General features: G+C 58.0%; 32 protein-coding genes, 3 tRNA genes and 4 pseudogenes. 8 read left to right on the top strand and 31 right to left on the bottom strand.

Features of this window, described 5'->3' with window-relative positions; genetic code table 11:
- Window positions 1-327, top strand: a pseudogene (locus tag AC1DH9_RS00430) (type III PLP-dependent enzyme); the annotation flags it as partial.
- Between the two features lie 43 nt (window positions 328-370).
- Here AC1DH9_RS00430 and AC1DH9_RS00425 read toward each other — a convergent pair.
- The 5 genes from AC1DH9_RS00425 to AC1DH9_RS00405 all read right to left on the bottom strand — a co-directional run bounded on the left by AC1DH9_RS00425 (window position 371) and on the right by AC1DH9_RS00405 (window position 5,083).
- A complete protein-coding gene (locus AC1DH9_RS00425) occupies window positions 371-805 on the bottom strand; it encodes a hypothetical protein (protein WP_477807645.1) in 435 nt (144 codons plus the stop codon).
- Between the two features lie 447 nt (window positions 806-1,252).
- A complete protein-coding gene (locus AC1DH9_RS00420; RefSeq protein WP_477807644.1) occupies window positions 1,253-2,467 on the bottom strand; it encodes an alpha-xenorhabdolysin family binary toxin subunit B in 1,215 nt (404 codons plus the stop codon).
- Entirely contained in the window at window positions 2,406-3,263 is an 858-nt protein-coding gene (locus AC1DH9_RS00415) for an alpha-xenorhabdolysin family binary toxin subunit A (RefSeq protein WP_477807643.1), read from the bottom strand. The genes AC1DH9_RS00420 and AC1DH9_RS00415 overlap by 62 nt, the downstream gene beginning before the upstream one ends.
- Before the next feature lie 381 nt (window positions 3,264-3,644).
- Window positions 3,645-4,400: a tetratricopeptide repeat protein gene (locus tag AC1DH9_RS00410; RefSeq protein ID WP_477807642.1), complete on the bottom strand. Its 756-nt coding sequence runs from the start codon at window positions 4,398-4,400 to the stop codon at window positions 3,645-3,647.
- Between the two features lie 2 nt (window positions 4,401-4,402).
- The gene (locus tag AC1DH9_RS00405) at window positions 4,403-5,083 is read right to left on the bottom strand and encodes a Fe2+-dependent dioxygenase (RefSeq protein ID WP_427542697.1); all 681 of its coding nucleotides are present in this window, start codon (window positions 5,081-5,083) and stop codon (window positions 4,403-4,405) included.
- Window positions 5,084-5,289: 206 nt separating this feature from the next.
- Here AC1DH9_RS00405 and AC1DH9_RS00400 point away from each other — a divergent pair, with 206 nt between their 5' ends.
- From AC1DH9_RS00400 to AC1DH9_RS00390, 3 genes and pseudogenes are all read left to right on the top strand, one after another.
- Complete coding sequence (locus tag AC1DH9_RS00400) at window positions 5,290-7,614, top strand: TonB-dependent receptor (protein ID WP_477807641.1); 2,325 nt, start codon at window positions 5,290-5,292, stop codon at window positions 7,612-7,614.
- A gap of 143 nt (window positions 7,615-7,757) precedes the next feature.
- Window positions 7,758-10,018 (top strand): annotated as a pseudogene (locus tag AC1DH9_RS00395) (PepSY domain-containing protein).
- Between the two features lie 231 nt (window positions 10,019-10,249).
- Window positions 10,250-10,615: an endonuclease domain-containing protein gene (locus AC1DH9_RS00390; protein WP_427542703.1), complete on the top strand. Its 366-nt coding sequence runs from the start codon at window positions 10,250-10,252 to the stop codon at window positions 10,613-10,615.
- Between the two features lie 89 nt (window positions 10,616-10,704).
- Here AC1DH9_RS00390 and AC1DH9_RS00385 read toward each other — a convergent pair whose 3' ends face one another.
- The 4 genes from AC1DH9_RS00385 to ptsP all read right to left on the bottom strand — a co-directional run bounded on the left by AC1DH9_RS00385 (window position 10,705) and on the right by ptsP (window position 17,981).
- Window positions 10,705-12,246 carry an alkaline phosphatase D family protein gene (locus tag AC1DH9_RS00385; protein ID WP_427542706.1) on the bottom strand — a complete coding sequence of 514 codons (1,542 nt, stop codon included), beginning with the start codon at window positions 12,244-12,246 and terminating at the stop codon, window positions 10,705-10,707.
- Window positions 12,247-12,505: 259 nt separating this feature from the next.
- Window positions 12,506-14,167 (bottom strand): PTS fructose-like transporter subunit IIB, encoded by a 1,662-nt coding sequence (locus AC1DH9_RS00380; protein WP_477807640.1) that lies wholly within the window; start codon window positions 14,165-14,167, stop codon window positions 12,506-12,508.
- A gap of 11 nt (window positions 14,168-14,178) precedes the next feature.
- Window positions 14,179-15,120: a 1-phosphofructokinase gene (pfkB, locus tag AC1DH9_RS00375; RefSeq protein WP_477807639.1), complete on the bottom strand. Its 942-nt coding sequence runs from the start codon at window positions 15,118-15,120 to the stop codon at window positions 14,179-14,181.
- Entirely contained in the window at window positions 15,120-17,981 is a 2,862-nt protein-coding gene (gene ptsP / locus AC1DH9_RS00370; protein WP_427542715.1) for a phosphoenolpyruvate--protein phosphotransferase, read from the bottom strand. The genes pfkB and ptsP overlap by 1 nt, the downstream gene beginning before the upstream one ends.
- Window positions 17,982-18,289: 308 nt before the next feature.
- Between ptsP and cra the strand changes: the two genes are divergently transcribed.
- Window positions 18,290-19,285 carry a catabolite repressor/activator gene (gene cra / locus AC1DH9_RS00365; RefSeq protein ID WP_427542718.1) on the top strand — a complete coding sequence of 332 codons (996 nt, stop codon included), beginning with the start codon at window positions 18,290-18,292 and terminating at the stop codon, window positions 19,283-19,285.
- 3 nt (window positions 19,286-19,288) lie between these two features.
- Window positions 19,289-20,065, top strand: a complete 777-nt coding sequence (locus AC1DH9_RS00360; RefSeq protein ID WP_477807638.1) for a TatD family hydrolase — start codon at window positions 19,289-19,291, stop codon at window positions 20,063-20,065.
- 28 nt (window positions 20,066-20,093) lie between these two features.
- Here the strand turns inward: AC1DH9_RS00360 and AC1DH9_RS00355 are convergent, their stop codons facing one another.
- From AC1DH9_RS00355 to AC1DH9_RS00335, 5 genes and pseudogenes are all read right to left on the bottom strand, one after another.
- Window positions 20,094-20,798 carry a methyl-accepting chemotaxis protein gene (locus tag AC1DH9_RS00355; protein WP_429539944.1) on the bottom strand — a complete coding sequence of 235 codons (705 nt, stop codon included), beginning with the start codon at window positions 20,796-20,798 and terminating at the stop codon, window positions 20,094-20,096.
- Between the two features lie 153 nt (window positions 20,799-20,951).
- Window positions 20,952-21,155: pseudogene (locus tag AC1DH9_RS00350) on the bottom strand (HAMP domain-containing protein); the annotation flags it as partial.
- A 1,168-nt stretch (window positions 21,156-22,323) separates the two neighbouring features.
- Window positions 22,324-23,160 carry a regulatory signaling modulator protein AmpE gene (gene ampE / locus AC1DH9_RS00345; protein ID WP_427542724.1) on the bottom strand — a complete coding sequence of 279 codons (837 nt, stop codon included), beginning with the start codon at window positions 23,158-23,160 and terminating at the stop codon, window positions 22,324-22,326.
- Entirely contained in the window at window positions 23,157-23,717 is a 561-nt protein-coding gene (ampD, locus tag AC1DH9_RS00340) for a 1,6-anhydro-N-acetylmuramyl-L-alanine amidase AmpD (protein ID WP_477807637.1), read from the bottom strand. Before ampD ends, ampE begins: the two co-directional genes overlap by 4 nt.
- 151 nt (window positions 23,718-23,868) lie before the next feature.
- Window positions 23,869-25,296, bottom strand: a pseudogene (locus AC1DH9_RS00335) (DUF1631 family protein); the annotation flags it as partial.
- Window positions 25,297-25,652: 356 nt separating this feature from the next.
- On the opposite strand from AC1DH9_RS00335, the gene nadC reads away from it, so the two are divergent.
- Window positions 25,653-26,501, top strand: a complete 849-nt coding sequence (gene nadC, locus AC1DH9_RS00330; RefSeq protein ID WP_477807636.1) for a carboxylating nicotinate-nucleotide diphosphorylase — start codon at window positions 25,653-25,655, stop codon at window positions 26,499-26,501.
- 38 nt (window positions 26,502-26,539) lie between these two features.
- Here nadC and AC1DH9_RS00325 read toward each other — a convergent pair whose 3' ends face one another.
- The gene (locus AC1DH9_RS00325) at window positions 26,540-26,845 is read right to left on the bottom strand and encodes a DUF6388 family protein (RefSeq protein ID WP_054598178.1); all 306 of its coding nucleotides are present in this window, start codon (window positions 26,843-26,845) and stop codon (window positions 26,540-26,542) included.
- A gap of 302 nt (window positions 26,846-27,147) precedes the next feature.
- Here AC1DH9_RS00325 and AC1DH9_RS00320 point away from each other — a divergent pair, with 302 nt between their 5' ends.
- On the top strand, window positions 27,148-27,654 hold the full coding sequence (locus tag AC1DH9_RS00320; RefSeq protein WP_427542733.1) for a hypothetical protein: 507 nt from the start codon (window positions 27,148-27,150) through the stop codon (window positions 27,652-27,654).
- A gap of 7 nt (window positions 27,655-27,661) precedes the next feature.
- Here AC1DH9_RS00320 and AC1DH9_RS00315 read toward each other — a convergent pair.
- The 16 genes from AC1DH9_RS00315 to AC1DH9_RS00240 form a co-directional block, all read right to left on the bottom strand.
- Window positions 27,662-27,737: transfer RNA gene (locus AC1DH9_RS00315), tRNA-Thr, on the bottom strand.
- Between the two features lie 169 nt (window positions 27,738-27,906).
- Window positions 27,907-30,012 carry a polyribonucleotide nucleotidyltransferase gene (gene pnp, locus AC1DH9_RS00310; protein WP_477807635.1) on the bottom strand — a complete coding sequence of 702 codons (2,106 nt, stop codon included), beginning with the start codon at window positions 30,010-30,012 and terminating at the stop codon, window positions 27,907-27,909.
- A 196-nt stretch (window positions 30,013-30,208) separates the two neighbouring features.
- Window positions 30,209-30,478 carry a 30S ribosomal protein S15 gene (rpsO, locus tag AC1DH9_RS00305; protein WP_011332409.1) on the bottom strand — a complete coding sequence of 90 codons (270 nt, stop codon included), beginning with the start codon at window positions 30,476-30,478 and terminating at the stop codon, window positions 30,209-30,211.
- A 117-nt stretch (window positions 30,479-30,595) separates the two neighbouring features.
- Window positions 30,596-31,513: a tRNA pseudouridine(55) synthase TruB gene (gene truB / locus AC1DH9_RS00300; RefSeq protein ID WP_054594058.1), complete on the bottom strand. Its 918-nt coding sequence runs from the start codon at window positions 31,511-31,513 to the stop codon at window positions 30,596-30,598.
- 3 nt (window positions 31,514-31,516) lie between these two features.
- Window positions 31,517-31,918, bottom strand: coding sequence for a 30S ribosome-binding factor RbfA (rbfA, locus tag AC1DH9_RS00295; protein ID WP_019691795.1), 402 nt, complete (start codon window positions 31,916-31,918; stop codon window positions 31,517-31,519).
- A gap of 159 nt (window positions 31,919-32,077) precedes the next feature.
- The gene (gene infB / locus AC1DH9_RS00290; RefSeq protein WP_427542740.1) at window positions 32,078-34,594 is read right to left on the bottom strand and encodes a translation initiation factor IF-2; all 2,517 of its coding nucleotides are present in this window, start codon (window positions 34,592-34,594) and stop codon (window positions 32,078-32,080) included.
- 26 nt (window positions 34,595-34,620) lie between these two features.
- Complete coding sequence (gene nusA / locus AC1DH9_RS00285; protein ID WP_019691793.1) at window positions 34,621-36,102, bottom strand: transcription termination factor NusA; 1,482 nt, start codon at window positions 36,100-36,102, stop codon at window positions 34,621-34,623.
- A 47-nt stretch (window positions 36,103-36,149) separates the two neighbouring features.
- On the bottom strand, window positions 36,150-36,608 hold the full coding sequence (rimP, locus tag AC1DH9_RS00280) for a ribosome maturation factor RimP (RefSeq protein ID WP_429539943.1): 459 nt from the start codon (window positions 36,606-36,608) through the stop codon (window positions 36,150-36,152).
- Window positions 36,609-36,747: 139 nt separating this feature from the next.
- Window positions 36,748-36,824: transfer RNA gene (locus AC1DH9_RS00275), tRNA-Met, on the bottom strand.
- A gap of 96 nt (window positions 36,825-36,920) precedes the next feature.
- Window positions 36,921-37,006, bottom strand: a tRNA-Leu gene (locus AC1DH9_RS00270).
- A gap of 22 nt (window positions 37,007-37,028) precedes the next feature.
- Entirely contained in the window at window positions 37,029-37,412 is a 384-nt protein-coding gene (secG, locus tag AC1DH9_RS00265; protein WP_054594060.1) for a preprotein translocase subunit SecG, read from the bottom strand.
- Between the two features lie 4 nt (window positions 37,413-37,416).
- On the bottom strand, window positions 37,417-38,172 hold the full coding sequence (gene tpiA / locus AC1DH9_RS00260) for a triose-phosphate isomerase (protein WP_442114562.1): 756 nt from the start codon (window positions 38,170-38,172) through the stop codon (window positions 37,417-37,419).
- A 66-nt stretch (window positions 38,173-38,238) separates the two neighbouring features.
- Complete coding sequence (gene glmM, locus AC1DH9_RS00255; RefSeq protein WP_427547362.1) at window positions 38,239-39,576, bottom strand: phosphoglucosamine mutase; 1,338 nt, start codon at window positions 39,574-39,576, stop codon at window positions 38,239-38,241.
- Between the two features lie 16 nt (window positions 39,577-39,592).
- Complete coding sequence (folP, locus tag AC1DH9_RS00250; RefSeq protein WP_427534353.1) at window positions 39,593-40,444, bottom strand: dihydropteroate synthase; 852 nt, start codon at window positions 40,442-40,444, stop codon at window positions 39,593-39,595.
- An 8-nt stretch (window positions 40,445-40,452) separates the two neighbouring features.
- A complete protein-coding gene (gene ftsH / locus AC1DH9_RS00245) occupies window positions 40,453-42,354 on the bottom strand; it encodes an ATP-dependent zinc metalloprotease FtsH (RefSeq protein WP_429539924.1) in 1,902 nt (633 codons plus the stop codon).
- Window positions 42,355-42,556: 202 nt separating this feature from the next.
- A partial coding sequence (locus tag AC1DH9_RS00240; protein ID WP_477807634.1) for an SAM-dependent methyltransferase occupies window positions 42,557-42,930 on the bottom strand: 374 nt, incomplete at its 5' end.

Raw genomic sequence — 42,930 nt, 5'->3', positions numbered from 1 at the left:
GTGGTGTTGGTCGCGCGTAAATCCTGCACCGCCGTCGAGCGTTGGGTGTACACCGATGTGGGCAAGTTCTCCGGCCTGATCGAAACCATGGACGAAGCCATCAAGTTCCCGATCTGGACCGAGAAAAAAGGCGAGATGGAAGAAGTGGTCATCGCCGGCCCGACCTGCGACAGCGCCGACATCATGTACGAAAACTACAAGTATGGCCTGCCACTGAACCTGGCCATCGGTGACCGCCTGTACTGGCTGTCCACCGGCGCGTACACCACCAGCTACAGCGCTGTTGAGTTCAATGGCTTCCCGCCGCTGAAATYGTTCTACGTATAAGCGATCTCTTGAAATAAAAGGTCCATGTAACCATGGACCTTTTTTATTTCCGCAGCCATGCTTCTACATGGTCAATCATCGCCATAGATTCATGAGCACCCTCCATAGCTGCGCCTAATTTGAAATTCAACTCCCCGAGTTTTGACGCACTCTTTGCTCTCAAGAGTTCGTTGATTACGCCGTCTATACGCTGATAGACCTCCTTGATGAACAGGCCCATCTGCGAGTTTACGGAAACGAACCCGCTAAATAACGCCACAATATCGCTTTTATATTCTGCCGCCCTGATCGAAGCGTCCCTGGAAGAGTAAGTGATGTCCCAGACAGGTGCAGTGCCCACCTCGAAAAACAACTCCTCCGCCACAGTCGGTTGTGGATGGCAATTACAGGATTGATGATCCATTGCACTCGTGAATACTGCTTTCAGTCCAAATGACTCGTGATACATTTCCTCGACGGTATATTTCAATTGTCGCATCGCAGCTCTTAGATCATAAAACCGAAGCGCCAATTCGTGAACCAGGTCCTGTACATTCTTTGGTGGAAATAACGTCCAGGTCGGAGATCGGGATAAACCGTACAACCTGAAATCCACTTGGGCAATGGGTTCGTTCCTGGAGAACTGCCTGGTTATTTGCATAGAAGCCTGGTTTCTTCAGTACGCCCCCAATACTCTTGCAGATATCGCCCATTAAACTGAGCATTGTTCAAACGCGAATCCTTGGCCAGAACCGCAAGTTGATGGCCGCTTCTTCTACGGCGCTCAAACACAACCGGTATACTGTCGAATGTCGGGTGCAGGGTCCCAAGGAAACGGGTGTAACGATCTAACACGCGCCGCTGCGCCGCAGTGAACTCATAGGCAAGTATATTCATACTCTATCTTGGAGGGGGTGGGCGTGCGACCCACCGCCCTCTTTCCTTATTACTGCCGAATGGTTTTCAAGTATTGAATGACGTCGGCGATCCGGGCAATCGCGGTATCCGTTCGCGCCTCGACGGGCAGTGACTTATCCTGCTTAAATTCGCGGGAGAACTTTTCAATGTCGGAGACCAGATTCGAAAATTCACTCACGTATTCCTGGCGCTCATCGTCCAGCTTGTCCAGCGTCATAACCAATTCAATCTTCCCATCAACCTGGGCGATATCTTTGGTGTGTTTTTGCAACTGCGCCCTCAGGTCGCCCGCTCTCTCCTTGAGCCTGTTGTATGCCGCCAGCATGTTGAGATAAGAAATGGCTTCCCCAATACCAGAGATCAATTTCTTAAGCGTATCAATAGCCAACAATGCGACTTGAACCTGCGGTGGCGCCAACCCCAGTGCTTTCAAATTATCCAGCGATAACTGCGCCTCTTCACCGATTTTTTCGACGCCGGCTTTCCCGATCAAGTCAATCGCTTCGGACACGGACTTCATCTGTTCATTCAGCTCAGCTAATTTTTCTTCGGAATTGATTTTTAGCTCTTCAACGAATGCCCGATCCTGTTTCAGCGTGACCACCCATTTTTCCGAGGCTACCCGGTCAAACGGGGCGTTAATACTCTTATGGATACTTTTTAAATCTTCAGTGTGTGCGAACATGATATCGAATACATTTTTGAGCTCGCGCTCCATGTCCTCACGAACCTCGTCTACATCGTCCGGGTAGTCAAGCTCTGCCTGATAGCCTTTCAGCTTCCTCTGCGCACGCTCCAAGTAGATACTGGTTGTCTGAGCCTGGTTACGCAGACCGAACATTGTCTTATTGATAGCGAGCGCCAGATCATTCATTGCTCCGACGGTGCCAGGCAAGTAATTGAATTGTTCGACAAGCATTTGTGCCGTGGTGTTCGTTCCTTGCACCGAGGCATTATGGCTACGCAACTCCGCCATATTGAACGCTGGATAATCCGAACCATTAAATAATGAACGCATCATTATCTCACTCCAAAAAAACTGACGATTATTGTTGTATTCCTTTTCCGCCTCTTCGAACACGCCAAGCAATTGATCCGAACCTACTTGTATTTGCTCCCAAGGATCAATAATACCGACTATCTGTGTTGTAAACTGCCTCAGCGAAGTCGCCTCTTCCAGTTTATCGACCTCTTTGATGGAAGCAGCGATATAGGTACTCAGCGCATTCCACACCAGCATCATTGAGGGTCGCTGCCGCCTTGATCGCTTCCTGAACCAGTTGATCGTATTGTTTATTGAGCTCGTCAATGTCTGCCGAGCGCAGGTCGATTTGCTTTTGCAGATCCTGAATATCTGCCTGATACGTATTTCTCGAAATAAATTCCAGTCGCAGCTTTATTTCCGGGAGTACCTTCTCGCGCATGTCGGCGCCAAAACAATCCAATTGTTTCCTGACACTCTCGGCCTTATCATGACAGATTCTGACCCTCTCCAGCATGTCATTGAGATAGTGCTTGATATCCGGAACATCTCCCGAAGGCAAGCCAAGATCGGGAAGGTTCGGGATCTTGTGTTTCAGTTTCAGATACTCTTCCCGCGTATTGATATTGTGTTCTTCCAGGTATTTCGATATTCTTAGCTCTTTATAAACATCTACAATTGCTTTACCAATCCTAATAATGCTACCGGCGAAAATCTTAAGGTCGGTGCCCGTCAGCATTATTTTCTCGCGCAATGGCGACCAGCGCTTGGCATGGTCATACGTCATGGTGAATGTGCGTAAAAAATCCCTGCCCGTCAGTCCCACGCGGCCCTCATCACCCGCGCCATAATTTAAATACGCAATGACATCCTGTAGCCGGACGGGAAGAGACAGCCCTAAGGTTTCATACTTCCTTAGGCTGACAATCTGCTCTTTGGTCAACTGCATTCCGGGGGCCCGGTTATATTCCTCGCCCTCGCCAAGCGATGCGCTCACAAATACCTTAGGCGCTTTTGCAGCGGCTTCGACCACCTTGCTGTCCATCTTGAATTCCATCAGAGACTCCTTGTCTTCTTCGGATCTTAATATATGCCCAGTTTATTCACGACACTAATGAGCCGTTTCATCCCGCTCAGTTACAGGCACCGTGAGAACAGACATTAATGTGCTGCGACGAACATTCACAAGACTTTAAATATTAAAAATCAAGACAGCCAGCACAACAACTACTTAACCAGGGCAATGGTTTTTTTAGAACACCTCCACAAACAGAATCACCTTGCATCAAAATCAAACTATTACAACTGCGGTTTGAGCTCCAAATATCACGCACACCTGACGAGTGCATAAACCTATTCAGGTAATACTTTCTATCGTGTAATAGTCTAAAGACAGCGAAACGTCGCTATCGAGATAGTTAACGGTAACAACAAACCGTTACAACATGGCCAGCTGAGAAAGCCGCAGCCGATAGGCATCAGCCATCCCACGGATTTGCGGATGATGTGCGCCTTGCAATGACTCACTGCCCACCCGCAAGAAATTCACGTTCCCCCCGGCCAACGCCTTGCGCAACCAGCCCAGCGCATCATCGACATGCCCTTGATCGGCCAGCACCGCGGCATAACTGAACTGCCCGCGAAAATCCCCGCCTTCGGCCGAGCGTCGATACCACTCCCGAGCCGCCAATGGATCCGCGGTGCATTGGCGTCCCTCTTCCAGATAGCGGCCCAGCAGGTTCATGGATTTGGCGTGGCCCAACTCGGCGGCGCAGCGATACAACGCCAGAGCTTGCGMCTGATCCTCGAYCACYCCGCGCCCGGTRGCCAGCAGRTTGGCGTAGTTGTACATCGCCCARTCCAGTCCKGCMTCGGCGGCGMRGCGATAATGCCCCGCAGCGACCGTAGCGTCGGCATTACAGCCCCAGCCATGTTCATGACAGCGACCGAGCATGTTGCGCGCCATCAGATGCCCGCCGTTGGCGGCGATCTCGAACCAGCGCAAAGCCAGCGCCTGGTCCTTGGCGATGCCCTGCCCTTCGAGCAGGATTTGACCGAGCAAGGCCTGGCCATCGAGGATCCCGGCCTTTGCAGCGATCAGGATTGCCTGGGCGGCACGGGCCGGGCTTTCGGCGAGCATCGCGCTGAGTTGATCGCCGTCGAGGACTTCCTCGCGGCGCAGTCGGTAGCTCACGGTTACACCTCGACCCAGCGGCGCAGCAGGTTGTGATAGGTGCCGGTCAGGCGAATCAGTGACGGGTGATCCGGCAAGTCGCGGGTCAGTTGCTGGATCGCCTCGTCCATCTCGAACAGCAAGGCGCGCTGGCTGTCTTCGCGAACCAGGCTTTGGGTCCAGAAGAATGAGGCATAACGTGTGCCGCGAGTAACGGCGTTGACCTTGTGCAGGCTGGTGCCCGGATAGAGCACCAGGTCCCCGGCCGGTAATTTCACTCGCTGGGTGCCAAAGGTGTCCTGGATTTCCAGCTCACCGCCGTCGTATTCGTCCGGGTCGCTGAAAAACAACGTCGACGACAGGTCGGTGCGAACGCGCTCGATACTGCCCTTGGGCTGGCGCACGGCGTTGTCGATATGAAAGTCGAAGCTGCCCCCCGCCGTGTAGCAGTTCAGCAGTGGTGGAAAGACTTTGTGCGGTAACGCCGCTGACATGAATCGCGGATGTTTCCACAACCGCTCAAGCATCGCTGCGCCAATTTCCTGCGCCAGCGGGTGACCTTCCGGCAGTTGCAGGTTGTGTTTGGCCTTGGCCGACTGGAAGCCTGCGGTAATCCTGCCGTCCGCCCAGTCAGCCTGCTCCAGGGCCTCGCGAATACGCTGCACCTCTTCGCGGGAGAACAAGCCGGGAATATGCAGCAGCATGGGGCGATACCTGAGGGCAAAAGGATGCCAATGGTATTGATTCTTATTGGCAATGTAAAATCGCTCTGACGGATGAGTCCGCAAAACCCGTAAGGGAAAACTGTAAAGAATGTAAATTCAGCGCAAATAGCAATATATCTCAATTGATACAAATACGTATTTACCCTATATTCCGCCGCCTCAAACCCTGGGGAGGGGAATTCACAATGTCACGCCAACTACCACAATCACCGGTCAGCTCACCGCGTCTACTCGCCTCTGCAATTGGCGTGGCGATCACTGCCAGCTCTGTAGCGCACATGGCTTACGCGGCAGAAAAGACCGACGAAAAAGCGCCGCGCAATGCAATTGCCCTGGAGGCCACCAGTGTCACCGGTGAAGCCCAGGACTCCACCTCCTATCAGGTCGAAAAAGCCTCTTCGCCCAAGTACACCGCGCCGCTGATTGATACCCCGCGTTCGGTGACCGTGATTCCACAGCAAGTCCTCAAGGACACTGGCGCCCTCAACATGCAGGATGCATTGCGCACCGTCCCGGGCATCACGTTCGGTGCCGGTGAAGGCGGTAACCCGCAGGGCGACCGCCCGTTCATCCGTGGTTTCGACGCTCAGGGCGATACGTACCTGGATGGCGTACGTGACACCGGCTCCCAGAGCCGTGAAATCTTCGCCGTTGAGTCGATTGAAGTCAGCAAAGGCCCGAACTCCGCGATTGGCGGACGCGGCGCAGCCGGTGGCAGCATTAACCTGGTGAGCAAAAAAGCCCATCTGGGCGACTCGTTCAATGGCGGCTTCACCTGGGGCTCGGACCAGACCCAGCGCTACACCCTGGACAGCAACTACCAGTTCAGCGATACCGCCGCTGGCCGCCTGAACCTGTTGAGCCACGAAAGTAACGTCGCCGGCCGTGACAAGGTCGACTACGACCGTTGGGGCATCGCGCCATCGCTGGCCTTCGGCCTGGGCACCGACACCCGCGTCAACCTCGACTACTACCATCTGCAAAGCAACGACCTGCCGGACTCGGGTATTCCGTACACCGTGCCCGCTTCGGGCAAGACCGCTGATCGCACCAAGAGCAACCCGGACAAACCTTACGCGGGTGGCGACAGCAGCAATTTCTATGGCTTGACCGACCGTGACTTCCGCAAGACCCGTACCGATACCGCGACCTTCGCCATCGAGCACGACCTGACCGACGCGCTGACCATCAAGAACACCCTGCGCCACGGCACCAGCATGCAGGATTACATCCTGACCCAGCCGGACGACAGCAAGGGCAACGTGAGCAACGGCAGTGTCTGGCGTCGTGCCAACAGCCGCGTCAGCAACGTCGCGACCACTACCAACCAGACTGATCTGTTTGGCAATTTCTACATCGCCGGCTTCAAGAACAGCTTCTCCACCGGTGTCGAGTTCACCCGTGAAGAAGGCGAAAAATCCTCGTACAACGTGAACACCGATACCACCCCGGGATCGCCCGCGACATCGAGCAGCAACTGCACGCCGTCGATGATTGGCGCATCCAGCGGCTACAACTGCACCTCGCTGGCCAACCCGAACCCGAACGATCCGTGGAACGGCGCGATTTCGCGTAACTACGCAGGCACTGACACCACCGCCAACACACGTGCCCTGTACGTGTTCGACACCCTGGAACTGTCGCCGCAATGGCTGGTGAACATGGGCCTGCGTTACGATCACTTCGACACCAAGTACAAGACCTTCACCGCGGCGGGTGCCACCACGGCGAAAGGCGCTGACACCAGCGAGTTCGTCACCGGTCAGTTAGGTGTCGTTTACAAACCGGCTGAAAACGGCAGCATCTACGCCTCTTACGCGACCTCCGCCACACCACCGGGTAATACCTTGGGCGAAGGCATGGACGGCAACCCGCTGTCGGGCACCAAGGATCGCAACGGCAATCTGCTGAGCAGCGACATGGAGCCGGAAACCACCAAGAACTACGAAGTCGGCACCAAGTGGGACCTGCTCAACGATCGTCTGTCGTTGACCGCCGCCCTGTTCCGTACCGAGAAAGAGAACGCACGCGTTCAGGTTGATACCACTTCCTACGCAAACGCCGGCAAAACCCGGGTTCAAGGGATCGAGCTGTCGGCAAACGGCAAGATCACCGACAAATGGCAAGTCTTCGCCGGCTACACCTACATGGACAGCGAACAAGTCGATGGCGGCCCGCTGAACCACGCCACCGATGGCAATCAATTGCCTAACACCCCGAAAAACAGCGCCAGCCTGTGGTCGACCTACAACGTCACGCCAAAGCTGACCCTGGGTGGCGGCGCGTTCTATGTCGACGACGTGTTCGGCAGCGTGGCCAATACCACCATGGTCAATTCCTACGTTCGTTACGACGCAATGGCCAGCTACAAGTTGACCAAAAACGTCGACCTGCAACTGAACCTGCRGAACCTGACCGACGTGACCTACTACGACAAAGCCTTCGCCACCCACTTCGCCAATCAGGCACCGGGCCGTACGGCATTGCTGAGCACCAACTTCCACTTCTGATAAAGAACCAAGTCGCCAAGCCCCGCCCATCCCGATGAGCGGGGCTTTTGCGTGTAAAAAAGAATGTTTCTCGACAACTCACGGCATAATGCGCGCCGTGGAATTACTGAACACACAGTTTTTAAATGAACAAGGCGGTCGACGTGTTGAAGAAAACCCTGTTCCAGCTGCACTGGTTCTTCGGCATCAGCGCGGGTCTGGTGCTGGCCTTGATGGGCATTACCGGTGCGGCGGTGTCGTTTCAGGATGAGATCCTGCGGGCACTGAACCCACAGGTCCTGCAGGTCGAGAAGCAGGTGGCCGGCGTGCTGCCGCCGGCGGATCTGGTGACCAAGGTCGAGGCTGCCGAGGGCAAGAAAGTCGCGATGCTCTGGGTCGAAACCGAGAGCGGCTTTGCGGCGCGCGTGTCCTTCACCCCACCGCCGGGCGAACGCCGTGGCCAGATGCGCTACGTCGACCCGTACACCGGCGACTACATGGGCGATGCCGTCGGCCAGGACTTTTTTGGCCTGATGCTGCAACTGCACCGTTTTCTGGCGATGGGTGACACCGGCCGGCAAATTACCGGTGCCTGCACGCTGATTCTGATTTTCTTCTGCCTGTCCGGACTCTACTTGCGCTGGCCGCGTCAGGTGGCGAGCTGGCGTGCCTGGCTGACCCTCGACTGGGCGAAAAAAGGTCGCAGCTTCAACTGGGACCTGCACTCGGTCGCGGGCACCTGGTGCTTGCTGGTTTATTTGCTGGCAGCGCTGACCGGGCTGTCCTGGTCCTATGAGTGGTACAACAAGGGCCTGAGCAAACTGCTGTCCGACACACCGCAAAACGAACGCATCAGACCAGGTCGTGGTACCCCGCCACCAGCCGGCCCCCTCCCGACCGCCGATTACAACGCGATCTGGAGCAGCATCTACAGTGCCGCGGGGCCGGGCCTGAGCGCCTATAACGTGCGCATGCCACCGGTGGCCGGACAACCGGCGACCGTGTTCTATCTGTTGAAAAACTCACCCCATGACCGGGCGCTGAACCAGATCACGCTCGACCCGGCCACCGGCGTTATCAGCCGTCAAGATCGCTATGGCGACAAGAGCTTCAAGGCGCAACTGTTGACCAGTATTTACGCGCTGCACGTCGGCAGTTACTTTGGTCTGGTCGGGCGAATTGTGCTGACCCTGGCTTCGTTGACCATGCCGCTGTTCTTCATTACCGGCTGGTTGTTGTACCTGGACCGTCGGCGCAAAAAACGCCAGATCAAAAACGCCCGTAAAGATCTGGAGCAAACCGCCAGCGATGCACCGGCATGGCTGATCGGTTTTGCCAGCCAGAGCGGTTTTGCCGAACAGTTGGCGTGGCAGACCGCCAGCCAATTGCAGGYCGCCGGGTTGCCGGTAAAAGTGCAATCGCTGGCGGCTGTCAGCGAGCAGGATCTGCGCGATTCAAGCCATGCGCTGTTCGTGGTCAGCACCTTTGGCGACGGCGAAGCACCGGACAGCGCTCGTGGTTTCGAGCGCAACGCGAACTGCTCAACCCTGACAGCAGCGGCGCCGACGTTTACCTGCTGGGCCTGACGGCGCCCGACAACAGCAGTTGGCTGGCCGGCGACCTGGTTGAAGTGCTGCCGCGCAACTGCCGGGGAGCGATTGAACAGTTCCTTGAAGGGCTGGGCATCGCCGGTAATACGCGAGTGCAACTCGATGGTTTGCACAAAACCCTTGAACAAGCCCTGGCCAGCCGTCAGTTGCCGGAGAACCGCGTGCATCTGGTCGGCCTGCACGCTCAGGCGCTGGTCGATGCGCTGGTGCCATTGGCCATGCGCGAATACTCGATCGCCTCGATTGCCGCAGACGGCGTGCTCGAACTGCTGGTGCGTCAGGAATGTCATGCGGATGGACGTCTGGGCATCGGCTCCGGCTGGCTGACCGAATACGCGCCATTGGGTTCTGCCATCAGCCTGCGAGTACGGCGCAACAGCGGTTTCCATCTCCCGGCCACGCCCGTGCCGATGATTCTGCTGKGCAACGGCACCGGGCTGGCTGGCCTGCGCAGCTTGCTCAAGGCACGGATTGCCGATGGCCAGACACGCAACTGGCTGCTGTTCGGCGAACGCAATCGCGAGTATGACTTCCTCTGTCGCGATGAACTCGAAGGATGGTTGATCGAAGGTGATCTGGAGCGACTGGACCTGGCGTTTTCACGGGATCAGGCCGAGAAGATCTACGTTCAGGATCGCCTGCGCCAACGTGCCGTCGAGCTAAAGAAATGGCTGGCGGACGGTGCATCGATCTACATCTGCGGCAGCCTGCAAGGGATGGCGACAGGGGTGGATCAGGTACTCAACGACGTGCTCGGTGTTGATGAAGTCGAGCGGTTGATCGAGCAGGGGCGCTATCGCCGCGACGTCTACTGAAGCCCCCTCACCCTAACCCTCTCCCCARGGGGCGAGGGGACTGACCGAGRTGTCTTGCGCTRTCCATCGACCTGAAATACCGAGTCGAACTCAGGTTTGAAAACGAAGAAGATTAGCTCCCTTTCCCCCTCTCCCCCCTGGGGAGRGGGTTGGGGTGAGGGGTGGTTCTAAAGCCGCAGTACAAAACCCGACTACAGTTAAACCTCCATTCCCTTCACACGGACGTGAAGCATGCCCAACCGCCCCACCCTCGACCAACGCCAACTCGCCCGCACACTTCGCGTCAACCAGACCGATTGCGAACGCCTGCTCTGGCAAAAGCTACGCAGCCGGCAGATCGCCAATCTGAAATTTCGACGCCAATTCCCCTGCCCGCCGTACATTCTGGATTTCTATTGTGCCGAGCTGAAACTGGCTATTGAACTTGATGGCGGTCAGCATTATGAAACGGCCGCCATAATCCATGATCGGCGTCGAACGCTCTACCTTCAGCAGCAAGGGATTGAGGTTGCGCGGTTCAGTAATCTGGAGGTCATTGAGCAGATGAGTGATGTTCTGGAGCAGGTTCTCAGGGTGGCGGCGGATCGAATGCCATGATCCTGATCTGAAATCGTCCCCTCACCCTAGCCCTCCCGAACCTCGGGGAGAGGGCTGGGGTGAGGGGTGGTTTTTGAAGATCCACACACTCAAACCGGCTGCAACCGCTGCTCAAACACCGCCACCCCATCCAGATCCCGCAGGATCACGCTCATTTCGCCGGTCTGGCCGTCGATATTCACCTCGCCAAAAAACTGAAACCCGGCAAACGGTGAGGTGTTCTGCGCCGGTGGGGCTTTCTCGAACACCACTTCGGGGCCGAAGGTTTTATCCAGCGGATTGGGGCCGAAGCTGCCGGCATTCAAGGGACCTGCGACGAACTCCCAGAAGGGTTCGAAGTCCTGAAACGCTGCGCGATCCGGGTGGTAATGGTGGGCGGCGCAGTAATGCACATCGGCCGTCAGCCAGACGTAATTGCGCACCTGCCGCGCCCGCAAGAAACCGAGCAGTTCTGCGATCTCCAGCTCGCGGCCCTGGGCCGGGCCCGGGTCACCGTTGGCCACGGCTTCCCAGCGCGGAACGCCGGGGCTGACTTCGCCATCGGGCACGCCAAGGCCAATCGGCATGTCGGCGGCGATGACTTTCCACTGCGCACCGGAGTTTTTCAATTCATGCTTGAGCCACTCCAGTTGCTCACGCCCGAGAAAGGCTTTTTCGCCGCCGAGGTTGTCGTCATTGGCCCCACGATAGCTGCGCATGTCCAGCACGAACACATCCAGCAGCGGCCCGTAACCGAGCTTGCGATAGATCCGCCCGCCGTTGTCGGCGGCCTGCAAGCGCATCGGCGCGTATTCGAGCCAGGCTTGCCGTGCACGGCCGACCAGGCTGTGGATATCTTTGCTTTTGTAGCGCTCGTCGAGTTGCTTGCCCGGCGACCAATTGTTCACCACTTCGTGGTCGTCCCACTGCCAGATCTGCGGTACCTCGGCGTTGAAGCGACGGATGTTTTCGTCCATCAGGTTGTAGCGGTAGTTGCCGCGATATTCGTCGAGGGTTTCCGCGACTTTGCTCTTGGCTTCGCTAGTGATGTTGCGCCACACCCGACCGTTTTCGGTGGTCAGTTGCGCCGGCACCGGGCCGTCGGCGTAGATGGTGTCGCCGCTGTGGATAAAGAAGTCTGGCAGACGCAAGCGCATGGCTTCGTAGATGCGCATGCCGCCGATATCCGGGTTGATCCCGAAGCCCTGGCCGACAGTGTCGCCGCTCCAGACGAAACGGATGTCGCGCCGGGTCTGCGGCACGCTGCGCAGGTGACCGAACCACGGTTCGCTGGCCACGCCGCTTTGGGCGTCTTCGAAGTACACGCGATAGAAGATCGCCTGATCGGCGGGCAACCCGCTCAGCTCGACCCGGGCCGTGAAGTCGGTGCGGGCATCGGCCAACGGTGAGACGAAACGCCGAGGGTTGCTGAACAGGCTGCGAGTGTCCCATTCCACGACCATCCGCGCCGGGCGGTCGCTGCGGCTCCAGATCATCGCTCGGTCGCCCAGAAGATCACCGGACTGCACACCATCGGTGAGCTGTGGACGATCCTTGACCGAGGCGATCACTGCCGGAGCCAGGCCAGGTAACAACAAACCGGCGCCGACAACCTGCATCACTCGACGGCGTCCCAAGTCGAATTCGCTCATGGAGTTCTCCCTAAAAGGAAAACTTAAACATGGCTGTGTGAACGCGCGGTGACACTCACCACCGAGTCCTCAAACGCCACGCCCCCCGTAGCAGCTGGCGCAGCCTGCGTTCGGCTGCGCAGCAGTCGTGAAACCTGCGCCTGCGGTGAACCTGAAACTCCGCGTTGCCTGATTCTACGACTGCTTCGCCCGAACGCGGACCGAGCCGAACGCAGGCTGCGCCAGCTGCTACGGATCGTGTGAGGCGCCMAGACCGGCATCAGGCGTTGGCCGGTTCCAATGCCAGCTCGGCGGCTTCCGGGCGTTTGACCGCTGCGTAAACCACCGCTGTCAGCAAACTCCCGGCAACAATCGCCAGCAAGTACAGCAGCGCATGGTTGATCGCATTCGGGATCAGCATCACGAACAGCCCACCGTGCGGCGCCATCAATTTGCAGCCGAAATACATCGACAGCGCACCGGCCAGCGCACCACCGGCGATGCTCGCCGGAATCACCCGCAGCGGGTCCTTGGCAGCGAACGGAATCGCCCCTTCGGAGATGGCGATGCCCAGGCCAATCGGCGGCACCATGCCAGCGGCCATGGTCGCGGCCATCGGCGCATAACTTTGCGACGCCAGCAGCCCCACCGAGAACGCATAAGCGGCCTTGTTGATCGGCCCGCCGAGGTCGACGCACATCATGCCGCCGAGCAATACCCCCAGCAGAATCGCGTTGGTGGTGCCCATGCTGTCGAGGAAATGCGTCAGGCTTTCCAGCAGTCCGGCGACCGGTTTACCAACCACATAGATCATCACCAGGCCGGTGAACAGGCTCGCCAGCAACGGGATGATCAGAATCGGTTTCAGTGCTTCCAGACTTTGCGGCAGACGCGCATAACGGTTGATCGCCTGCGCCGCGTAGCCGGCGATGAAGCCGGCAATGATCCCGCCGATAAACCCGGCGCCCAAGGTACTCGCCAACAGGCCACCGATCATCCCCGGCGCCAGACCAGGACGGTCAGCAATCGAGTAGGCGATGTAACCCGCCAGCAGCGGCACCATCAACTTGAAGGCAGTATCGCCACCGATCTGCATCAATGCCGCCGCCAACGTGCCCGGTTCCTTGAACGCAGTGATGCCGAAGACAAACGACAAGGCAATCATCAAGCCCCCGGCCACGACCATCGGCAGCATGAACGAGACACCCGTCAGCAAGTGTTTGTAGATCCCGGTTTTCTCTTGCTTGGCCGGGCCTTGGGCGCCGCTCGATGCGGTTTCTTGCTTGCCTTCGGCCAGTGCTTTGTTGAGTGTGGCCTCGGCCTGTTTCAGAGCGATACCAGTGCCGCAGCGGTAAATTTTCTTGCCGGCGAAACGCTCGGTGGCGACTTCGATGTCTGCCGCCAACAGCACCACATCGGCATCCGCGATGGCTTGTGTGCTCAACGGATTGCGCGCGCCGACCGAACCCTGGGTTTCCACCTGCAAGTCATAGCCCAGACGCTTGGCCGCTTGCTGCAAGGCTTCGGCCGCCATGAAGGTATGGGCGACACCGGTCGGGCAAGCAGTGACCGCCACTATACGCGGCGCGGTTTTGCTGACGGCTGCGGGTTCGACGACGGCTTGCGGGGCGACGTAGATTTGGGCTTCTTCAGCACCACGGCGCAGCACCGCATCGACGTCTTGCAGGGCTTGGGACGGCGTGGTCTGGAATACCCGCTTGCCGACAAACCGCGACATATCCACAGTCCCGGTGCTGACCAGCAGCACCCACTCGGCGTCCTMCAGGGTCGCGGCGGACAGCTGGCGTTCCGGGTGCGCGGCGTCATGCACTTCAACGCTAGTGCTCCAGCCCTGACGCTGCGCGGCGGCATCGAGCAAACGCGCGCACAGCACACTGGTAACCATGCCATTCGGGCAGGCAGTAACAATGGCTAACTTCATGACCAACCCTCTTATTGTTCTGTCAGAGGGCGCACGCGCACCCCCTGTTCGAGCTGCGCCAGTKGCGCGGCGTCACCGATACCGAAACCGATCTGCGTGACGGCCATGGCGGCAATCGCCGTGGCGGTGCGCAAGGTCTGTTCTGGCGTATCGGCACTGAGCAAACCGTGGAGCATGCCCGCGAGCAATGAATCGCCGGCGCCCACCGTACTGACAACACTGACCCTGGGTGGCGTGGCGTGCATCGCCGAGCCGACACTGAACCAGTTGACGCCCTCGGCACCATGGGAAATCACCACGTGTTCGATGCCATGAGCGTGCAAACGACTCGCCGCTTCAGCTTGTGCAGTCACCGAAACCGCCTCGCAATCCAGCGCCTCGGACAACTCTTCGGTGTTCGGCTTGATCAACCACGGGCCCGCCGACAGCCCTGCACGCAGGGCTTCGCCACTGGTGTCGAGGGCGACTTTCAAACCCCGCGACTTGAGGCGCAGCAACAACCCGTGCAGCCACTGTGCGCTGACGCCTCGCGGCAAACTGCCGGCGACCACTACAGCGTCATGACCCAAGGTGATCTGATCCAGACGATCGAGCAACGCCTGCTGCGCGGCGGCACTGACCACCGGCCCCGGACCGTTGATGTCAGTGATGCGTCCGTCCGCTTCCGCCAGTTTGATGTTGCTGCGAGTCTCGCCAGGCACGCGGATGAAGGCGTCGACAAAACCGCGTTTGGCGAACAGGGTTTCGAATGCCTGCAGATTGTCCTCACCGAGAARGCCGCTGACCGTCAACTGATGCCCGAGGTCTGCCAGCACCTGCGCCACGTTGATGCCCTTGCCGGCGGCGTGGGTGTGCATGGTGTCGCTGCGATTGACCTGACCAGGTTCCAGATGCGGCAACTGAACGGTGAGGTCCAGCGCCGGGTTGAGGGTCAGGGTTAGGATTTTGGCCATTACAGAGCCTCCACTAATGCGCGCACTTCATTCGCGCTGCCCACGGCCAGTGCCTGTTGGGCCAGATGTCGTACCTGCGCAAGACTCAACTCACGAACCCGTGCCTTGACCTCGCCGATGCTGCGCGCCGAAACGCTCAACTCATCCACCCCCAGGCCGACCAGCACCGGAACCGCCAGCGGGTCTGCCGCCAGTTCGCCACACACGCCGACCCACTTGCCATGGGCATGGGCGGCACGCACCGTGATGTCGATCAGTTGCAACACCGCCGGGTGCAAGCCATCGGCCTGTGCCGACAGAGTCGGATGCCCGCGATCGATGGCCAGGGTGTATTGGGTCAGGTCATTGGTGCCAACGCTGAAGAAGTCGACTTCCTTGGCCAGAACCGGCGCCAGCAAAGCTGCCGACGGTACTTCGATCATGATCCCCAGTTGCAGGTCAGCCACCGGGATTTCCAGACGCAGGCGCTCGGTCATGTCTCGCGCCTGACGCCATTCATCCACGCTGCCGACCATCGGGAACATGATCCGCAGCGGACGGTTGTCGGCGGCGCGCAGCAAGGCGCGCAACTGCGCTTCCATAATTTGTGGGCGTTGCAAGGTCAGGCGAATGCCACGTACGCCGAGGAACGGGTTTTCCTCCTTGGCAATCGGCCAATACGGCAACGGCTTGTCACCGCCAACGTCCAGGGTCCGGACCACCAGCGGCCGCCCGGCCAAGCCATCAAGCACCCGACGGTATTCGACTTCTTGAGTGGCTTCGTCCGGCGCTTGCTGGTGGGCCATAAAAATCAGTTCGGTGCGCAGCAGGCCAATCCCTTCAGCGCCCTGCTCCACCGCGCTGACCACGCCCGCGCTTTCGCCAATGTTGGCGAACACTTCGACCGCATGGCCGTCAGTGGTCAGCGCCGGCTGGTGACGCTGGGCCGCTGCCGCTTGCAGGCGTTGTTCGCGGTTGTCACGTTCTTCGGCGGCACGCTGCAACGTCGCCGCATCGGCGTCGACATGCAACCGACCACGCTGGCCGTCGAGCAGCAACGGCGTGCCCGCCGCCAGCTGCAACACCGCTACACCCGCTCCGACCAGCGCCGGAATGCCCAAGGCCCGAGCGACGATCGCGCTGTGGGCCGTGGCCCCACCGCGCGCCGTAAGAATGCCGGCCACCCGCGTCGGATCAAGGCGTGCAACGTCCGATGGACCCACTTCATCCATTACCAGGATGTACGGCTGATCCGGCTCGCTCGTGGTCTCGATGCCGCACAGTTGCGCCAGCACTCGCCGACCGATATCGCGCAAGTCCGCTGCACGCTCGGCAAGCAAGGCGTCCTGCAAGGACTCCTGTTGTCTGGCTGCCGCGTCGATCACCGCCATCCACGCCGCTTCAGCGCTTTCGCCTTGCTTGAGGCGAGTGTCGACTTCGTCGGTCAGTTCCGGGTCGTCGAGCATTTCCTGGTGGGTGATGAAAATCTCGCGAATGGCCTTGGCCTTGCTGCGCTGGATCAGCCCTTCGATATCGCGGCGAACATCGGCCAGTGAAGTCTTCAGACGCTCGCGTTCGATCGCCGTGGACTCGCCACGCAATGGGTAGTCGATTGCTTGCAACACCTGAATATGCGCAGGACCGATGGCAATCCCCGGCGCAGCAGCAACGGCCTGAATCACGCTGCCGGAGGCGGGAGCAACCACGACGTCAATGATTTCGTCGATGACCTCGCTCTGTGCACTCACCGTCGGCAACGGTTCGATGTCTTCGCCCAGGCCTTCTTCAATAGCCCTCAGCAGCGCCGGCAACGCATCGGCGGCGATGCTCGGCTCGGCAATCAACTCCAGCACCTGGCCTCGACGGGCACCGAGGCTGAGCAGTTTGCTCAAGCTCTTCACCGACACCGCGCTGTCCTGGCCGTCGACGATGCGGATGCGGATCTCGCCTTCAAAACTTTTCGCCAATTGCGCAAGGATCTTCGCCGGCCGCGCGTGTAAACCGTGGGCGTTGGCCAAGGCGATACGAGCGCTCGGCCAATCGGCCGGCAATTCGCCGCCCAGCACTTCCAGCACCGCACGACGGCTGGTGGCGCGACCGAGCTCGTGACCACGGCCTTCAATCAGCAAGGCACAAAGACGCTCGAGCAAAGCCTGATGCGCCTCGCCAAGGCTGGCCAGACAGAACAGCCCGCTCAGTGGCTGGCCGAGGTAACGAATCGGTTTGTCCGGGGTGACGAAGGCCAGACCCGGGCGCTTGACCGTTTGTTCGCTGTGCAGCCACCACAGGCCATCGCCCAGCGGCAGTGCTTCGACCTGCTGCAATACCGCAGAAAAACCATTGCTCACGCAGTCGGCCTGACGCAACAACCGCGCGCCACGCCAGACCAGCTCTTCGAAATCGTCGGCGGAGACACCCAGGCCGATCATTTGCGCATCCAGCGCCAGCTCTTGCGGTGCGCCTTGCAGCAGTTTCAGCAAGGCTTCGGCACTACTGGCGCGGCGCAAGGCCTGGCCCAGATCGGTTTCACCGAGGGCACGGGTCAACAATTGCAGCAGGCGCAAATGCTCGTCGGATTTGGCCGCGATACCAATCGCCAGATAGACGATATGACCGTCGCCCCAATCCACTCCTTCGGGGAACTGCAGCAAACGTACGCCGGTGGTGTGCACCAGATCGCGGGTATCGGGGGTTCCGTGGGGGATCGCAATACCTTGGCCGAGAAAGGTCGAACCCTGGGCTTCACGCGCCTGCAGGCCGCTGAGGTAACCCTCGGCCACCAGGCCATCGGTGACCAGCGTGTCGGCCAGCAAATGCAACGCGGCGGCTTTATCCACAGCCGATTGGCCCATGGATATCTGCTCTATGGTGAGCTCGAGCATGCTTTCTCCTTTTTGGCGCGGGGTCGCGCCAGGTATTGTTTTGATTGAATCAGTTTAGGCCTTATTCAGAGCACTCTTTTTCAGAGCATCCTTTGTCGGTTTCGCGGCAGAACCGGCAAAAATAGCCAATAGCGCAGAAAATACGCTTGCTGAAACGTTTAATCTAGATGAGTCTGCACGTTACTCGATAATCTCCCAACCTTGAAGTCCAACTTGTCGGATGCGTTGCGACATAGGTCGCCTGCCGTAATCGGGTAGGATTGGACAAAATGTCGGGACACGCTCGAAAAAAACAAGGAAATCCCGGGTTGAAACTCAGTGATATCGCCCAGTTGGCCGGTGTGTCCGTCACCACCGCCAGCTATGTCATCAATGGCAAGGCCGAACAGCAGCGCATCAGCAACGCCACCGTCGAGCGCGTGCGCGCGGTGGTCGAGCAACATGGCTTTACGCCTAATCCTCAAGCGGCCGGGTTGCGCAGTCGGCACACCCGCACACTGGGTTTCATTCTGCCGGACCTGGAAAACCCCAGTTACGCGCGGATCGCCAAACTCCTCGAACAGGGTGCGCGGGCGCGTGGCTATCAGTTGCTGATTGCCAGCTCCGACGACGCACCAGAAAGCGAGCGCCAGTTGCTCAAGCTGTTTCGCGCACGGCGCTGCGATGCGTTGATCGTCGCCAGTTGCCTGCCGGCCGGTGATGACAGCTATCGCCAGTTGCAGGCCAAGGGCTTGCCGATCATTGCCATTGACCGGGTCATGGAGCCTGAGCATTTCTGCTCGGTGATCAGCGATGATCGCGAAGCCAGCCTGAACCTCACCCGCAGCCTGTTGCAGCCAGAGCCCAAGCAGATTGCGCTGATCGGTGCGCGGCCCGAGCTGAGCATCAGCCAGGAGCGTGCGGCCGGCTTCAAGCAGGCTTTAGTCGACTTCAAGGGTGACGTCCTGATCGAACACGGCGAGGCATTCAGCCGCGACTGCGGCCGACAGCTGATGGAAGAATTACTGCAACGCCTCGGCCACTTGCCGGATGCGCTGGTGACGACGTCCTACGTGCTGCTTCAAGGCGTGTTCGATGCCTTGCATGACTTCCCTTTGAAAACCCGTCCGTTGCGCCTCGGCACGTTTGGCGACACACAGCTGCTGGACTTCCTGCCGCTGCCGGTCAACGCCATGGCTCAGCAGCATCAACTGATCGCCGACAAAGCGCTGCAACTGGCGGTCGCGGCGATTGAAGAAGCCCATTACCAACCCGGTGTGCAAGCCATCGCGCGGACCTTCAAACAGCGTATTCGCCAGGACTGAAACGTGGAGCTGATCGACAGCCACACTCATCTGGACTTCCCGGAMTTCGACCCGGACCGTCAGGCGCTGCTGGCTCAATGCCGCGCCTTGGGTGTGAAGCGGATGGTGGTGCTGGGGGTTTATCAGCGCAATTGGCAGCGGGTGTGGGATCTGGTGCAAAGCGATCCTGACCTGCATGCCGCGTTTGGCCTGCACCCGGTCTACGTCGATGAACACCGTCCCGCTGACCTGACCGAGTTGGCGGACTGGCTGACACGTCTGGCCGGCCATCGGCAACTGTGCGCCGTGGGCGAAATTGGCCTGGATTACTTTCTTGAGGACCTGGACCGCGAACGCCAGCAAGCGCTGTTTGAAGCACAGCTGCAACTGGCGGCAGACTTCCAGTTGCCGGCGCTGCTGCATGTGCGGCGCAGCCATGCGGCGGTGATTGCGACCTTGAAACGTTTCAGGCTCAAACGCGCCGGCATCATCCACGCCTTTGCCGGCAGCCAGGAAGAGGCCCGCGAATACCTCAAGCTCGGTTTCAAACTGGGATTGGGCGGCGCGGCAACCTGGCCACAAGCCTTGCGCATGCACAAAGTGATCGCCGGTTTGCCGCTGGAATCGGTCGTGCTGGAAACCGATTCACCGGACATGGCGCCCGCCATGTACCCCGGACAACGCAACAGCCCYGCTCACCTGCCGGCGATTTGCGCGGCACTGGCGCAGATCATGGCCATCAGCCCTGAGCAACTGGCCGCCGCCAGCACCGCCAACGCCTGCGAGCTGTTCAACTGGTAATCCGTCGGTTTGCGGCGACCGGCAATTGTCAAACCCTGAACGCGCTGATCAAGTGCTTCAACTGCACCACTTGGGCCGACAGTGCACGGCTGGCATGCTCGGTCTGGTGCGCACCTTCGGCGGTGCGCTCGCCGGCCCGGTTGATCTCGACAATGTTCTGGTCGATGTCGTGGGCCACCGCAGTTTGCTGCTCGACTGCCGCGGCAATTTGCTGATTCTGATCGACGATCATGCCCACCGCGCCCAGGATGTTTTCCAGGGCTTGCTGGACCTTTTCCGATTGACCGACCGTGCCGCTGGCCATCTGGTGACTGACGCCCATGGCCTTCACGGCTGCGCCAACACCACCGTGCAGCCTGGTAATCATCTGCTCGATTTCTTCGGTCGATTGCTGGGTCCGTTTGGCCAGGGTACGGACCTCATCGGCCACCACCGCAAAGCCACGTCCCTGCTCACCCGCACGGGCGGCCTCGATGGCCGCGTTGAGCGCCAACAGGTTGGTCTGCTCGGCGATGCTCTTGATCACTTCCAGCACGCGACTGATGGACTGGCTGTCGCTGGCCAGTTGATTGATCACCAGCACTGACGAGTCGATCTCGCTGGCCAGTTGCGCAATGCTGCCTTGTTGCGACTCGACCAAGCCGCGGCCGCTAATGGTTTCATCGTTGACGCTGTGGGCACTGCTGACGGCAGCCGCCGCACTGCGTGCAACTTCCTGAGCGGTGGCCGACATCTGGTTCATCGCCGTGGCGACTTGTTCGATCTGCGTACGCTGACCGGCCACCGCCTGATTGCTCCGGGCCGATACCGTTTCCACCTGACTCGCCTGACGCTCCACTTCGTTGACGGTCTTGCCGACCAACTCGATCAGGTCATGGATCTTCGCCACGGTGCCATTGAAGACGTTGCCCAATTCACCCAGCTCATCACGGCTGTGAGCGGTAAACGTGATGGTCATGTCACCGGCCGCCACCTTGTCCATCACTCCGCCGAGACGCTTGAGGGTGGTGCGGGTGGAGGCATAGAAGCCGCCGTAGAGGTAAAAAATCAGCACGAACACCACCGACAGTGCCACCGCCTGCAGCACCATGTGCGTGCGGTTCTGTTCCAGGCGTTGCTGCAATTGAACGCCGAGAAACTTAAGCGTCGCGTCATTCAGTTGATAGGTCTTGTCCATCAGCCCAGTGACCTGATCGTAAAAACCCTGCCAGGGTTTATCGAGAGTATCGGCCACCACCACCTGCTCCTCAAACAACTCGCTGGCTTGTTTGAGCGTGGCTTTACTGGCATTGGCCGAGGGTTCCAGCACCTCACGCGCCGCTTTGCCGGCAGCCAGTGCGTCCTGCAACTTCAAGGCATATTCGGCCTGGAGCTTGTCGATCTGCGCCAGCAGTTCATCGAACCGGGTGCTCGAAGCGGAGTTGAGAAACCCCTGCCCCAGCGAGTAGGCCCCCATCGCCCGGCCTTCGCCGAGGGTTTGCGTCACACGCGGGGTAACGTTGGTGATCAGCTCACTCAATTGGCGCAAATCACTCTGGTTGTCACGACTCAAGCCGGCCTGGCTGGCGATGATCTGACTGAAAATCTGCGCATTGCCGAGCAGTTTGCCGATCAGCGCGCTTTTGCTTTGCAGGGACGTCTCCGCTTGTTGAGCCTTGAACGCGGTAATCATTTCATCGCGCTTGCCCTCAAAAACACTGACCTGCTCAGGATCGATGGTCATCGCGGTCAGGCTTTGCAGGCGTGCAAGCACTCCCTGCTCAAGAGCGCTGATTTTCGATTCGGTATCTCCGGCCTTGCCAGACTGCCCGAGGGTCGCGTTGATCTGTACCAGGTTGTTCAGGGTTTCCAGATCCCGCCGCAACGTCAGCCCACCGCCCAGCAGGTCGAGGCTTTGCAATTCGACCTGGGTACCCTGGAACTCGCGAYACGAATCCCGAACCAGATAGAAATTGGTCACCAGCATGGGGAAGAAAAACAGCACGCTGATCAGGCTGAACTTCATGCCGAAGCTCAGGCGATTCATCAGCGCAACGGCGGGATAGAGCAAACTCTTCACGGACGTCCCCCTTTCATTTCTTATTTTTTTGGGCTGGCACGCAGATGCAGCAGATAGCCACTATGGCGCGCTGCTTCTGTATAGCTCAAATCGAAAGGAGGTTTTGTAACTTAAGGTTAACAGCTAGAGCGCACGCGCACCTGTAGCAGCTGCCGAAGGCTGCGTTCGGCAGCTGCTACAGGTCGGGGTTATGCAGAAATCAGGGCAGCACAGTCCAAACGGCAAACCCGGCATACCAGACCACCGCCGCCCGCAGCAGCAGTTCCCAGATCTGATCCAGGTTTTGAACCCCTTCAGGCCCCGCCACTGGCGCCGGAATCTCACCCGCTACCACGCCGACGTTCTCGATCAGTTGCGCGGCGCTGATATTCCAGTTCAACAATTCATGGAGCATCACCCGGCTGACCGCGACGAAGTTGCCGACCAAAGCAAAACTCGCTGCCAGCAAGCGCACCGGCAGCCAGTCAAAGGCATGTCGCAATTGTGCGGCGCGCTCGGCCACTGCCGGGTTCTTGCCATGTTCGGCCGCCAGGGCCAGCAAGCGATAACTCAAGGCCGCCACTGGACCGAGCAGGAAGTACCAGAAAATCACCGCAAAAAAACTCTGGTAAGCCTGCCATAGCAAATGGGCTTGAACCTTCTGCAGCAATTGCTCGCCGCTGTCGGCGCAAATATCCAGGTCACGTTTGGCGACAAGCGCCGCCGCTTGCAGGTCTTCCCGACGCCAGGCATCACGAAACGGTCCCAGGCCGCCGAGCAAATCACCACGGCCCAGGCTGTAAATCACCACCAGCAAATGCACCGGCAAGGCCAACAAGCCATAGGCTACCGGTTCCAGTACCAGCAACAAAAAGCCGAGTAACGCCACAGGGAACAGCACCAGCAATGCCAGTACCAGCCAAGGCCGATTCGCAAGCTTTGGGCTGGCTTCATATTTGGCCAGCTCCCGCAGCCATCCACTGTCGCGCTGAACTTGATGACGCAAGGCCGAGAACTTCTCGACCCAGACCGCCAGCAGTAACACCAGAAAACTCATTGTGCTTCCCCTTTTTCCAGAGCCCCGCGAAAGCGTGCCCAGTCGAACGCCGGTCCCGGATCCGTCTTGCGCCCGGGTGCGATATCGCTATGCCCCTGGATACGTGAATGGGTGATGGCTGTAAACGTAGACTGCAATTGGCGGGTCAAGGCAATCAGGGCGTGATATTGAGCCTCGGTGAACGGCAGATCATCAGTGCCTTCAAGCTCGATGCCAAGGGAGAAATCATTACAGCCTTCGCGCCCCTCGAACCGGGAAACGCCTGCGTGCCACGCCCGATCAAGACAAGAGACAAACTGTGTGATCGCGCCGTCACGCTCGATCAGAAAATGTGCAGACACGCGCAAGTCGGCAATCCCTTCAAAATAAGGGTGCTCGGTGACATCCAGGCGGTTTTGAAAAAATTCCTGCACCTTGCCCGTCGCGAACTGCGCCGGAGGCAGGCTGATGTTGTGGATTACCAGCAAGGAGATTTCGCCCGTGGRGCGCGCATTGAAGTTGGGGGACGGGCAATGGCGCACGCCTTCAAACCAACCGCTCGCGGGGTCCAACTGCATACAGGCTCCTTCAATGACGGCTCTGACGGGCTCCAGTATGCCGTGATCACCCCTCAGGTTGCGATCACTTGCCGCAATTGAGTCGACGCAGGTTGCCAATCACCGACTCCAGCGCCCGATCGAACAACAAGGTGTCGTCGAACGTACGCACCGCGCCACGGCGAAACTCCAGGGCCAGCCCAGTGCGAGTGCGCTCGTCGCTGGTGAAGGCGAGAAAGTCGCTCAGCAGTTCGGAGAAAATCGCCGGATCATCGACAAAGTCATTCAGCAGCCGCTGCACCACCTGCTCGATGCGCAGGTACAGGCTGTCGCGCTGATGATCATCGCATTGCTCCCAGCCCATTGCCGCTGTGGCAATTTCATTGAGCAGACGCCGGGCCGGGTGACTGCTGCGACTAAAGAAACTTTTGTCGAGCACTGCGACCTTGAGCATCGGAATCTGCAAGCGGCCGATCAACGCCTTGAGGGACTCCGGCAGATTGCGGTCGGCGAGAATGAATTCAAAGAGCATCGCGATCAGATTGATCACATCCTCATCCACTACCCCGACCACCCGAGACTTGCCACTTTTGACACTGACCCGGGTCAGCAACTGTTCAAGCTGATTGCGCAGGTCGAAATCATCCTGGGTGGCAGGGACCGGCACGTATTGCTGCAAGTGCGAGAGCAGGCGCAGCAGATCGCGGGTCGAGATGGGCTGGCTCTGGGCGCTGACTTCGAGGGTCGGCGCAACACTACCGCGCACGAGGTACAGCAACTCCTGCAAGGTGGCGAAAACTTCCTGCACGCTGTCATCGACGTGCGTGCTGTTGGATCTGATGCCCGACTCGCTGGACTCCGCATGAACACTGGCCACCGCCCGGTCCGTGACACGGCGCGCTGGAGCGGCCTTGAGTTCAGGCAGAACGCCAGTGGCAACCAGCAACTGGTTGGCTTGCGCATAGAGCTGATCAGCATCGCTGAGCACATAGCGTTCGAACAATTTGAGGATGATCAGCTTGACCTTGATCTCCATCCCCAGATTGCGTCCGGCCTGCAAAAAGTACTCGCAGAGCATGGCCGGCCCCATGGGATTGCGCGAATCATCCAGAGGCTTGCCCAGCAGCGTGCTCAGGCGCGCGGTCAGTTGTCCAAGGGCAAAGCCGTCCCGGTTGAGCGCCTTGGCGACCATGGTTTCCAGTGCCACTTGCCGCTCAAACTCGTCACTGGGGAGCTCGTCCGAGGGGTCGACACTCATCGCCAGCGGCAAGGCGGCGTGAGTCGGGTCGTACTGGATGAGGCCGGCAAAGGCCTCGAAGAAAAGCTCGTGAAAACCGCGCTCGATGTTTTTGCGCTTGAGGCGCAAATCGCGCATGGCTTCAAAGAAAATGTTCTGTTCGACAGTGTGATGTGCCCGGTCGGCCATTTCGAACAAGGTGTCGTCGGCGTTATCGAACAGCTCCTGCAAGCCGAGCCTGAGTTGTTGCACAGCCTTGTCGCGAACCTGGAGCAGAATCACCGGCAGGCGCGCGAGCGGCGATCGATTCGCCTGATCGGTAGCGGCCTTGTGCAAAGGCACTACATTCCCGTCGTTGTGCATCCAAGCCTCTTGCAAAGGGGTGATTCCTCGGTTCGATGTGAAGCGACAAACGCTCACCGTCGGCTCACAACGCAATCGTGATGCACCGCGCTGCATTTCAAGTATCGGGAAGCCAAAGAGACGTCAAGGCTATGACGTCAAATGAAAGGCGCAATTATCTGCAAAAGACCTCCCGAGTACCAGCAGACTCTGCATCCCCCCATAAAACAGCGTTCGATCACAGACCAGCACGCAGGAGGAATAACGATGGCGAGTCGACCAAATGCAGGTTTTAGAACCCGCTGAAAGTAGTGCGCGCCTTGGGTTCGCTTGCAGCATGGCCCTATAATCGGATCACTTTGTTTGTGGAGCCCGTTATGCCGAATCTACGCCTCGCCGATTTGACCGCCGAAATCGAAGCCAACGTGCGCCGTGCGTTGCTTGAAGACATCGGCAGCGGCGACATCACCGCACAACTGATCCCGGCCGAACGCCTGGCCAAAGCCACGATCATTACCCGTGATGCAGCCGTCATCAGCGGCACCGCCTGGGTCGACGCCGTGTTCCGGCAGCTGGACCCGCGCGTTGCGGTGCACTGGCAAGTGYGCGACGGTGAGCGCGTGAGCCCCAATCAGCCGTTGTTTCACCTCGAAGGTCCGGCCCGCTCGCTGCTGACCGGCGAGCGTAGTGCACTGAACTTCCTGCAACTGCTTTCCGGTGTMGCCACTCGTGCGCAATACCTGGCCGACTTCGTTGCMGATACTCAGGTGAAACTGCTGGATACCCGCAAAACCCTGCCTGGGCTGCGATTGGCGCAAAAGTACGCCGTAACCTGCGGCAGCTGCCACAACCACCGCATCGGCCTGTACGACGCTTTTCTGATCAAGGAAAACCATATCGCGGCCTGCGGTGGCATCCCTCAAGCCATCGCCGCCGCGCACAAGATCGCGCCGGGCAAACCGGTGGAGGTTGAAGTGGAAAGCCTGGAGGAGCTCAAGGAGGCCCTGGCGGCGGGCGCCGATATCATCATGCTCGATGAGCTGAGCCTGGACGACATGCGTGAAGCCGTGCGGCTGAATGCCGGCAAGGCGAAACTGGAGGCCAGCGGTGGCGTCAACGAAAGCACCTTGCGGCCAATCGCCGAGACGGGCGTGGATTACATCTCGATTGGCGCGATGACCAAGGATGTGAAGGCTGTAGACCTGTCGATGCGCTTGAGTCTCTGACAAAAAGAAACGCCAGCCTCATGAGGCTGGCGTTGCTTTCAAACCACCAGATTGTTCATCTCGCAGTATTCTTCCCACTCGACACCCAGCACTTCGGCTGCTTCCTTGTGCAACGCAAGGCGCGTCGCTTCGTACTCTTCAGGCGTTGAGGTGTACTTGAGCGTCAGCTCCCAAGGCTGCAAGCCCTGTGCTTCTGCCTCGTCCTCGAACGCCCACTGAATCTGATCTTTCTGATCGTCGGCGCTCAGGTTCTTGATCTCTTCCATCAATTCCGGCGCATCAAGCATGTACTTCTTGAGGGCCTCTTCGTGTCTTTGTTCTTGAGTCATTTCGTTCACGGTCATGGCGTTCTCGCTGATCATGGGAATGGAAGATGGATCTGGATCATCAAGGATCTCTCTGACGCAGAAAACCGTTTGAAGCCCGGTTTATCTGGCCTTCAGAACCATTCGGGATCATCTGAAAACTGCTGGGCGATGCTCATGCAGGCAACGAATATAGGACGTTTGGCCCGCGAATTACACGGCTCTTTACATCTCTTCCACAAAAAGTTTCATGCCGGGGGCATCAGGAGCCTCGGGAACATAATTTAAAATCCAAAGTCATAGCGATGTGCCATATCGGTACTTCACAAGGAACCTCAGTGATGCACAGTTTTTCGAAGCTTTCCTCTGTTCTGTCCGCCACCGCAATGACTGCCCTGCTGGGTGTCCTGGCTCTGCCGGGCACCGCAATGGCCAGCATTGAGCTGAGCAACAGCGGTCCGTCCTACGATGACAAACTCTCCGCCATCCACAGTGAATACGGCAAGGACGTTCTGGTCAAAAGCGACTTGCGCATCGACGAACTGAAAAAGATGCAGGAAACCATCAAAGACCAGACACGCCAGATCGAAGAACTCAAGCGCAGCAACGGTTCCAGCTCAAGCTCCAGCAGCAAGGAGATCGACGACCTCAAGAACAAGGTCAAGGAGCAGGAACGTGATCTGGATAAGCTCGGTCGGCAGGTGGAAGATCTCAATCGCAACAGCGGCTCCAGCTCCAGCTCGAATAGCAGCGAGATCTCGAACCTGAAACGGACCATCAGCGATCAGGACCGTGCGATGGATCAGCTCAAACGCACCGTCGAGGAATTGAGCCGCAAGGTGAAATAAGGGGAAGTGGTGCCCGAGACAGGAATCGAACCTGCGACCTTCGCGTTACGAGTGCGCTGCTCTACCGGCTGAGCTACACGGGCGGTGGGCTAAAGCTAGCACTGACTTTGGGGTCGGGCAACCTGGACAAGCGCCTCATTTTTCGCGGATTTGCTCTGAGCCAGCTGCTACAAGGGCGCATTTACTTCACACAGCAAAACGCCCCGAACCAGTCGGGGCGTTTGCTTGTTCAGCGCTTAAGCTGCGGGGTAATTAAACGCCCGAAGCCTTGGCTGCTGCTACGTCTTTGATGGACAGTTTGATACGGCCGCGGTTGTCCACGTCCAGTACCAGTACTTCCACTTCCTGGCCTTCTTTCAGGATGTCGGTCACTTTCTCAACGCGAGCGTCGCTCAGCATGGAGATGTGAACCAGACCGTCCTTGCCTGGCAGGATGTTGACGAATGCGCCGAAGTCGACGATACGCTCAACTTTGCCGACGTAGATCTTGCCGATCTCAGCTTCAGCGGTGATACCCAGAACGCGCTGACGCGCAGCTTCTGCAGCTTCTTTGGTTTCGCCGAAGATCTTGATCGAGCCGTCGTCTTCGATGTCGATCGAAGCCTTGGTCTCTTCACAGATCGCACGAATGGTCGCGCCACCTTTACCGATGACATCACGGATTTTGTCGGTGTCGATTTTCATCGCGATCATGGTCGGAGCATTTTCCGACAGCTCGGTACGCGACTGGGCAATGATCTGGTTCATCTGGCCGAGGATGTTCAGGCGCGCTTCCAGGGCTTGGCCCAGAGCGATTTCCATGATTTCTTCGGTGATGCCTTTGATCTTGATGTCCATCTGCAGCGCGGTAACACCTTTGGAGGTACCGGCTACCTTGAAGTCCATGTCGCCCAGGTGGTCTTCGTCACCCAGGATGTCGGTCAGGACGGCGAATTTCTCGCCTTCTTTAACCAGACCCATGGCGATACCGGCAACCGGCGCCTTCATCGGCACGCCAGCGTCCATCAGGGCCAGGGAAGCACCGCAGACCGACGCCATCGAGCTGGAACYGTTGGACTCGGTGATTTCCGATACCACACGGATGGTGTACGGGAACACGTCAGCAGCAGGCAGCATGGCCTGAACCGAACGACGGGCCAGACGGCCGTGACCGATTTCGCGACGACCAGCGCCACCCATGCGACCACACTCGCCCACCGAGAACGGAGGGAAGTTGTAGTGCAGCATGAACGGGTCTTTTTTCTCGCCTTCCAGGGTGTCCAGCAGTTGTGCGTCACGGGCGGTGCCCAGAGTCGCGACTACCAGAGCCTGGGTTTCGCCACGGGTGAACAATGCCGAACCGTGGGTCTTCGGCAGAACGCCGACTTCGATGTTCAACGGACGTACGGTGCGGGTGTCGCGACCGTCGATACGTGGCTTGCCGTTTACGATGTTTTCGCGAACGGTGCGGTATTCGATTTCACCGAAAGCAGCTTTGACTTCGCTGGACGAAGGCTGGCCTTCTTCACCGGACAGCTTGGCAACAACCTGGTCTTTCAGTTCGCCCAGGCGAGCGTAACGGTCGGCCTTGACGGTGATGGTGTAGGCCTGGGAGATCGCGTCGCCGAACTCGGCACGGATAGCGTCCAGCAGTGCAGTGGCTTCAGGCTGAGGAGCCCAGGTCCAGGTTGGCTTGGCAGCTTCGGCGGCCAGTTCTTTAACAGCGTTGATCACAACCTGGAACTCGTCGTGAGCAAACAGTACTGCGCCCAGCATCTGGTCTTCGGTCAGCTCTTTGGCTTCCGATTCAACCATCAATACCGCTTCCGAAGTACCGGCAACGACCATGTCCAGGCTCGATGCTTTCAGTTGCTCGTAAGTCGGGTTCAGCAGGTAGCCGGTGCTTTCGTGGAACGCAACGCGGGCAGCGCCGATCGGGCCATCGAAAGGAATGCCGGAGATCGCCAGCGCAGCCGAGGTACCGATCATCGCAGCGATGTCCGGATCGGTCTTCTTGCTGGTGGAAACGACGGTGCAGACAACCTGCACTTCGTTCATGAAGCCTTCMGGRAACAGCGGRCGGATCGGACGGTCGATCAGTCGGGAAGTCAGGGTTTCTTTCTCGGAAGGACGGCCTTCACGCTTGAAGAAACCGCCAGGGATCTTACCGGCAGCGTAGGTTTTTTCCTGGTAGTGAACAGACAGAGGGAAGAAGCCCTTGCCTGGATCGGCTTGTTTGGCACCGACTACAGTCACCAATACGCTGACGTCGTCGTCAACGGTGACCAATACTGCGCCGGAGGCCTGACGGGCGATACGGCCAGTCTCGAGGGTAACGGTCGACTGACCGAACTGGAATTTTTTGATTACCGGGTTCACGGTGTCCTACCTTCTTTGTGGCTCTTGGGGGAACTGGTTTTCTTGCGAAATTCTTGGGCAATGTCGGGAATCGGCCCAACCCTTGTCCAGGGGTAAAACGTGTCTCCAGATAAAACTTGAGGCTGGGAGCCTGCCATGCGCCAGCGGGAAACCCGCTGACGCACGACAGACAACCAACCTCTAGCGCAATCGCTGATTAGCGACGCAGACCCAGGCGAGCGATCAGAGCGCTGTAACGGCTCACGTCCTTGCCTTTCAGGTAGTCCAGCAGCTTACGACGCTGGTTAACCATGCGGATCAGACCACGACGGGAGTGGTGATCTTTACCGTTGGCCTTGAAGTGACCTTGCAGTTTGTTGATGTTGGCGGTCAGCAGTGCAACTTGCACTTCTGGCGAACCGGTGTCACCAACAGCTTGCTGGTAGTCAGCTACGATTTGAGCTTTTTCTTGAACGTCGAGAGCCATGAGGCAATCCTTTTATCAGGAAACTGTTTCAAAGAAACAGCTTCAACAGGCCAGGGACAAATCCCTGTATCTAAAAATGAGTAGTGACCGTGCCTGTTAACAGCCACCCTCGTTCGGTCATTCTGACCGAATCAGTCGACGTGGCGCGATGCGCCCGTCTTCGCTCACTTCACCGATACCGATGAAGCGACCATTGTGATCCTGTACGCGTACCATGCCAAACTTCGGTGCATCCGGGGCGCGAACCGGCTGGCCGTTGAGCCAGTAGAACGAGCTGTGCTCCGAGAACTGCAACAGTGGCCAATCCAGCAGGCCGCTGTCCGATGGCATCAGGAAGCGATCAACCGCTTCGTTGCCGCCTTCGGCATGTACTGCTTCCAACTCTTCCAGCGTGACCGTCTGGGCTAGGCTGAACGGACCGGCCTGGGTACGTCGCAACTGCGCAACGTAAGCGCCACAACCGAGTGCTTCACCAATATCCTCCACGAGGGTGCGGATATAGGTGCCTTTGCTGCAATCTACGGCGAAGCGCGCAGTATCACCTTCAAAGGCCAGCAATTCCAAGCGCGCAATAGTAACAGAACGCGGTTCGCGCTCCACCACTTCACCTGCACGAGCCAACTTGTACAACGGCTGGCCGTCACGCTTGAGGGCTGAGTACATCGGCGGTATCTGACTGATTTGCCCACGAAATTTCGGCAAAACCGCTTCGATATCGGCGCGACAAACGGTCACCGGGCGCTCCTGCAAAACTTCACCTTCAGCGTCTGCCGTGGTGGTGGTCTTGCCCAATTGCGCCAGGGTTTCATAGCCCTTGTCGGAGTCGAGCAGGTATTGCGAGAACTTGGTCGCCTCACCGAAGCACAGCGGCAACACGCCGGTGGCCAACGGATCAAGACTGCCGGTGTGCCCGGCCTTCTCGGCATTGAGCAGCCAGCGAACCTTCTGCAACGCCGCGTTGGAGGTGAACCCCAGCGGCTTGTCGAGCAGAATGATGCCGCTGACGTTACGACGGATACGTTTGACCTGAGCCACCGATTACTCCTTGGTGTCTACGGGTTCTGCCGCAACCGGGTGCTGATTGTCTTCAGCCACGGCGCGTTCGATCAATGCCGACAGATGAGCGCCACGCACGACGCTTTCGTCGTAGTGGAAGTGCAGCTGAGGAACGCTGCGCAGCTTCATCTCGCGAGCCAGCTGCATGCGCAGGAAGCCGGCGGCCGAGTTCAAAACCTTGATGCTTTGGGCGATATCGTCTGCGCTGTCCTGCCCCATCACGGTGATGAAGATCTTGGCGTGACCGACGTCACGACTGACTTCAACAGCGGTAATGGTGACCAGGCCGACGCGCGGGTCTTTGACTTCACGACGGATCAGCTGTGCCAGCTCACGCTGCATCTGATCGCCGATACGTTGGGTACGGCTGTATTCTTTTGCCATGTCTTGTTACCTGTTACTGCCTCACGGTGAAACCCGTGTGGTCTGAAAGCGGCAAACGCCCGGCCTGACAGAAGCCAGACCGGGCGTTGCGTTTAGAGTCCGGGTGATGCGCCGTGCATTTGCATGCGGCTGCCCATCACGGCTCTTGAAGTGCGCGAGTTAGAGGCTGCGAGCAACCTGAACCTTCTCGAAGACTTCGATCTTGTCACCGACTTTGACGTCGTTGTAGCTCTTCACACCGATACCGCATTCCATGCCGGCACGTACTTCGGAAGCGTCATCCTTGAAGCGGCGCAGGGATTCCAGCTCGCCTTCGAAGATAACGATGTCTTCACGCAGTACACGGATTGGACGGTTACGGTGCACAACACCTTCGATAACCATGCAACCGGCGATCGCGCCAAACTTCGGCGAACGGAACACGTCGCGGACTTCAGCGATACCCAGGATGTTCTCCCGAACGTCGCTGCCAAGCATACCGGTCAGGGCTTTCTTGACGTCTTCGATGATGTCGTAGATCACGTTGTAGTAACGCATATCCAGACCTTCCTGCTCGACGATCTTGCGAGCGCCAGCATCGGCACGCACGTTGAAGCCGAACAGTACAGCGTTGGAGGCCAGTGCCAGGTTGGCGTCGCTCTCGGTGATACCACCGACACCGCCACCGACTACACGCACTTGCACTTCGTCGTTACCCAGGCCGTTCAAGGCACCGTTCAACGCTTCCAGCGAACCACGGACGTCGGATTTGAGGACGATGTTAAGCGTCTTCTTCTCTTCCTGGCCCATGTTTTCGAAGATGTTTTCCAGCTTGCCTGCGTGAGCACGAGCCAGTTTGACTTCACGGAACTTGCCTTGACGGAACAGAGCCACTTCACGGGCTTTCTTCTCGTCGGCCACTACGCTCATCTCGTCGCCAGCGTCCGGGGTACCGTCCAGGCCGAGAATCTCGACAGGGATGGATGGACCGGCTTCCTTGATTGGCTTGCCGTTCTCGTCGAGCATGGCGCGAACGCGGCCATAGTTCGAACCGACCAGTACCATGTCGCCTTGGCGCAGGGTGCCGTCCTGAACCAGAACGGTTGCAACCGGACCACGACCTTTGTCGAGACGCGATTCAACCACGACACCACGGCCAGGAGCCGAAGGAGTCGCTTTCAGTTCGAGAACTTCAGCTTGCAGCAGAACAGCTTCGAGCAGTTCGTCCACACCGGTACCGACTTTCGCCGAAACCGATACGAACGGAGTGTCGCCGCCCCACTCTTCCGAGGTCACGCCGTGAACCGACAGTTCGCTACGGATGCGATCGAGATCGGCGCCCGGCTTGTCGATTTTGTTCACTGCAACAACCAGTGGAACACCAGCAGCCTTGGCGTGCTGTACGGCTTCAATGGTCTGCGGCATTACACCGTCGTCCGCTGCAACCACCAGGATCACGATGTCGGTCGCCTTGGCACCACGAGCACGCATGGCGGTAAACGCGGCGTGACCCGGGGTGTCGAGGAAGGTGACCATGCCACGTTCGGTTTCAACGTGGTACGCACCGATGTGCTGGGTGATACCGCCGGCTTCGCCAGCTGCTACCTTGGCACGACGGATATAGTCGAGCAGCGAGGTCTTACCATGGTCAACGTGGCCCATTACGGTCACGACTGGCGCACGGGAGAAAGTCTCACCTTCAAACTTCAGGGACTCGGCCAGGGAATCTTCCAGGGCGGTGTCGCTGACCAGGGTCACTTTGTGGCCCAGCTCTTCAGCAACCAGTTGAGCAGTTTCCTGATCAAGTACCTGGTTGATGGTCGCTGGAGTACCCAGTTTGAACATGAACTTGATAATTTCAGCTGCCTTGACCGACATCTGCTGAGCGAGATCGCCAACAGTGATGGTCTCGCCGATCTTCACTTCACGCACGACAGGGCCGGTTGGGCTCTGGAAACCGTGAGCGTTGCGTTTCTTCAGCTTGGCCTTGCCGCGACCACCACGACGGAAGCCATCGCTTTCTTCGTCGGTAGTGCGTGGAGCAACGCGTGGAGCAGGCGCCTTTTCCTTGACCGAAGCGCGATGTGGAGCGTTTTTGCGCTCACCATCACCCGCGCCACGACGATTGTTATCGTCGGCGCGTGGTTTGTCCGGACGACGCTGTTCGTCGCGTTTACGAGTGTCCGCCGCTGGTGCAGCCGCTACAACCGGTGCTTCACGCACTGGCTCGGCAACTGCAACAGGTGCTGCAACAGCTTCAGTAGAAGCAGATTGCACAGCAGCAGGCTGGCGACGCGCTTCTTCTTCGGCGCGACGCTTGGCTTCTTCTTCAGCCTTCTGACGTGCAGCATTTTCTACTGCGCGACGTTCTTCCAGTTCGCGTTTGCGCTCGGCTTCGATTTCTTCCGGGCTGCGCTGTACGAAGACTTTCTTCTTGCGTACTTCAACGCTGATGCTTTTGCTGCCAGCAACACGCAGGGTGCTGGTGGTTTTACGCTGCAACGTGATTTTGCGCGGTTCTTCCACTTTCGCCTTGTGGCTGCTTTTCAAGTGAGTCAGCAAAGATTGCTTCTCACTGTCGGTCACATGTTCCTCGGCGGCGGTGTGCGGCAGACCTGCCTCACGCATCTGCTGCAGCAGGCGCTCTACCGGTGTTTTGACCTCATCGGCCAGTTGTTTCACCGTGACTTGCGTCATGCACTTCTCTCCTCAGGCCGCGCCTATTACTCGAACCAATGGGCTCGGGCGGCCATGATCAACTTGCCGGCACGATCATCGTCAATGCCGTCGATGTCGAGCAGGTCGTCAATAGACTGCTCGGCCAGGTCTTCGCGGGTAATTACGCCGCGCACCGCCAGTTCCATCGCCAAATCCTTGTCCATACCCTCAAGCGAGAGCAGGTCTTCGGCCGGATGGGCGTCTGCCAGCTTTTCCTCAGTAGCGATGGCTTTAGTCAACAAACGATCCTTGGCCCGAGCGCGAAGCTCGTTGACGGTGTCTTCGTCAAAGCCATCGATGTTGAGCATTTCTTCCAACGGTACGTAGGCAATCTCTTCCAGGCTGGTAAAGCCTTCATCAACCAGCACCTGTGCCAGATCTTCGTCGACTTCCAGCTCGTCGATGAAGTTGCGCAGGATGTCGCCGGTTTCTGCTTGCTGTTTAGCCTGGATGTCCGATTCGGTCATCACGTTCAGGGTCCAGCCAGTCAACTGGCTAGCCAGACGCACGTTCTGACCACCGCGACCGATGGCCTGAGCCAGATTGTCTGCGCCAACGGCGATGTCCATTGCATGGGCATCTTCGTCAACGATAATTGCCGCAACCTCAGCCGGGGACATGGCATTGATCACGAACTGCGCCGGGTTGTCGTCCCACAGGACGATATCCACACGCTCACCGCCCAATTCGCCCGACACTGCCTGGACGCGCGAACCGCGCATACCAATGCAAGCACCTTGCGGATCAATGCGTTTGTCTTTGGAGCGGACCGCGATCTTGGCGCGCGAACCCGGGTCACGGGACGCAGCCATTACTTCGATCAGGCCTTCAGCAATTTCCGGCACTTCGATGCGGAACAACTCGATCAGCATTTCTGGCGCGGTACGCGACAGAATCAGCTGCGGGCCGCGGTTCTCGGTGCGGATTTCCTTGAGCAGTGCACGCAGGCGCACACCCACCCGGAAAGTTTCGCGAGAAATAATATCTTCACGAGCCAGCAGCGCTTCAGCATTGTTACCCAGATCAACGATCACGTTGTCGCGGGTTACTTTCTTCACGGTGCCGGAGATGATTTCTCCCAGACGCTCGCGGTAGGCATCAACGACTTGAGCGCGCTCGGCTTCGCGAACTTTCTGCACGATAACTTGCTTGGCAGTCTGCGCAGCAATGCGGCCGAATTCGATGGACTCGATTTTTTCTTCGACAACATCACCGACCTTCGCGCCAGGATGCGTTTCCTGAACCTTGCTCGGCCAGGTTTCAACAGCCGGATCATCCAGGTCTGCTTCTTCGACTACCGTCCAGCGACGGAAAGTTTCATAAGCACCGGTGTGGCGATTGATTTCCACACGCAGATCAACTTCGTCTTCAAAACGCTTTTTGGTAGCAGTGGCCAGAGCCAGCTCCAGCGCTTCAAAAATCACGTTTGCCGGTACGCCCTTTTCATTGGATACCGACTCAACAACCAGCAGTACTTCTTTGCTCATCGTACGCCTCGCCTTTCGCAAGCCATTGGATCCGCGGGATCCGCGTCTCAGTCAAAACTGGGAATAATGTTGGCCTTGTCGATCATATCGATCGGCAACAGGAATTCATGGTCATCCACCTGCACCACGACGTCCTGCTCTTCTACACCGCGCAGAAGGCCCTGAAAGTTGCGTCGGCCTTCAAAAGGCGAGCGCAGCTTGATCTTCACTTGGTCACCGGCAAACTTTGCAAACTGTTCAAGCGTGAACAGCGGGCGTTCCATGCCAGGCGAGGAAACTTCAAGGGTGTATTCAACGGAGATCGGATCTTCAACATCCAGCACACCGCTGATCTGACGGCTGACGATGGCACAATCGTCCACCAGCACACCGCCTTCTTTATCGATATAAACGCGCAACAGTGAGTGGCGACCTTGAGCCGAAAACTCAATACCCCAGCATTCATAGCCAAGGGCCACGACCACCGGGGCCAACAAGGCCTGCAACTGTTCTAGCTTGCTCGACACCTGAACCCCCTCGTGCATGTATGTGCATGCTATGCAAAATAAAAAAATGGGCGAAACGCCCATCCCTGAAACGCCGTTGAACAGCGGCGTTATAAAGTGTCCAGCTAACAAAAAGCCCCTGAAAAGGGGCTCCTGAAACTGGTTGCGGGGGCCGGATTTGAACCGACGACCTTCGGGTTATGAGCCCGACGAGCTACCAGACTGCTCCACCCCGCGACAAAGCTGGGGCGGAAGTATACGACCGATCCCTAACAGGGTCAATGTAACCTTCCACCTACAAGAAAGCCCGCAACAGCGGGCTCTCCTGATAATTGGTACCGAGAAGGGGACTCGAACCCCTACACCCTATGGGCACWACCACCTCAAGGTWGCGTGTCTACCAATTCCACCACCWCGGCAATACTACGTTTGAAACCCTTCTTACTTTTGCTCTTGAGCTGGAGGTACGTCAGTCGCATTGGTTGCCGACTTTTGCTCTTGAAGCACCGGGACATCATCAGAAGCCGGTTTTTGCTTTGGAACTTCCAACACTGCTGGGTTTGGCAAACCTACTTGAGTCAGCTGGTGAGCTTTCTCTTTAGCAAAGTAACCTAACCCTAAGCTGGTTATGAAGAAACCTGCGGCAAGTATAGCAGTAAACTTACTAAGAAAGGTAGAGGAACCTTGGCTTCCGAACACAGTATTTGAAGCACCTGCTCCGAAAGACGCGCCAGCATCCGCACCTTTACCCTGCTGCAGCAATACGAGAGCAACTACGCCCAGTGCACCCAGCAGATGAAAAACGACTACGACTGTTTCCAGCATTTTTTCAGTTTCCCGCGGCGCGACAAATCGCACCGAACTCATCTGCATTCAGGGAAGCTCCACCAATGAGCCCCCCATCGATATCCGGCATGCCGAACAGTTCGACCGCATTGGCCGCCTTCACGCTGCCGCCGTATAGAAGCCGCACACCTTGTGCGACCTCAGAATTCTCTGCCGCCAACTGAGCACGAATGGCTGCATGCACATCCTGCGCTTGTTGCGGCGAAGCAGTCAGCCCGGTGCCAATGGCCCAGACCGGCTCGTAAGCGATTACTGCCTTTGCAAATACACCAACACCCAGCTCATCGATGATGCTGCCCAGCTGATGCCCGACAACCTCAAGCGTTTTTCCGGCTTCACGCTGCTCAAGGGTCTCCCCTATGCACAACACCGGAATCAAGCCACATGCCTGTGCCGCTGCAAACTTTCGAATCAGCGTCTCGTCACGCTCGCCGATGATCTGGCGACGTTCGGAGTGCCCAATGAGCACCAGGGAACAACCTGCATCCACCAACTGACTCGGCGCAATCTCACCGGTCAATGCACCTTGCATGGCTTCCACCGCAGAATTCTGCGCGCCGACCGCAATCGACGTACCTTCCAAGTCACCAATCACTTGATTGATATACAAGCAAGGCGGGAATACCGCGACCTCAACACCGCTCGGCAAGACCAGATGACGAAGGCCGTTTATCAGCTCAGCGACGCTGGCGCGGGTACCGTGCATCTTCCAGTTACCAGCTACCATAGGGCGACGCATGCTGTACCTCGTCGGTCAAAGTGGGCGCAGATGTTACCCAACCACATCATTACTGGCAAGCCGAAATCAGGCAGAAACTTCAGCAACCAGTTTTGCGAGCTCCTCGGCGTAACCGCGAACCAGTGTTTCGTCCTCGCCTTCGACCATGACCCGCACCAGCGGCTCTGTGCCGGACTTGCGCAACAACACGCGACCACGCCCGGCCATAGCCTTGGTGACACGTTCGCTGACTTCTTTGACAGTCGCATGCTCGACCGGATTTTCGCCGCCGCCGAAACGCACGTTGATCAGTACCTGAGGACACTTGCGTAGCGCCTGCCGCGATTGAGCAAGCCCTTCGGAACGACGCTTCAGCGCCAACAACACCTGCAACGCAGCGATAATCGCGTCACCCGTGGTGGTATGACTGAAGCACACGACGTGGCCGGAGTTCTCACCACCCACCAGCCAGTTGCGCTCAAGCAGTTCGGCGATTACATAGCGGTCACCGACGTTGGCCCGTACAAAAGGAATCCCCAGATCCGCCAGGGCCAGCTCCAGCCCCAGGTTACTCATCAAGGTTCCAACGACACCGCCCTGCAATTTGCCACGCTCATGCAGGTCGCGCGCGATGATGAACAACAATTCGTCGCCATCGACGATCGCGCCCGTGTGATCAACCATCAACACCCGATCGCCATCACCATCGAAGGCAATGCCCAGATCTGCTTGCTCAGCCACTACGGCTGCCTGCAATTGCCCCATATGGGTCGAACCGCAATTGTGATTGATGTTCAGACCGTCAGGTTGCGCAGAAAGCACCGTCACCTGCGCACCCAGTTCGCGGAAAACACTCGGAGCTACCTTATAAGTAGCACCGTGTGCGCAATCGATCACAACTTTCAAACCCGCAAAATTGGTGCCGGTTGGCACACTGCTTTTGCAGAACTCGATATAACGACCCGACGCATCGTTGATTCGCGAGACCTTGCCGATCTTGCTTGATTCAACCACGGTCATCGGCATATCGAGCAATTCTTCGATCATCAGCTCAACATCATCCGGCAATTTCGTGCCTTGGCCGGAGAAGAACTTGATGCCGTTATCATCATGAGGGTTGTGCGATGCACTGATTACAATACCGGCCTCAGCATTGAAGGTACGCGTCAAATAGGCGATAGCCGGAGTAGGCATTGGCCCCAGCAGCATGACATCAGCCCCGGCCGAGGTAAGCCCGGCCTCAAGCGCCGATTCGAACATATAACCAGAGATTCGAGTGTCCTTGCCGACCAAAACCTTGCAAGCACCCTTACTGCGAAAGGCCATGCCCGCAGCCCAACCAAGCTTGAGCATGAATTCAGGGGTAATCGGATATTCGCCGACCCGACCACGAATGCCGTCGGTGCCAAAATATTTCTTAGTCATAAGTGCTCCATCATTCTTATTCGGCTGATTCAACTGCTGTGATCATCCGTACCACATCGACTGTTTCGGCCACGTCATGTACGCGCAAGATGCGCGCGCCCTTTACGACAGCCAACGCCGCGAGAGCCAGGCCGCCATGCAACCGCTCTCCTACCGGACGATTCAATGCTTGCCCGATCATGCTCTTTCGCGAAACCCCGACCAACAGGGGCCGCCCCAAGGCATGCAGGGCCTCCATATGCTTGAACAGACTCAAATTGTGCTGCAAATTTTTCGCAAACCCAAAACCAGGATCGAGAATGATCCGTTCGACCGGGATACCGACTGCTGCACACGACGCCATACGCTCAGCAAGAAACTCACCAACCTCTCTCGTCACGTCATCATAATGCGGGTTGTCCTGCATATCTCCCGGCTCACCGAGCATATGCATCAGGCACACCGGCAATCCGGTGGCTGCTGCCGCATCCAGCGCGCCATCTCGACGCAGCGAACGCACGTCATTGATCAGACCTGCTCCCAGACGGGCAGTTTCACGCATGACCGCAGGTGTCGAGGTATCGACCGAGATAATTACGTCCAGTTCGCGATGAATACGCTCGACGATCGGCGCCACGCGCTCCAGCTCCTCAAGCGGCGAGACCGCCCGTGCGCCTGGCCGGGTCGACTCTCCCCCTACATCAATGAGGGTCGCGCCGGCAGCCACCATCGCCTCAGCGTGTCGCAGAGCAGCATCGAGCTGACTGAAGCGGCCACCGTCAGAGAAAGAATCAGGAGTGACGTTGAGAATGCCCATGACATGCACATGAGCCAAATCAAGAACCCGGTTGCCGCAAGGCAACCGGGTTGAGGACTGTACTAGAGTCATTTCAAACCTTAGACGTCGGCAGCCGGGCCACCGATGGGAGTTTCCGGACGCTCTTCCTGTACGACAGGCGGAGTACCCGCACCACCCGACCAGTCACGAGGCTCACGCGGGGTGCGACCAGCCATGATGTCGTCGATCTGATCGGCATCAATGGTTTCGTACTTCATCAGCGCGTCGGCCATGGCGTCGAGCTTGTCGCGGTTATCCGTCAGGATCTGCTTGGCCGTGCCGTAGCACTGGTCAATGATGCTGCGCACTTCAGAGTCGATCAGCTTGGCAGTTTCGCCCGAGAAGCTGGCGTGCTGGCCACTGCCGCCGCGACCGAGGAACACTTCGCCCTCTTCTTCGGCATACATCAAAGGACCGAGCTTCTCCGACAACCCCCACTTGGTAACCATGTTTCGTGCAATCTGGCTGGCACGCATGATGTCATTCGACGCACCCGTGGTCACGCCATCGAAGCCCAAGGTCATCTCTTCAGCAATACGCCCACCGTACAGCGAGCAGATCTGGCTGATCAACGCACGCTTGGACAGACTGTAGCGATCCTCTTCCGGCAGGAACATCGTCACGCCCAACGCACGTCCGCGCGGGATGATCGAGACTTTGTAGACCGGATCGTGCTCGGGAACCACACGACCGACGATCGCGTGACCCGCTTCGTGATAAGCGGTGTTCTGCTTTTCTTTTTCGGACATGACCATGGACTTGCGCTCAGCGCCCATCATGATCTTGTCTTTCGCCAGTTCGAACTCTTTCATCTCGACAATGCGCTTGCCGGTACGGGCAGCGAACAGCGAAGCCTCGTTCACCAGGTTGGCCAGGTCGGCACCGGAGAAACCAGGCGTACCACGCGCGATAACCGCCGGAGCAACGTCATCACCCATCGGCACTTTGCGCATGTGGACTTTCAGGATTTGCTCACGACCACGAATATCCGGCAGCCCCACGACAACCTGACGGTCGAAACGACCCGGACGCAGCAGCGCAGGGTCAAGTACGTCAGGACGGTTGGTTGCAGCGATGACGATGATGCCGTCATTCATTTCGAAACCATCCATCTCTACCAGCAACTGGTTGAGAGTCTGTTCGCGCTCGTCGTGACCACCGCCCATGCCAGCACCGCGATGGCGACCGACAGCGTCGATTTCATCGATGAAGATGATGCATGGAGCGTGTTTTTTAGCCTGCTCGAACATGTCGCGAACACGGCTGGCACCCACACCGACGAACATTTCGACGAAGTCGGAACCGGAGATGGTGAAAAACGGTACCTTGGCTTCACCGGCAATCGCCTTGGCCAACAAGGTTTTACCGGTACCCGGTGGACCCACCATCAGTACGCCGCGAGGAATACGACCACCCAGGCGCTGGAACTTGCCCGGATCACGCAGGAACTCGACCAGCTCACCCACTTCTTCCTTGGCTTCGTCGCAACCCGCAACGTCAGCCAGAGTGGTTTTCACCTGATCTTCGGAAAGCAGGCGCGCCTTGCTCTTGCCGAAGCTCATCGGTCCGCCCTTGCCGCCGGCACCGCCCTGCATCTGCCGCATGAAGAACATGAAGACGGCGATGATCACCAGGATCGGGAAGCTGGCGACCAGGAGTTGAGTCCAGATGCTTTGCTGCTCAGGCTGCTTGCCCTCTACGACTACGTGGTTATCCACCAGGTCGCCGATCAGACCGTTGTCCTGAATGGCCGGACGAATGGTCTTGAAGCTGTCACCATCATTGCGCTTGCCAGTAATGACATAGCCGTCCACGGCTACGCGCTCGACCTTGCCATCCTTGACCTGCTGGATGAAGTCGGAATAGTTGAGGGTCTGTGGCTCGTTAGGGCTGGAGAAGTTGTTCATCACCGTCACGAGGACAGCCGCGATGATCAACCACAGGATCAGATTCTTTGCCATATCGTTCAATTAACTACCCTCTGAAGCAAGCTCCGCTACTGGCGCGCGCTTCGCATGATATTCACCGGCCTAACTTACTACATTACCTACAGCTCTGGCAGGCGCCGTCTGTAACCCTTTGTGAAACACTTTCTACACGATATTCGCTAATGCACGCGGGGCGAAATATGAAAAACCTATCACCCCGCCAAAAAACCTCGTTTTACTCACTACGCCCGCGGTAACCCCAAGCCAGCATGTATTGCTCGCGGGAACTGTCACGGGAAGAGTCTGGCTTGATCATCTGGATCTTGTCGAATTTCCGACGAGCATCCTTCAGGTAAACATCAAACCCTTCGCCCTGAAAAATCTTGATCACAAAATTACCACCCGGCTTGAGTATCCGTTCCGCCAAATCAAGCGCCAGCTCGCAAAGAAACATGGCTTTTGGCATGTCCACTTCAGGCGTACCACTCATATTGGGGGCCATATCGGAAATCACAAGGTCCACCTGCGAATTACCCACGGCTTCAAGGATGCGAGCGAGCACTTCGTCCTGGGTGAAGTCCCCCTGTATGAAAGTCACGTCCGGAATAC

The sequence above is a fragment of the Pseudomonas sp. 05T35 genome (assembly GCF_056396605.1).
This window is presented reverse-complemented; position numbering and strand designations above follow the sequence as displayed.

What these genes read in the sequence shown, in the direction of transcription:
- ftsH (WP_429539924.1), bottom strand. Translation starts at nt 42,354, where the DNA reads ATGGCAAAGAATCTGATCCTGTGGTTGATCATCGCGGCTGTCCTCGTG.
- ampE (WP_427542724.1), bottom strand. Translation starts at nt 23,160, where the DNA reads ATGAGTTTTCTGGTGTTACTGCTGGCGGTCTGGGTCGAGAAGTTCTCG.
- tpiA (WP_442114562.1), bottom strand. Translation starts at nt 38,172, where the DNA reads ATGCGTCGCCCTATGGTAGCTGGTAACTGGAAGATGCACGGTACCCGC.
- ptsP (WP_427542715.1), bottom strand. Translation starts at nt 17,981, where the DNA reads ATGCTCGAGCTCACCATAGAGCAGATATCCATGGGCCAATCGGCTGTG.
- glmM (WP_427547362.1), bottom strand. Translation starts at nt 39,576, where the DNA reads ATGACTAAGAAATATTTTGGCACCGACGGCATTCGTGGTCGGGTCGGC.
- AC1DH9_RS00405 (WP_427542697.1), bottom strand. Translation starts at nt 5,083, where the DNA reads ATGCTGCTGCATATTCCCGGCTTGTTCTCCCGCGAAGAGGTGCAGCGT.
- rbfA (WP_019691795.1), bottom strand. Translation starts at nt 31,918, where the DNA reads ATGGCAAAAGAATACAGCCGTACCCAACGTATCGGCGATCAGATGCAG.
- AC1DH9_RS00320 (WP_427542733.1), top strand. Translation starts at nt 27,148, where the DNA reads ATGCACAGTTTTTCGAAGCTTTCCTCTGTTCTGTCCGCCACCGCAATG.
- AC1DH9_RS00425 (WP_477807645.1), bottom strand. Translation starts at nt 805, where the DNA reads ATGCGACAATTGAAATATACCGTCGAGGAAATGTATCACGAGTCATTT.
- AC1DH9_RS00420 (WP_477807644.1), bottom strand. Translation starts at nt 2,467, where the DNA reads ATGATGCTGGTGTGGAATGCGCTGAGTACCTATATCGCTGCTTCCATC.
- AC1DH9_RS00385 (WP_427542706.1), bottom strand. Translation starts at nt 12,246, where the DNA reads ATGAGCGAATTCGACTTGGGACGCCGTCGAGTGATGCAGGTTGTCGGC.
- infB (WP_427542740.1), bottom strand. Translation starts at nt 34,594, where the DNA reads ATGACGCAAGTCACGGTGAAACAACTGGCCGATGAGGTCAAAACACCG.
- AC1DH9_RS00355 (WP_429539944.1), bottom strand. Translation starts at nt 20,798, where the DNA reads ATGTCGGCCACCGCTCAGGAAGTTGCACGCAGTGCGGCGGCTGCCGTC.
- folP (WP_427534353.1), bottom strand. Translation starts at nt 40,444, where the DNA reads ATGACTCTAGTACAGTCCTCAACCCGGTTGCCTTGCGGCAACCGGGTT.
- AC1DH9_RS00390 (WP_427542703.1), top strand. Translation starts at nt 10,250, where the DNA reads ATGCCCAACCGCCCCACCCTCGACCAACGCCAACTCGCCCGCACACTT.
- rpsO (WP_011332409.1), bottom strand. Translation starts at nt 30,478, where the DNA reads ATGGCTCTCGACGTTCAAGAAAAAGCTCAAATCGTAGCTGACTACCAG.
- secG (WP_054594060.1), bottom strand. Translation starts at nt 37,412, where the DNA reads ATGCTGGAAACAGTCGTAGTCGTTTTTCATCTGCTGGGTGCACTGGGC.
- AC1DH9_RS00325 (WP_054598178.1), bottom strand. Translation starts at nt 26,845, where the DNA reads ATGACCGTGAACGAAATGACTCAAGAACAAAGACACGAAGAGGCCCTC.
- nusA (WP_019691793.1), bottom strand. Translation starts at nt 36,102, where the DNA reads ATGAGCAAAGAAGTACTGCTGGTTGTTGAGTCGGTATCCAATGAAAAG.
- AC1DH9_RS00415 (WP_477807643.1), bottom strand. Translation starts at nt 3,263, where the DNA reads ATGGAATTCAAGATGGACAGCAAGGTGGTCGAAGCCGCTGCAAAAGCG.